Source organism: Acinetobacter baylyi DSM 14961 = CIP 107474, assembly GCF_000368685.1.
Lineage (GTDB): Bacteria > Pseudomonadota > Gammaproteobacteria > Pseudomonadales > Moraxellaceae > Acinetobacter > Acinetobacter baylyi.
In genome coordinates this window covers 1-57671 of sequence record NZ_KB849625.1, presented here as the reverse complement: position 1 = coordinate 57671, position 57671 = coordinate 1, and the positions used below count along the sequence as shown (strand labels likewise).

The window sequence follows — 57671 nt, the reverse complement described above, 5'->3', positions numbered from 1 at the left end:
CAGTTTATTTAGATCGGCCAGAATGAGTATGGTTTTATTAGAATAAAAACTAACTTTTTTGAAAAAGTCCTGCTTGTACTGTACCCGCTTGCGTCGATTTAAGGAGTTGCCAAGAACTTGGAAGTTGTAATTGGGCCAATCCACGATCGGCTTCAACATAAATAAACGCCCGATCTTTTAAAAGCGGATCAATGAGTACAGAGAGTGTTTGCCACAAATCAAGACTATAAGGTGGATCTAGAAATACCACATCAAATTGTTGCTTAAGTTTTGGTAAAATCTGCTGTGCAGTAGCAACTTTTAATTCGCAATTTTGAGCATTTAAAAGTTGAATATTCTGTTTGAGTATTTTGGCCTGAGTCGCATCTGGTTCAATCATTACGACCGATGCAGCGCCACGTGATAATGCTTCAAAACCGAGTGCGCCAGAACCTGTACATACATCCAAAACAGAAGAATTCTGGATATCCCACATTAACCAATTAAATAAAGTTTCACGAACACGATCTGGAGTTGGACGTAAACCATCAATACTGGCAAATGGAAGGATACGCCGTTTCCATTCGCCACCTATAATTCTCAGTTGATTTTTCATTATTCAGTCACCTCAATATTTGCTGGGGCAGTTGTCGCAGCAGGTGCAGAGGCAGAAGTACCAGGTTTTTGTTGAGGTTGATTCACAGTGGCATGCGGATTAGCTTCAAGTAAAGCACCGCTTGGTAACTCGCCAGGTTTAATGCCAGCCGTCATTAATCCGCCACTGATCTGATGATTGGCTGGGCGAATTGGATTTTTCTTACGGTTCACAATCCAGTAATCAAAAATAGGTCGTGCAATCTGAGCAGCAGATCCGCCATGACGACCATTTTCCCATACGACTGCAATTGCGATTTCAGGATTATCTGCTGGCGCAAAACCAACAAATAAACCATGATCGAGCTGGCGTTCACTTAAAATGGATTCGTTATATTTTTTACCTTGCGCAATACTTTTAACCTGTGCTGTCCCCGTTTTACCTGCGATTTGATAAAGCGGAGTACGAATACCACGACCTGTTCCTGATTGAACCACATCAACCATGGCATCACGCATATTGATCCAGTCTTGCTCGGTGCCATTAAAGTTAATTTTACCATCTGGAGCGTTATGAACCGTATGTGGTTTTGCACCATGTGAGGCTCTCAATACATGTGGGACAACATGCGCACCGTGGTTCGCCATAATTGAAGTTGCCATAGCAAGCTGTAATGGTGTGGCAGTAAATGCACCTTGTCCAATACTGACAGAAATTGTTTCGCCTTTTAACCATTTTGATTTACGGGTACGCATCTTCCATTCTGGATTTGGGTAAAGTCCTTCACTTTCACTTGGAAGGTCGACACCCGTTTTTTGACCAAATCCGAACTGTCGCATCCATTCATTCATGCGGTCAATGCCTAACTGATAGGAAAGGACGTAGAAATATGTATCACAAGACTCAACGATAGATTTGTGCAAATTTACACTGCCATGTCCAGTCTTTTTCCAGTCACGAAATTTATGTGAATCACCAGGTAAATGGAAATAACCTGGATCATAAATCGTGGTTCCCCAGTCGACTGTACCGTAATGGATGCCCCCTAAACCTTCCATTGGTTTAATGGTTGAACCTGGTGGATAAACACCTTGTAGTGCGCGGTTATAAAGGGGTTGATCCAGATTATCTCGCAAGGCGCTATAATCGACATGACTGATACCTGTAACAAACAGATTTGGATTAAAGCTTGGGCTTGAGACCAATGCCAGAATTTCACCTGTACGTGGATCAATAGCGACTACAGCACCACGCTTGTCTTTAAGTTGTTCGGCTGCAACCATCTGTAACCCATAATCTAACGACAGGTAAAGATCATTGCCGCGAATAGGTTCTTTGCGTCCAAGATGGCGTAAAACATTGCTATGTGCATCGGCTTCTACAGATTCATATCCTGGCGTACCATGCAATAAATCTTCATAGGTTTTTTCGACACCAATTTTACCAATCAGGTTGGTCCCTGCATAAGTATCTTTATTGAGAGATTTTAATTCTTTTTCATTGATGCGCCCGACATAGCCAATCACATGCGCAAATAGATCGCCATGGGGATAATAGCGCGTCATTTGCGTTTCTATTTTAACCCCAGGGAAGTTGTATTTAAGTTCACTAAATTTTGCAATATCTGTTTCTGTGAGATTCAATTTGATCGAAACTCGTTCAGTCTTTCGTGCTGTTTTTATACGGCTTTTGAAGCGATCAATATCTTCTTGTGTCAGACTGAGTATGGGTGTTAGACGCGCAATAGTTCCATCAATATCTTCAACATCTGCACGGCTCATTGTGGCGGTAAAGACAGGATAATTGTCGGCAAGCAAAATACCATTCCGATCATAAATATAGCCACGCGCAGGCGCCAAAGGTTGTAAGCGAATTCGGTTTTTGTCTGAAGCCGTTGAAAACTCATCATAATGCACAATCTGTAGATAAGCATAGCGGCTCATCAGTAGCAGTAAACAACAACACACCAGACCAATTGCGAAAAAAATTCGACCTCGATACAGGCGCTTTTCTTGCTGATTATCTTTTAAAGGAAAGTGCTGCTTCATACAAATGGACTTAAATAGAGCGGGACAAATAAACAGCCGATAAGTTTAACCCATCACGATCATAAAAATGAGATAAATTTTGAATATTACAAAATAAATCAGATTACATTTTTTGACTCTATAGACAGTAAAATTGTAAGAGGCTGCATATAAGAACCAAAATATTTCTGTTAAAGTCACAAAATGGATAAAGGACTTCGCTAAAGTATTCTATTTTAGCGAAACATGGAGAAAATAATGAAAAAAATATATTCCTTCTTTGCTCTCTTTACCTTAAGTTCTATGGCATTTGCAAATACTTATGACTTCATGCCTGAAGCTAAATTAGAGAATAAAGATGTTGCAAAGTGGAATGTGGGCTTAGGTATTACCCAAAAACTTGGGCATTTAAATGTGGAATGGATTAATCCATATGGTATTGCTTATGTAAAAGGTGGTGCTTATGTGAACGGAGATCATGCGATTGGTGGACAAGCGGGATTTCGTTATCCATATTATCTCACGGGTACCCAAGAAAATGGGTATTATATTGGCTTCTATGCTGGTTCTCTAGATAGTCATCGCGTTAATGACGATTATAAATCACGTTTTGGCGGTGGTCTTGATTTGGCTTTTGTGTGGCTGAATAAAGAGCGTGTTAGTACTGTAAGTGTTGGTATTGGCGCTGGAGAAGCACTAAAGGATGCAAGTGGAGTAACTGTGGTTGAATCTAAACCTCAATTGCAATTTTCCTATACACTTAGTTTTGGTCTGTAATCAATCAACAAATCTTAACCATGCATACGCCCATAAAGTAAAAATTAAATACGAGAGTAATGGATGTTAGATTTCATCAGTGGTTTGTGGCAAACCTTTTTAAATCGACCAGATCATTTGGCTGTTTTAAGTATTATTCCGGTCACGGCATTTGTTACATGGGCACATGTATGGATGGCCCTCAAAATGGTTTTTTATCCAATCAACTTCTGGGGTTTTCATCTTGGACCTTTGCCTGTTGGCTGGCAAGGTATTGTGCCACGTAAAGCAGGGCGTATCTCTGGAATTATTACTGATAATACCTTATCCAAGTTGGGTTCTTTGCGAGAATTCCTTGATGCCATGGATCCGGAAGATATGGCACGTATTATTGGTGAACAGGTTGGCTTTGAGCTTGAGCATCTGATTGATGAAGTCATGATTGATCGAAATGCCGTACTTTGGGAAAACCTGCCATACTCCATCAAACGTCGAATTTATGCACAAGCGCATAAGCAACTTCCTGGTGTGCTGAGAGAGCTAGTGACTGAACTGACCTTAAATGTTGAATCTCTTGTTAACATGCGTGAAATGGTGGTTAGCCAGATGGAAGGTGACCGCCGTTTAATGGTTAGGATGTTTTTAAAAGTTGGGCAAAAAGAAATTAATTTTATCTGGCATATTAGCGCATTAATCGGTATGTTCTTTGGTGTGTTTCAGATGATCGTGTGGTTTTTGGTGCCATGGCATTGGACCGTACCATTTTGGGCAGCAATTTGGGGATTCTTAACCAACTGGATTGCCATCTGGATGGTATTTAACCCAGTGGAACCGCATTATATTCGCTATCCACAATTTTTCCGTTTAACACAGGATCGTAAGTTTCCGTGGATTGTGCCTATTATTCCACAGATCGGAACGTACAATGTGCAAGGCGCATTTATGAAGCGCCAGGAAGAAGTGTCAGATGTATTTGCCAGTGTAGTGACTGAAGATTTGATTACGCTCAAATCCATCATGACAGAAATGATGTATGGTAGTAAAAAGGATAAAACCCGTCGTATAGTTAAACGTCATATCAATGAAATAATGGAAACTCCATTGGTAAGAACGTCACTTCAACTCTCCTTAGGTCCGCGTGAATATGCTAAACTTAAGACAGACTTGATTGATCGCTCAATTGAAATTACGATGGTGCCTGTATGCGACCCTGCGTTTAATGCGAGCCGTGCACAAAAAATATTTCAGATGTTTAAAGACCGTATTCGTGAGTTAACTCCAAAAGAGTTCCAAAACCTTTTACGTCCAGCGTTTCAAGAAGACGAGTGGATACTGATCGTGCTTGGTGGGGTCACAGGATTTTTTGCAGGTTTAATACATTTGTTTGTCGCTTTCTTATAATTTAGATGCTGTAGACATGACATATCAATGGTCATATTCCAAGGCATCGTGATGATTGTTTTTAATGAGGATGCTTTCTTATGCGCATTATTTTACTCGGACCACCTGGAGCAGGTAAAGGTACTCAGGCTCAGTTGATCTGTAAGCGCTATGATATCCCACAAATTTCAACCGGTGATATGCTCCGAGCTGCGATTCGTGAAGGAACTGAACTTGGCTTAAAAGCTAAAAGTGTGATGGAGTCTGGTGGACTGGTATCAGATGAGCTAATTATTGGTCTGGTAAAAGAGCGTATTGCTCAACCCGATTGCGAAAACGGCTGCATTTTCGATGGTTTCCCGCGTACGATTCCACAAGCTGAAGCTTTGGAAAATGCAGGAATTACAATTGATCACGTGATTGAGATCGCTGTACCAGACGAAGAAATTGTAAAGCGTCTCTCTGGTCGACGTCAGCATCCAGCTTCTGGTCGTGTCTATCACATTGAGTACAATCCACCTAAAGTGGAAGGTAAAGATGATGTGACAGGTGAAGAACTTGTTCAGCGTCCAGATGATTTAGAAGAAACCATTCGTAAGCGTCTTGGGTCTTACCACAGTGAAACTGAACAATTGGTTGGTTTCTATCAAGGTCGTGCAGCGTCTGGTGAAAATGCACCGACATATAACAAATTAGATGGCTTACGTACCATTGATGTGGTTCAAAAAGATCTATTTGCTATTTTAGACGAGACTAAATAATTTATTTGGTTTTTTGCTAATATAAAAGAGTCCTGATTATTGCAGGACTCTTTTATATTTTGAGGATATCCTGTTTGCTAAAAATTGCTCTAATTATTCTCGTAGTTATCAGTTTAGCTGTACTTTTATTTTTGGTTTATCAGAGCCAGAAAATGCTGCGTCAGATTCAAAAGCAGGAAATGCAAGAAAGGCGTTTGAATCAGCATCCTAAAGAACGGACGCTGCATCCAAAATTAAAAGATAAAGAGTGATGATCACTCTTTGACTGCCATTTTGCGTGTTGCACCATATTCAAAGCGATCTGGCCAATTACACACATCTGAAACAACACATTCTGCACATTTAGGTTTGCGAGCAATACAACAATAACGTCCGTGTAAAATCAGCCAGTGATGAGCATCGATTATAAATTCTTTAGGAATTACCTTGATCAAACGATGTTCAACTTCAAGTACATTTTTTCCAATAGCTAGTCCAGTTCTATTTCCTACACGAAAAATATGTGTATCTACAGCCATTGTGGGTTGTCCGAATGCGGTATTAAGAACAACATTGGCTGTTTTACGCCCTACACCTGGTAAAGCCTCAAGCTCAGCACGGGTTTGTGGAACTTCTCCCTGATGCTTTTCTAAAAGAATTTGACAAGTTTTAATCACATTCTCAGCTTTGGCATTATACAAACCAATGGTTTTGATATATTGTTTAAGCCCTTCGACCCCTAGCGCATAAATCTGTGCAGCAGTATTGGCAACTGGATAGAGTTTGTCTGTGGCTTTATTTACACTAACATCCGTTGCTTGTGCCGAGAGCATCACTGCAATTAAAAGCTCGAAAGGGCTTGAATATTTTAGCTCAGTTTGGGGATAAGGTCTCTGCGCTCTAAGGCGTTCAAAAAACGTCCGAATCTGTTTTTTGGTCATATTTTTTACCGCCATCTAGACCTCCAGAATCTGATTTAAGCGTAGTTGTAACTGTTCAAGTTGCGTTTGCTTTTGTTGATCAGCTCTAATGTTGAGTTGTTTTTCCAGTTTTTTGATTTGGGTGCGCAGTTTGGCAAGCTCAATCGTTGTTTTTGCGTCGACAGAAGCAACGGTTTTTACAGCTTGCTCGACGCGCGCAATCGATGGTACTTCTTCTAACCAATGTGAAAATTGGCTAAACAGATCGGTATCAATTTCGGCACGAACGATAGGGCCTTTGCGATGGATGCTGCGTTGTTCTTCGCGTTGTATATGTGCATAGTAGCGTTGGCGAAGTTGTTGCTGTTCATTATTTCGCTCAGCTATCGTTGGCAAGGGTTCGCGGTCTTCCACCAGATCAATACAATCGACAGGACAGGGTGGAATACAAAGTTCACACCCTGTACACAAGTCCGTCAAAACAGTATGCATCAATTTACCGCTACCAATAATCGCGTCGACTGGGCAAGCACTTATACATTTGGTACATCCGATACATTCATCTTCACGGATGATTGCTTTCATCCGCTGTGGTCGTCCGTCAGACTGAATCGGCCATATACTTTGTTCTGCTTTTAGATGAGGACGATTAAGAAGCTGTGCTAAAGCATCTGCAACAGGCTGACCTCCAGGAATACATTTATTTGCAGCTTCACCTTCTATCATCGATTTTGCATAAGGTAGACAGCCATCACGATGCCCACACAAACCACATTGAGTTTGAGGCAATATGCTATCAATTTCGCGCAGAAGAGCAAAAGAAGAGGTATTCATCATAAAGTGTTAAAGCAATTAGAACAAAGGTGATTACAGCGTGAGGAGCGTATTTTAGCACAAAATAAAGCATATCAGGATGATCAAAATAGATGCATAATATGCATCATAATGAGTCAAAAAGATATTTTAAATTTTTTGAGGTGTTTGTTGAAAGTAAATTTAATTAATTGAATTTTTTGAATAAATAATAATTATTATAAATTGATTGAGAAAAATTTATAAAAAGTATTTAATTTAGTGCTTTAAAAGTTTTCATTTTTTTAAAAATTGCACAATATTGATTCACTTTATGAGAGAGGATGAAGCGTTGAAATACAGCAAAATGAGTGATTTTTTGGATTACGTTAAAACACGTGATCAGTACCAACCTGAATTTTTGCAGGCTGTTGAAGAGGTGATGATAAGTTTATGGCCGTTTATTGAAAAGCACCCAGAATATGCAGATTACGGATTATTAGAAAGACTGATTGAACCTGAACGAGTCATTCAATTTCGTGTGGCATGGATGGATGACCAAGGTCATACCCAAGTTAATCGTGCATTTCGTGTGCAATACAATTCTGCGATTGGTCCATATAAAGGCGGAATGCGTTTTCATCCTTCAGTAAATTTATCTATTTTAAAATTTTTGGGTTTTGAACAGACATTTAAGAATGCATTAACTACTTTGCCAATGGGGGGAGGTAAGGGCGGTTCTGATTTTAATCCGAAAAATAAATCAGAAGCAGAAATCATGCGTTTTTGTCAGGCATTAATGCTTGAACTTCATCGTCATTTAGGTGCAGATACGGATATTCCAGCTGGAGATATTGGGGTCGGCGCTCGTGAAGTTGGTTATATGGCGGGAATGATGAAAAAGCTGAGCAATGATACGGCAGCTGTTTTTACAGGAAAAGGTGTCTCATTTGGTGGAAGTCTGATGCGTCCTGAAGCTACAGGATATGGAACTGTATATTTTGCCGAAGAAATGCTCAAAACACGTGGTCAAAATTTTCTAGGAAAAACAGTTTCAATCTCTGGCTCTGGTAATGTGGCCCAATATGCAGCCGAAAAGGCGATGTTTTTGGGCGCAAAAGTGGTTACATTGTCCGACTCAAATGGTACTGTATATTTAGAAAATGGTTTCACCGAAGTGCTTCTAGCCGAATTAATGGAATTAAAAAATAAAAAGCGTGGACGTATTTCAGAATTCGCCTCTAAACACGGATTTGAATATTTTGAAGGTCAAACACCTTGGCATATTCCAGTTGATATTGCTTTGCCATGCGCAACCCAAAATGAGTTGAATGGAGATGATGCTGAAACTTTGATTAAAAACGGAGTGATTTGTGTGGCAGAAGGTGCGAATATGCCATCTACACTCGAAGCAGTAGAAAAATTTCTGCATGCAAAAATCTTGTATGCACCTGGTAAGGCATCAAATGCTGGAGGGGTTGCAACCTCTGGACTTGAAATGTCTCAAAACTCTATCCGACTCAACTGGTCTCATGCCGAAGTAGATGAAAGATTACATGCGATTATGAAAGATATTCATGCCAATTGTGTCAAGTACGGTACCAAACAAGATGGTTCAATTAACTATGTTGATGGGGCAAATATTGCAGGTTTTGTCAAAGTTGCAGATGCCATGTTGGCACAAGGGATTTACTAATCTTATTGTAATGAAATGAAAAAATCCGATGCTGTTGCACCGGATTTAAAAAATAATGCGGATTATGGTTTTTGAACAATTTCCTGTTCAACAATCATATCCTGAACATACGCATATTTTGATTGATCTGCAGCAGGATTCTTACGTTCATAACGTTTAATGCGAACAATTACACGTTGATCTGCACGGTGCTGAAATCCTTGAATTTGATCATAAAATAAAGTCCAGTCTTTATCGACCTGAGTCTTTATACCTTTGTCATTATATTTGATTTCACGAACTTGTAAGCATGTTTGAGGTGCTACACCTGTACATGGTTTAGTTTCTGGGGAGATTTCCAAGAAAATAATTTCACCTTGAGACTGATATTTTGTCTCGGGTGTCATCGTTCCTTTAAACTCGTATTTTTGACCATCCGCAGCAGTGAAGATTAAACTGGGCTGTTCTACTGAGCTAGTATTCAGCTCAAATTTAACTTTCTGATCATTCAATAAATTGCTTGAAAACTGCTCATTTTTCATGAGTTCAGGACTACACGCTTTCATGGTTGATACAAGAGACGAAGTCACTAAGTGATGTCCTTCAATTTTCCATGAACTGCCCTGATTATTACAGCCTGTAGTAATACCAAGATGATCGGCTGTAAAGTGGAGCTGAATAGGTGTTGGGGTTCCTGAAGGTTGGTAAGACCAGGTATAAGCGGTTATGGTTTGAGCTTCATTTATTTTTTTTTCAGTCATAATAGAAACTGGTTTTGACGATTGCATAGATTGGCATGCCATAAGAGAAAAAGGCAAAAAAGCAAGGATCAGATATTTAATTTTCATAAAATAAGAGTTAACAGATTTAACAGGCTTTATGCTAACCAAAATAATAAAAAATAGTGTAGATACATTTAAGACTTTAAGTTTGATAAATGTATCTATTTTAAAACAGGTCTACAACGCTGTTGTTACATATTCTTAATTTTAATTTAAGACTGATCTAGCACAAAAATTTAAGATCCAGGCTATGTTTTAGTCAAAACGATAAATATCCATACCCAATGAGCCCATAGAAAAACTACTATGCACGATTGAAAAGCGATGACCTGTTCCCATTGCAAAAAACAAGGGTGCAAAATGCTCAAGGCTTGGATGATTGCGCTCAATAAAAGGAAGGTCGGGCCAGTTGAGGACGGCCTCATAATCTTGATGATGCAGTTTACTTACTACATGATTACGAAATACAGATGCCCATTCGGGTATTTTTTGTGCGTCACCATTCCAAGATAGTTCAGCCAGATTATGAGTAATACTTCCCGAGCCAATCAATAGGATTTGCTGCTGGCGCAAAGGCGCCAAAACTTGACCAATATTGTAAATTTGATCTGCATTCATCTGCATAGGTAATGAGATTTCAATAACAGGAATATCTGCATCTGGATACATATGTAGTAAAGGCATCCATACCCCATGATCACGTGGACGTGTACTATTGGCATGGGCAGGAATATGGGCATCTGCCAATAATTTTAAAATCTGTTCGGCCAGATCTGGTTCACCAGCAGCTGGATAATGAATCTCATAGAGTTCTTTGGGAAAACCCCGAAAATCGTGCCAAGTCCGTGGGCGTGTTGATGTGCTAATTTCAAGGGATTGGCTTTCCCAATGTGCAGACATCACAATAATAGCCTGAGGTTTAGGTAAATTGAAACTTAAGCGGTGTAAAGCAGGCCCCACCTGTTCTGGATCAAGTGCCAGCATGGGAGAGCCATGCGAGATAAATAAGCCAGGTAAAGTTTGTAGATTCATAATGCACTACACCTAATTTTTATATCAACATACTAAGGTCATATTTGAAAGCAAGAAACATGCTGGATCGCAGATATTTAAAATATAAAAGATCAAACAAATCCCAAATTTTTATGCACGGTGATATGGATGATTGTGGTTGATACTCATTGCACGATAAAGCTGTTCAATGAGTAAAATACGAACCATTGGGTGGGGCATGGTGAGCTTTGAAAGTGACCAGTGCCATGCAGCAGCTTTACGCACTTGATCTGATAGGCCATCTGGACCACCAATTGCCAAAGCGATGTCATGACCTTCTAACATCCATGATTTCATGGTGTCTGCCAGTTTTTCTGTACTGAGCTCTCGTCCACCTACTTCTAATGCAATCAGAACTTCATTCGGCTTAAGTGCTGCCAAGATACTTTCACCTTCAATCTGGCAATATTTGAGTATGTCTGCATCTGAATCATTTTTTCCGCGTTTTGCCATAGGTAGTTCAATCACCTGAGTTTGTACAAAAGGCTGGATACGTTTGAAATAATCTTCAAAACCCGTGAGTACCCAAGCTGGCATTTTTTGACCGATGGTAAGAATACGGATTTTCATACAGATATCCAATGGCAGAATTAAAACGAGATAGTATAGCCATGAATATTACAACAAGTATAACGAATATAATTCAAGACCCTTAAACTGTCTAAACGTTACACAGATGTGTCTATATCACACAAAAAAACGCAGCCCAAAAGCGTGAAGGACTGCGGTTAAAAGGGCCACCTGTCTGGAGATTCAGATGACCATACTGAAAATAGTTATTTAATAATGAGTTGAGCATATAATATTATTATGGAGATAATTGATCATTTTTCAACCTTATAAATGTAAAAAAGAGAGCCGAAGCTCTCTTTTTTATTGGATTTTTACTACATCAATGACGTGCCGCTTTTGACTCTTCTACAGGCTTAACAATTGGTGCTTTGGCCAATGGTTTAGGCTGTTCTGTCAAAGCTAAAGGTAAGATTTCATCAATGCTTTTCACTGCTTTGATTTCTAAACCCTCTTTAACATTGTCTGGTATTTCAGCCAAATCACGCACGTTATCTTGCGGGATAAAGACAAGTTTGATTCCACCACGGTGTGCAGCCAATAGCTTTTCTTTCAAACCACCAATACGTAGTGCATTACCACGTAAAGAGGTTTCACCTGTCATTGCAATATCAGCACGAATCGGAATACCCGTAAATGCAGATACAAGTGCGGTAGTCAGTGCCAAACCAGCAGACGGACCGTCTTTTGGTGTAGCGCCTTCAGGCAAATGCACGTGAACATCGGTTTCTTCAAAGCGTGAAGCTTCAATACCCAATTCATCCGCACGTGTTCTCACTACCGTCATGGCCGCAGTAATCGATTCCTTCATGACATCGCCCAAAGAGCCAGTCGTAATGAATTTACCTTTACCTTTCACCGCTGCCACTTCAATAGTGAGCAACTCGCCACCGACTGATGTCCATGCCAAGCCGTTTACACGACCAACCTGAGCTTCTTCCTCTGCAATACCAAAGTCAAACTTGTGTGGACCAAGATACTCAGGAAGCGTTTCTTGAGTCACATCGATATGCAGATTTTTACTCTTCTTGCTTACCGCTTCTTTCACTACCTTACGTGCAATTTTAGACACTTCACGCTCAAGGCTACGCACACCTGCTTCACGTGTGTAGCGTCGTACAATGTCACGAATCGCTTCTTCATGAACAGTCAATTCACTGCTACGCAAACCATTGTCCTTAATTGCTTTTGGAACCAAGTAGCGATCAGCAATCTTAACTTTCTCTTCTTCGGTGTAGCCAGGAAGACGAATTACTTCCATACGGTCTAACAACGCTTCAGGAATATTCATGCTGTTTGCAGTACAGATAAACATCACTTCAGACAGATCAAGGTCTAGATCAAGATAATGATCGTTGAACTTGTTGTTTTGCGATGGATCCAATACTTCTAGCATTGCAGATGCAGGATCACCTCGATAGTCTTGCGCCATCTTGTCGATTTCATCGAGCAAGAACAATGGGTTTTTTACGCCCACTTTGGTTAAAGACTGTACGATTTTACCTGGCATTGCACCAATATAAGTACGACGGTGACCACGAATTTCAGCTTCGTCACGCACACCACCTAAAGCCATGCGTACAAACTCACGACCTGTTGCTTTGGCAATCGATTCACCCAGTGAGGTTTTACCCACACCTGGAGGTCCGACCAAGCATAAGATTGGTCCGCGAAGTTTTTTCACACGCGATTGCACAGCAAGATATTCGACAATACGGTCTTTGACATCATCAAGGCCATAATGGTCTGCATCCAGAATTTCCTGTGCTTTTTTCAGGTTAATACTGACCTTGCTTGCAGTATTCCAAGGTGTATCTAGAATCACTTCAAGGTAATTGCGCACCACGGCCGCTTCACTTGAAGCAGGCTGCATTGCTTTTAACTTACGAAACTCGGCTTCAGCTTTTTTACGCACATGCTCAGGCAAATCTGCTTCAACAAGACGTTTTTCAATTTCAGCAACATCGTCTTCAGCACCGCCATTCATGTCGGAAAGTTCACGCTGAATCACTTTCATTTTTTCATTGAGAAAGTATTCACGTTGATTCTTTTCCATTTGGCGTTTTACATTATCATGCAGTGTTTGTTCTATCTGTTGCTCAGCAGATTGCTGAACCAGATAGCTCATCAACTCTTGTAAGTGTGCTTCAAACTCGTTATGTTCAAGAAATTTTTGTTTCACATCAATGTTGAGCGGAACACGTGTTGCGACAAAGAACATCAGTTGTAGCAAATCTTCAATTTTATTTGCCGCAGCAATCAGTTCACGCGCATTACGCAATTTTGCTTCAGCATATTGGCTAAATAAATTGCGTAATTCTTGAAGACGAGTCTCTTGCGTCTCTTGATCGATTGTTACAGTCATTGGGCTTAGTTGATGTTCGGCAGTCAAATAACTGTCTTCATCAATAATTTTTGTGAGTTTTGATCGATATAAGCCTTCGATCAAAACTTTGATACAGTTTTCATCATTTTCGTGATTCACAACTTGCACAATCTTCGCGACAGTACCGTATTGATAAAGGTTGTCGTGATCAATTTCTTCGGTGAGAGAATCCTTTTGTGCAACTACAAATACTAAATTGTCACTGTTACGAGCCACATCAACTGCATTGATCGATTTTTCACGACCTACAAATAGCGCGATTTGCATGTGTGGATACACCACAACATCACGTAACGCTAAGAGCGGTAATACACTTTGAACCTGAGGCTCTAAGGTTTCTACTTTCATAATATTTTCAGACATGGGCACTCCTAATGAGTGACAACGAGGTTGCCATGTTTTTTATAGTGATGGGTATTTTAAAAATTACAAGGGCATGACAATAGAAAATGTCAAAAAAATGAGCAAATCAGTCGGAATTTAATCATTCTCAAGCTCTGGGCATGGTTTAACGTTTGAAACGATAGCATTTTTCTGGTGTGAGTAATGCATCAAGAGGCTGATCCCAAGACTGGCGAAACAACTTCTGATCGAGATATTGAAATGAATGAGCCAAACCTAGTCGAAAGGGGGTATGCGAAGAAGTGACTAACGTTCGATCATAAAAACCACCTCCCATACCCATACGTGTACCTTGATCATCGCAGGCAACCAAAGGCATAAGCAGTAGGTCAAGATGTGATACATGATGACCTCGACTGGCCATCGGTTCTTTCATGCCTAAAGCATGATGATAAAATCTTCGGTTAAAATATTGTGTTTTAGTAATTTCTATCCAGACCAGTGTCTGGTTCACATTACAGATCATGGGCAAATAAACCTTTTTGCCCAACTTAAAACATTCTAAAATTATCTTTCGCGTATAAATTTCGCCAAATGCATGCAGATACAGTCCAATATTCTGACTAGATGTTAAACGGGTATTTTTTAAAAACTGTCGAAATTGATACAGGCATTTTTGTTCGGACTGAAGTTGAAGATAACGATTAATAAACCGACGTTGTCTGATTATTTTTTTTCTGAGCGCTTTGATCTCTAGACTGGAAAGTGGCTGCTCTGTGGTCGGGTTTAGGGCATGATTCATATCGAATGTTTACCTCACGTATTCATACTATTGTAATGCCGCGATTTAAAGTTGAACAGACGTATAAAATGATTTGATATTGTTTACTAAAGATAAGCAGATGATGAAAATATTTTCATCATCTGCTTATCTAGCATTTTATGAAATGTGTTGCCAGCAATAGCTATTGAGTTGGCTTAAAAATAAATACGTTAAAATTACGATTGTGAATAATTTGACTTGCTTGTCGGTCAAGGGGAAATTGTTTGGCTGACGTAATGACAATCAGGTTTTCATGTTGCTGAATGGCATTTTGAAATTGCTGTCTGCTCCAGAGTAGTTTTTGCTGTTCAGGCTCGAATTTCAGACCATCTCTCAATTCTAAGGCAGAATTATCCGATTGATCTGCTTGCCAGTCATTTACGACATACACTGGGTGCTTTAGATCCAGCATAAAAGGAATATCATAGAAATAATTTTCATAAAATACGATTTTGCTTTGTGGTTGAATGTATTGGGTAAAATTAAGCTGATCGTGATTGTTTTTAATGTCGAAAATTTTGACAATAAATGGAATTGTCGTACACAGTATCATTAGACTACCTGCAACATAATGGATATATTCAATTTTTCGATGATTGAATAATCGTAATAAAACAAGCGGAATAATAATCAGCATACTTGTCATTAAGATAATCTGAAATTGCTGAGTAGGAGATAAAACAAAATCAAGTTTAATCAAATGAAGTGTAGATGCCAGAACGCTGCCAAGTATGATTAAAAATGTAGCAGGGCCATATTTCTGAACCCGAGTTAGAGATATGGTGTTTTTTAGGCTTTGTTCTAGCCAGACGCTACAGATAATGGTCAAAGGGGCAATTGCAGGCAAAATATAGCCTGCAAGTTTTGATGGTGGAATGGAGAAAAAGACACTCACTGAAACCGACCACCAAAATAATAATGATTGAATCAGGCGTGAAATATGCTGTTCAGAAAAAGCAGTTTTGTAACTGCGGACACGTAAACCCATAAGCCATGGTAAAAAGCTAAAACATAAAATAACTAGATAGAAGAACCACGGGCGTTTGTTATTAAACTGCTCAGAATGAAAGCGATCAAATTGCTGCTCGATAAAAAAATAATGTAAAAAATTAGGGTATTGATGTTGCATGCTATATAACCAAGGTCCAATCAATACGCCTAAAAAGATCAGTGCCATTGGATTAAAAAATGCAGGGATTCTTTTAAATTGTTGAGTGTAGATCAGCCAAGGAAGCAAAATCATGCCTGGAATTAGAATACCGATCAGACCTTTGGTCAGAAATGCTGCTGCGCCAAAAAAATATCCCAGAAAAAGCATTGATTTACGTCGAGATAAGCTGAAATCTACCAGACAAAAAACACAAAGTGTTATACCCGTGGCAAGTAGCAGATCATGATTGACATATTGGCTACTTCCAAAGAAAAGCAAATTAGTCGACAAAATCAACACACTAATTTCCGCTACTTTTTCTGAAATGTAGCGGCGAACAAATAAAAAAGTCCCTATAAGCATTGCGCAGGCTGCAAGTACCGGTACAAGTCGAACGACCCAGACATGCGGACCAAAAAGATGCATCAATAGACTACTGATCCAATGTAACAATGGAGGTTTGTGAATAAAAGGCAGATCATTTAATCGAGGAACCAGCCAGTCTCCAGATTCATACATGATTCGGCTGATATCGGCATAGCGACCTTCATCTGGTACGGATAAATAGCGTACAGTTGAGCAAAGGAATAACCAAATTGATATAAAAGTCAGTAAAAACCGTGAAGAACGGAACCATGCCTGCATATGAATTTATCCTTGAGGATGAAATGCAAAATAACGATTAAATAGAAAGCTAATGATCGAAGTGCAAAGGATGGCACTTATAACAATGAAACTGTTGGATAAATGGCTAATATGCTGCAATAGCACGACCAGACTTTCATTCACTAAAAACCCAGAGCAAGCGACGAGTATAAATTTAATGAGCGTGCGCTTTGAGCGACTGGCTTGATGACCAAAAGTAAAATAAAGGTGTCCAAAATAGCTCACCCAAAAAGCCACCAAAAAACCTGCGATATTGGCAACAGCCAATGCAATAGACATTTTTGTTAGAACTAAAACAACACAGACATGGGTACATGCTGCACAAATACCAATCACACCAAAGCGGGCAAATTGCCAGAAAATCTGCAAATTTTTAAGGCTTTGAAACATGTTGATCAAAATCTTGTAATTGATGAGCAGCTTTTACGTGCGAATATTCACTCGACACAATATATTTAGGCCGATTTTTGACCTCGGCATAAATTCGTGCAATATATTCTCCCACAATTCCCAGAAAGAGCAGTTGTATGCCACCGAGCAATGTCAGACCAATCACTAAGGTGGCCCAGCCAGGTACCCTAATTCCTTCAATCAGCGTTTCAATCAACACCCAAATGCCATATCCCATTGCGCTTAAAGCAAGTAAAGCACCCAGATAAATACTCAGTCTTAAAGGAAGATCGGTAAAGCCCGTCAAGCCCGACATGGCAAGACGAAATAATGCTTTGCCATTAAAACTGGATTGACCAAATTGACGTTGTTGCTCGGAAAAATGAATACCAATACTTTTAAAACCTACCCATGCATACAAGCCTTTCATATAGCGATTTTTCTCGGGTAAACGTCTTACAGCATCGACTACTTTGGCATCCATCAGACGAAAATCGCCTGCATTTTCAGGAATATCAATAGGTGAGCTCATATTTAGAACTTTATAATAATTGTTGGTAAGAATACGTTTTAACCAAGATTCACTGCTTCTGTCTCGAATGCCATATACCATGTCATAGCCGTTTTTCCATAAGTTGACCATAGTCGGAATCGCATCAAGTGGATGCTGAAAATCTGCATCAATGAGCAGCGTGATGTCACCCCGAACGCGATCTAGACCCGCACTGAGCGCCGCTTCTTTGCCAAAATTACGGGATAGTTCTAACACCACTAGCGGATAGTGATCGACCATCGATTGTAAAACATGCAGCGTATCGTCCCTACTACCGTCATCAACCACAATAATTTCATAGCTTAATTGCTGTTGTTCTAAATTGGCGGCCAAGGCTGGAATAAACTTTTTCAGATTTTCAGCTTCATTGTAGGCAGGAACAACACATGACAAGAACGGCGTTAATTGCATAATATTGCTCCTATTTTGCTACGCTGAATATTAAACTTATGGCAATCCTGTTCAAATTGATTAGATTGCAAATATTGGTATTCTGCTACTCGTGCCGAATGAATCGGATCTTGAATGTTGCTATGCAACAGTGATGGATGACACATCACCAGTAATCCGTCTTGGGCCTTTCGTAACCATTGCTGATTTAAAGCGGCATAATTTGAAAATTTAAAATCATAAATGCCCGCAAAATATCGGTTTTGTTGAATATGATGGGTTTGACAACTTCTATTGAGCTGAGCCGCCCCCAAATGACGAAGCATGAATGTTTTCAAACGATAAGGTGAGACTGATAGAGGATGATCCAAATTGCGAACCCATCCATCAAATCTCTGTTGATTGAGAAACTCGACCAATACGTCACGTATTACTGGAAACTGATGAACGTGCTGGTGACCATCAACAAAATCAGGCGTTTTTCCTGTCGCCTCAATAAAATGATTCCATTGCGTTTCGATATTTTGACGTATCGCTGCCGCATCAAGCTGTTTGCTCCAAGCTAGAAACATCAACTTTGGCAAAGAAAAACTCGGTGTGTCTACATCAAAGAAATGAGTAAAATTAAGATGTAAACCACATTCAATGTGTTCCGAAAACTTCATTAAACGTTGAGCATCACTTTTCCACAAATGTGACTGTGTCATGCATGAGGTCGCATGTAACCTGTGTTTTTCAATAAGATCTAAAATTGCAGAGGATATTTCTGGACTCATTGAAAAGTCATCTGCACAGTAACAAACTTTCGTCATTTGTGATGTCTCAACATAAAATAAAAAATGAGCATGCCAAGACATTTCATTTTTCTGCTTATGAGTGATAACTATCAGGTCAAAGACTTAAGCCTAGATTAAGACCACAACAATGTTTAATAATGTATTGATATAAACACTGTAAAATAATTTTGAAAAATAAATTTAATTTTAATATTTCAAATATTCTATGTGTTTCTTAATGCTGAACAGCGTAATGGATTGACACTGTTCAGCGGTATTCAATATAGATAATAATCTAAGGTTGTTTATTTAAAAAAATGAGATATTGCTGTGAAACAAGTTGATCGGCTTCCAGAATAGGCATATGGCCAACACCCTTTAAAATATAAGGCGTTTCAGCATTTTTTAATAAACTTTTTAATTCTTGAGCCGCTTCTACATTAATAATTTTATCTTGATCACCCCATATAATATAAGTAGGTACATCAATAGACTTAGTTGCGATTGCAAAGGTATCTGGTGTATATATTTTAGACATAGCGACCAGTTGATCTACCATTTTTTGGGTATTTTTAGATTGAGCAATCATGAGTTTTTCTTGTTCTGTTTTTAGCTCAACTGGAATAAAAGGGGGAGAGGCTGTCGCTAGCTTAAAAAGTTTATCAAAATCTCCTGTTTTTTTAACGACCAGATTGTTGAGTAAATTGGGATCTTTTAAGTAAGGTGTATTGGCGGTTTTAAATACACCCGCGCTATCGACAAGCAATAACGATTTGGTTTCGAGCGGATATTGAGCTGTATAAAGCAGTGCAATTGCGCCGCCCATAGAATGACCTGCGATATGTACATTTTTTTCAAAATGTCCTGCTTCTGCAAAACGGCGTAATTTCTCAGTTAAATTAGGAATAGAGAGGTCAAAATCATTTGGGATTTTGGTATCACCATGTGCAGGTAAATCTGGAATAATGACATGATAGTAAGGTGTTAAATTGTATGCCACCCGATTCCAGTTATCACGACTTCCCGCTAAACCATGAATTAAGATAATCGTGGGCTTGCTTGAATTGCCACTTTCGCTGTAAACCCATTCAATATCACCTACTTTAAGGTGTTTGGTTTGTAAGCCTGCCCATGCTCGTTCTTGCTGTAATACATTTTGAATATCAATGCCTGAAGCTGCTGATATCGCAGGGCTGTAGATGATTGTTGTTGTAATGGGTAACAGTAGACTACAACTTAAATAAAGATTGGCGAAAATCCGTTTCATTTTTTACTCGTATTTTGTTTTATCGTGTGGGCTAGTTTAAAAATGAATCATCTAAATTACATTTGCTATAATTTCATTTTTGCCTTAACTAAAGTCAATTTAATATCTAAAAATGATAAAAATCATGATTTTAAATATTGGTTAAATTGCCCGTCGGAATATCCCTTAAAGTCAATTATCTTTTTATAAGGCTGCTTTAACTTGAAGAAAAGAATCAAGGAAAAAGATGAAGAAATGGAAAATTCATATAACCACAGTCATACAAAAAAGCATGTTATATGTCGTACTTTAAATGCTATTCCAGCGATATTTATTGTCTTGAGTATGCAGATTTGCACTGCAACGTATGCTGAATCTCTAGATTTGAGTTTGTCTACGTATTCTACTCAGAAAATAAAAAAACTGCTCAATGACCCCAAAACTTGGCAAAGTATTCCTAAGCAAGTTGTACTTTGTGTGTACTCACCGAATGGTGAAAATAGTGAAGCATTTCAGCAAGCCACGCGTTATATCAGTGAATTGCCACGTATTGGCAGAGTCGCAAAAGACTTTGGTGTAAATTTGCAGGTAACACGTCCATCTAATCTTCAGATTAAAATCAATATTGATTATCCAAAATTAAATAAAAAAGCTGAAACACTGGTCAAGTTGAATGTTTATACCGATGAACGTGTTTTAACAGAAGATTTTAGGAGTAAAAAATGTGACGGTGCAGGCATCAGTAACCTTCGTGCCAGACAGTTCAACCCTTTTGTAGGGAGTATAGATGCCCTGGGTGCAGTTCAAAATAACAAACAAATGACTGCAATTATACAGCTTTTGGCACGTCATGAATTTGACCAAAAAATGATAAATCAGGATTACGAAGTGGTTGGAATTATACCCGTGGGCGCGGCGTATATTATGGTGAATGATCGTAACATCAATACACTGGCAAAAGCAGCAGGTAAAAAAGTTGCTGTGTTTCAGTTTGACCCGACGCAGAGGAAATTGGTACAAAATGTAGGAGCTCAGCCTGTTTCGGTCGATCTCACGAGTGTAGGAGGTAAGTTTAACAACAAACAAGTAGATATTATTGCAGGCCCTGCATTGTTATTTCAACCACTCGAATTGAATAAAGGGATGACGGATAAATCTGGAAAAGTGGTCGGAGGGATTATTCGTTTCCCATTAATTCAGGTTACGGGAACTCTCATCATGCATCGAAACAAATTCCCCGCAGGAATGGGGAGTATTGCGCGTGAAGTGATTGCAAAGCAGCTTACACCAGCCTTTGAATTTATTGATAAAATTGAGCGTGATATTCCAACAAAATACTGGTTAGATGTGCCAGAGGCAGATAAGCCTGGTTATATTAAAATTATGCGTGAGGCACGAATTCAGATGACGAAGGAAGGATATTATAATCAGGAGATGATGCATCTACTCAAACAGATCAGATGTTCACAAAATCCGAGCAATTATGAGTGTGCTTTAAAAGACGAATAAAAATGCCTCCGAAGATGCCGCTGCCTGTCATTACCCTTGAACCCTTAAGTTCAAGGTGGAAGCGACGCATACTTGCTGGGTTTCCTACTCTGGGTAGGCATACACTCTAAATATGCAGAACGCTATCCTAAAGTGATAGTATCGGCTCAGGGGATTCTGACTCGCTGGCGAGCATCCCAGAGACAACTTAAGTATAACCGATCTATGCGTGATGGCAATTCCTACAAATCACTCTTATGTAAACTTAGTTTTCAAGTGGTGAACGTTTGCACGAAAAACAGGAGTTTTATATGCTTTGTTCAACATCTTGTAAAATGGCGTCCAATAAACGTTCACAGTGTTCATATTCCTGAACTGTTTTATTCAGGCCTAATACTTCCTGCGTGAGTTGTAATGCAACCATGATGACGAGTTTATTGTGCTCAACTCTCGGTGCGTTACGACGCATTTCATTAAATCTTTCGTTAAGTAATTCAGCGGCGCGTTCGAGCTCTTCCTTTTCCTCAACGGTTGTATTCAGACGAAAAATCTGCTCAATTAGACGTAATTCAACAACAACGAGCTCACTCATGGCTGGATCTCCTCAGTTGGGTCGGCAAGTTGCTGAATTTCTTGGGCATGCTGATCTTGCGATGTACCTAAAATTGAAAGACGTTGAATAATGGCCTCAACCTTCGATTTTGCAAGTTCATTCTTTTTCTGTAAACGGTCACGATCTTGCTGTAACTCTTGTACTTCCTGATGCGTTTGACGCTGTTGCGCTTGTAACTTTTCTTTAGTCACACGCAATTCGTTACGTTCAGCAAGAATTTCCTGAAAACGATTTTTAAGATCGGTGCAACTTTTTTCTAGTCGGCTATAACGATCAGCCAGAGCTGTCGCATCGGTATTCAACTGCTTAAATTGACTTTGTAACTGGGTAAGTTGCTCGGTTAGCGTGTCAATTTCCTCTTGCTTGGCGGTAATAATGCCATTTTTTTGCACAATTTGGCTATGATGTTGCGCGGCACTTTCATCCTTAGCCTGTGTAAGAGTTTCATTGTCACTTTCTAAATGAAGTAAGCGCGTTTTTAAAACGCCAACATGCGCTTGTAGTCGCTGTAATTGTTCTAACATAACGTAGTCGCACAGAATTGCAATCAAAGGTAATATATACGAAGTATAGAGATTGGATAAACGAATGCAAGACGATATTTCAGGTTGGAACGAGTGGAATCAAAATTTCAACGGTATTGAAGAAATTACAAGCCCAAGTGAGTTACATGGATTGGTAACCGGTATAGTTTGTGTGACAGAGCCACCATCAAGAGATGAATGGTTACAAATTTTAGCAACCTTAAATGTGCCGACTTTAAGCGATGCAGCTCTTTCGCTTTTAGGAGATGAAGCTGAAGATGTATCACACGCGTTATCTGAAGATGAATTGGACTATCTTCCAATTTTGCCAGATGATGAACATACCCTACAGGAACGGGTACAGGCACTGGCAGATTGGTGTGCTGGTGTGGTTTTGGGCTTTGGATTGGCGTCGGGGCATATTCGATCAAACGAGATGGAGTTGATCGAACATCTTCAGGATGTCGCAGCGGTTGAATTTGAAGATTCAGATGATGATGAAGATGGTGAAATCAGCTACCAAGAATTGTACGAATTTGTACGTTTGATTCCTGTTAGCCTGTCGATTGGTCGTAAAAAGATAGCTGTCAGTGAAAGTACCTTATTGAGAAATTTTCAATCGAAGCTTCAAAACAATAGTACATCAAATGAAAACCAGAGTATTGTTGAAATGTTTACACCACATCGTCCAAGCTAAGCTTGGGCGGTGTTTATCACACCGAATGACTTGATAACGAAATAGATAGACAAATAGCCTCATGAAATTGACTCAAGCTGATTTTGAACTACGCCGAGACCGCCTCGCTCAACAAATGGGGCCAAACAGTATTGCCATTATAGAAACCAGCCCAGTTGCTTATCGTAATCGTGATGCAGACTATAAATTTCGAGCAGATAGCAGTTTTTTTTATCTGACAGGGTTTGCAGAACCAGAAGCTGTTGCTGTAATTGAAACCACAGATACGGTGGATGACTATACTTATAGTCTGTTTTGCCGTGAGCGTAACCGTGAAATGGAAATCTGGAATGGCTATCGTGCAGGTATTGACGGTGCAATTGAAGATTTTGAAGCAGATGAGGCTTATGCAATAGATTTACTGGATGAAGAAATCCTTGAAAAATTGCTCAATAAAGAACGTCTTTATTATCGCATTGGTCATCGTGCAGAATTTGATGCAAAGATTAGCCAGTGGATTAAACAGGCAGATGCCCAGCAACGCCGTGGTAATGGCTCACCTTCACAGGTTTTGCAGTTAGATCGCATCGTTGATGAAATGCGCCTGATCAAATCTGATCAGGAAATTGAACTGATGCAAATTGCATCAAATATTAGTGCGGCTGCACACACACGAGCCATGCAGCAAGTGCGACCAGACATGATGGAGTATGCGCTTGAGGCCGAGCTTAATTATGTGTTTGGTCAGCATGGGTGTGTACCCTCTTACAACAGTATTGTTGGCGGTGGTGAAAATGCCTGTATCTTGCATTATGTCGAAAACAATAAACCTTTAAACAGTGGGGATCTGGTTTTAATTGATGCTGCTTGTGAATATGAGTTTTATGCCTCAGATATTACGCGTACTTTTCCAGTCAATGGAAAATTTAGCCCAGAGCAAAAAGCACTCTATGAAATTGTATTGGCTGCGCAGTATGCAGCTATAGATGCAGTTAGAATTGGAAACGCTTACCGAGAACCGCATGAGGTTGCAGTTCGGATCTTGACGCAAGGACTGATTGACCTTGGATTGTTGAAAGGAGATTTGAACGAGCTGATTGAAACGGAGGCATTCCGACAGTTTTATATGCATGGTACAGGCCACTGGTTAGGCATGGATGTGCATGATGTAGGTTCATACAAAGCTGACGGCGAATGGCGAGCATACGAAGACGGTATGGTGGTGACTGTTGAGCCAGGACTATATATCGCACCTGATGATGAAAGTGTAGATCCAAAGTGGCGTGGTATCGGAATCAGAATTGAAGATGATGTGGTTGCAACGCAGCAGGGACCATTGGTTCTGACCAAAGATGTGGTCAAGGAAATCGCCGATATTGAACAGCTCATGGCTCAAGCAAAGTCATAACGATTAGAAAACGGGAGTAGATCACGTGCAACAGCAAGTCATTATTGTGGGTGGGGGAATGGTCGGACTGAGTCTGGCTTTAATGTTGGCGAAGCAAAAAATCGCGGTCAAACTTTTGGAAGCAATACGTTATCCAGATTACGACGATGCGAATCTGGCGCCTTATCACTCCAGTTTTGATGCACGTAATACTGCGCTTTCACGCCGTAGTGTACAAATTTATCAAAAATTAGAGTTGTGGAATGCACTTCAGCAGCATGCTACCCCAATTTTGCAGGTTCATATTACAGAGCAGGGAAGTTTTGGTAAGGCACGCTTGACTGCCGAACAAGAGAAAGTCGAAAGTTTTGGGCAAGTCATTGAAAATGCCTGGCTTGGTCGGGTGTTGCTTACCGAGGTTCGCGAGCAAACCTTGATTGAGCTGATTGATGGGATTGAAGTGACGGCATTGCATCAAGACGCTGAAAAGGTCTTTATTGAGGCCAAACGTGGTGATGAACAGCTTAGTTTAAGCAGTCAGTTAGTAATTGCTGCAGATGGCCGTGATTCCTTTTGTCGTCAAGCCTTAGGTATTGGTGCCGATGTGCATGATTATGATCAAGTTGCAATTGTCACCGCAGTACAGACATCTAAACCACATCAACATATTGGTTTTGAACGTTTTAGCGAGTTGGGGCCTTTAGCATTACTCCCATTGCCAGGAGAGTATCGTCGATCTGTGGTATGGCCTGTGAAAAAAGGTACAGAAAGTGAATGGCTGGGTGAAGATAACGATCAGCATTTTTTGAATGCCTTGCAACAGACTTATGGCGATCGTGCAGGGAAATTTGAAAAAACGGGTAAACGTTTTAGTTATCCATTGTCTCAGGTACTCGCGCACAAACAGGCGGTGGGTCGGGTGGTATTGATGGGAAATGCAGCACATACCATTCATCCTGTTGCAGGGCAGGGTTTTAATTTATGTTTGCGTGATGCAGATGTTCTGGTTCGTTATTTATTACAACAGTTAGCGACTTCGAATGATATCGGTCAACCAGAAAACCTGTTGGCGTATGAGCAGGCGCGTTTAAAAGATCAGCAGCGTGTAATTCGGTTTTGTGATTCTGTTGTCCGTGGTTTTAGTCATCAAAATCCTATTCTTAAGTTATTGCGTAATACTGGTTTGATTGCTTTTGATGTGATTCCTGGAATCAAGCCGTTGGTTGCCAATTACGCTATGGGATTAAAAGCATGACACAAATCGCAGATGTGGTAATTGTAGGTGGTGGATTGGTTGGTGGCCTAACGGCATTGCTGCTTGCCCAAGGTGGTGTTCAAGCGACTGTACTGGATGCTGCGCCCATACTTGATACTGCAAAAGTTGAAAGTGTGATGAACCCGCGTGTGCTTGCACTGAGTCAGGCAACAATTCATCTGCTTAAAACCGTTGAGGTATGGGAGCTTATTTCACGGCAAATGCCTTATACAGGGATGCAGGTGTGGAATAAAAATGGCTATGGTGATATTCAATTTGGACATCACAGCGCCTCAACGCCTATGATTGATCAGGCACTGGGTTCTATGGTCGAACCTAGTTTATTGAATCTTGCGATTCAGCAAAAAATGAGAGCCGTTATTCAGGATTATCGAACCGAGGTTCAGGTTGTTCAGATTGAACAACTGCCAAATCTTTGGCAGATCCATCTGGCTGATGGTCATTGTATCCAGACACGATTATTAATTGGTGCCGATGGCGCAAATTCGTTCGTACGCGAAAAGGCCATGATTGATCTGGATGTACTTGACTATAAACAAGCAGCAATAAGCTGTGCGATAAAAACAGCGCTCTCGCATGAGCATGTCGCTCGTCAAATTTTTCTGCCAACAGGGCCTTTGGCCTTTTTGCCTATGGCAAGTCTCGTTCCAGCCGAGCAGGGTTTGTGGCAATCGATTGTTTGGACCTTACCAGATGATTATGCAGATGAGTATTCAGCGCTGTCGGATCATGAATTTAAAGCGTTGCTAACTCGTGAGAGTCAGCACATGCTAGGTGAGGTTGTTGAAGTCCGATCAAGAGCTCAATTTCCATTAAAAGCTCGTGCAGCAAAACAATATGTGAAAGAGGGTCTGGCATTGATTGGTGATGCCGCGCATGTGATCCATCCTCTTGCTGGACAAGGCGTAAACATTGGCTGTCTGGATGCTGCGGTTTTGTGTGATGCATTACTGCATGATCGTGCGCGTGGTGTCTGGGCTCATGAGCAAACTTTGAGACGCTATGAACATGAGCGTAAAGGTCAAAATGATGCCATGATGCATGGCATGTCGATCATTGGCTGGCTAGAAAGTCAGGAGTTTTTCCCGCTCATTGCACTACGCAACACAGGGTTACGATGGGTCGAAAACAGTGAAATTCTTAAAAATTCATTTTTGCAACAAGCGACGGGATTAAGCATTTTAAATAAGACTCGGTATGTGTCTTGATCCATCTTCGCTATTTGTGAATCAAACATTGATCTAATCTTACAAATTAGATTAAAAAAATACGAAATTGTTGTAAAAGCCTCTTTGCGAAAGCGCAAGAGATTGTTAAATTTCTTCGTAATTTATGAGTAATGTTCATGATGTATGAATCGGTCATTGAGGGGAGAAAAAAATGACGGATATGAATGACTACGATGAAGTAGAAGATGCGGCAGTCGATGAAGATGAAGCCAAAGCTGCTGAGCGTGGCGCCAAAGATGATGAAGAGGCGAGCGGTCAAGATACTGACATGGCTGAAGCTGAGACTTTAACTGTTACAGCCAAGCAGAAACAGCGTCAGGCCTTGGAAGATGAAATCGCTGCATTTCTTGCAAGAGGTGGAAGTATTACTCAGGTTCCACCTGATGAAGATGCAAGAGACTAACTCAATCAGTTAAATAAAAAAAGCATCAGATCTCTGATGCTTTTTTTGCTTTTAGCTTTCTTGGTTTTGAGTGAGCTCGAGGGCACGCTGGTAGGCAATTTTCTTTTTAATGCCAGTCAAATCCGCTGCAAGCTGTGAAGCAGCCTTAACCGAGAGGTCTTGTAATAATCTGAGAAGGAGTTGATCAAGTTGATCTTGATCGACATCTTTATTGACTGGGTTGCCCCCTACAATAAGTACAATTTCGCCTTTTTGCTGATGATGATCATTCTGGATAAAACTCACCAGTTCTTTCAATGTCATCTTTTTAATGGTTTCAAAGGTTTTAGTGATTTCACGTGCAAATCCAACAGGACGATCCTCACCAAAGATATGCATCATATCGGTGACACAATCTAGAATTCGATGCGGTGCTTCATAAAAAATCAGGGTTTGAGTCTCATCTTTGAGTTTTTCGAGCTGAAGTAAGCGCTGAGAAGACTTGGAAGGTAAAAAACCTTCAAAACTAAAGCGATCACTTGGTAAACCTACCGCGCTGAGTGCAGCAATTGCAGCACAGGCACCAGGGACAGGAACCACTCGAATTTGATTTTCCTGAGCAGCACGTACCAGCTTGAAACCAGGATCACTGATCAATGGCGTACCTGCATCACTAATTAATGCAATATTTTCACCAGACTTAAGACGTTGAATCAATTGATCAATTTTATTACTTTCATTATGATCATGGCATGCTGTCAGTGGAGTTGCTATATTATAGTACTTAAATAACTGAGCAGATTGACGCGTATCTTCTGCAGCAACTAAAGCAACAGATTTTAATATTTCGATGGCACGAAATGTCATGTCATCTAAGTGCCCAATAGGGGTTGCTACTACAAATAACTGAGCACTCATAAGGTTTACTCCATGCTAAATAATAAAAACAGTTGGCTGCTGATTTCTCTTGCAGCTTTTACATCTCAGGCATATGCCGAAGTTGTGGTCATTCTACCTGAAACGGGTCCAATGGCGCGAGCCGCGACCAGCATTAAGCATGGTTTTTTAAGTGCATACGCACTTTCTGATCAAAAGGTTGCACTAAAATTTGTCAATTCCGATCAACGCAACATGAAAGCTGTTTTTAAACAAAATGTCGGTAAAAAAACACAAATGGTGGTTGGGCCATTGGCAAGACAGGATGTCGAAGACGTAATCAAGCTAAACCCTAAAGTTAAGGTTTTGACCCTCAATGAGGTAAGTGCGCAAGCAACCAATGTGGTGCAATTTAGTCTGTCTAAACAAGACGATGCCAATTCTATGGTGAAAATGCTGCAAAAAGATAAAATTCAGGAGCTTTTTGTGCTACGTCAGCAAGGGCGAGAGGCAGACACAGAGCTTTATTTTATGTCGGTGGTATCCCAGTTTGGTCAAAACATCCATTTGCTGGAGCAAGTACCGCAAAAACTTAAAAAAGGTCAGGGATTATTACTGATGGGTGATTCTACTTGGATCAACCAATTACAGAAACTTCCAAAACAAGGAATTTATGCACAAGCCATTGCGATTGTTCATGATAAACCTATTCCAGAGGGCTTAAAATTCTGTGATGTACCGGCACTGTATGAACAGCAATGGCCTGATGTTTATCATGCGTATTTACAAAAGCCAGAACCTATGCCTTATCAGCGTCTAATTGCATTTGGCGGCGATGCCTGGATGCTAACAGAATTGTATGTGTCTACGCCTTTAATTCAAAACTTTACTTTAAAGGGAAGAACAGGAGACCTAGATGTAAATTCAGAGCGGGTGCAGCGTTCGGTACATTGTTATCAAAAGATCAAGCAATCGATTAAGGTTTTATAATGCCAGATATGAAACCTGTTCAAGATATACATGCACATCACCTAGGTAAATGGGCAGAGAATCAGGCACTGAATATACTACAAGCGAATGGGTTTAAATTGGTTATACGTAATTTTCATTCACGTGTCGGTGAAATTGATCTGATTGTGGCAAAGGCTGATGAGCTCATTTTTGTAGAAGTAAAAGCACGAACTCTAGGAAGCTATGCCGCTGCCAATGAGGTACTTCTGGTATCTCAGCAAAGGAAAATTATCAAAACAGCACAGTATTTTTTAAATCGATATCCAGATTATCAACAGTTTTACTGTCGTTTTGATGTCATTTGTTTTGATTTTCCGCATAAAATTGCAAAAACAGTACAGCAAGATTTTTCCAAACTTCGCTATGATCAGCAATGGATTGAAAATGCATTTACTTTGTAATCAGAGTTTATTAATCTTTGGATGATGTAAATGCCTAAAAAATCAGTACATTGTTTTTAAGCGAGTTGATAGGGAGTCTTGCGCAGTGTTTAAGCGAATTGCAGTAACGATGGTATGCGTAGCAAGTTTATCTGGTTGTGCGAGTTTTATTTCTGGCGGAACGGGTTCTGCGCCTGTAGGAACAGAAAGTGGTGCGCGTAGTTTAGGCCAAGTGTTTATTGACTCTTCTATTAAACGAACAGCGAGTATCAATCTTTATAAACTTGATCCGCGTTTTAAACAATCTCGCGTCAATATTGAAAGCTTTCATAGCAACGTTCTTTTGACAGGACAAGTTGCTGATGAAAACTTGCGACAGTTGGCCGAAGATAATGTGAAATCCATGAGTGATGTAAAAACGGTACATAATTATATTACCGTTGGTCCACAGATTGGATATTCCACGATTATGCAAGATACGGCTGTAACAGCGAATACACGTGCTTTACTCATGCGTGCGCCTGTAGTATCTGACAATAAAGTCATGTTGCATACCGAGGATGGTGTACTTTACGTTATGGGACGTTTAAACAACGCTGAAATTGCGGACTTGAATGATGTATTACAAAAGGTAGGGAATGTCACCAAAATTGTGACATTGATTGATAATATTGAACAACCTGCTAATGGGACCGTGACCAGCTCTACTATGGCAACGCCTTTAGTCAACAATACCCAGCCTGTAGTGCAAACCCCTGTAGCGATTGATCCTGATCAAGGTACACCAACGAATGCTCAATAATCCACAATTTTATGTCGAGCAATTGAACAAACAGATTGAACGTGTCAAAGAGCAATATAAATCATTTCGTTTCTATGATCTGGGAAGTTATGCACTCAACCGTTTAACCCCTAGAACTAGTTTTGAATTGGTTGAAAATATTGCCTATGGTCTCAAATCTCGGCAGCGGCTGGATTTATATCGTGCAAAAAAAACCTTAGCCCATCGGCCTCTAATTGTTTTTGTTCATGGTGGGGCATGGCAGCATGGCGATAAAAAAGACTATGTTTTTATTGGCGAAAGCTTAGCACGAGCGGGTTATGATGTTGCAGTCATCAACTATCATCTAGCGCCACAATCGATTTTTCCAGTGTATATCGATGATATTGCGCAGGCACTCAACTATCTGAATCAACATCAACAGCGTTTAAATATCTCTACGCAACATATCATTTTAATGGGACACTCATCAGGCGCATTTAATGTGATGTCGGTTGTTTACCATCCACAACAGCAAGCTATACATTGTCGAGATCAGATCAAAGCCATTGTTGGATTTGCTGGTCCGTATCATTTTGATTATAAAGGGGATCCCTTAGCGCAAGATGCGTTTGACCAGAGTGTGCCCTATCAAGAGGTAATGCCTTTTTATTTTGTGGAAACAAACTCAATCAAACATTATCTTTTTTTGGCCGAAAATGATCAAATCGTGAAAAAAAGTAATACTTTTGATATGCACCAAAAACTATTACAGGCTGGTAACCACAGTCATGTTGCAGTAATTGCAAAAACAGGTCATGTGACCATTATTGCGACATTATCAAGCCTGTTTAGTCAGTATTTTAAGACTAAACGTACATTATTAAACTTATTAAAAGAAACGCACCCAGCGTAAAAAACAGCCCATTAAATGGGCTGTTTTTGAATCACATGCATAATCATGGCGTGGGCGATACTTCCTTTAAAAGGAATTTCTGGCAACTGATCAAATTTAAAGAATTGAGCGTCGCTAATTTCTTCCTCCTGAAGTTTGATATCACCTGATTCATATTCGGCATGAAAGGCCAGCATTAAATTACTTGGAAAAGGCCAAGGCTGGCTGGCCAGATAGCGAATATTTTTAAGCTTTAAACCCACTTCTTCAAGCGTTTCTCGTTGCACTGCCTCTTCGAGAGTTTCTGCAACTTCGACAAAACCTGCAATTAATCCATACATGTTACTTTTATTATTGGCATTCTTAGCCAGTAGAATTTCATTATCACCTCGGGTAATGACAGTAATTACACAAGGTTGAACACGTGGATACTGGCGATATTGACAAGCAGGACATACCATGGCGTATTCGGTAGGATGGATTTCTGTTTCATGGCCACAGTGACTACAAAATTTGTGATTGCGGCGCCATTCGAGCAATTGTACGGCACGACTAGCACGCATGAATTCTTCAGTTGACCATGATGAAATCAGTTGGCGAATAGAAACCAGATGCCAGCCTTCAGGAATTGTTTCATCAGCGCCTAAATCTCGTGCAATGACGTTATCACCGCTTCCAAATTGTAAATCACTTGCTAAGGTTTCAACTTTGGGTAGTTCTAGCTTTTCATTTACAAGAAGTTGTTGATTATGAAAAATATAAGCAAGTGATAACTCAGACATTAGGCAACCGTTGATTGAAATTGGGAGGCGTTTCTTAATGCTACCTCAAAGGTTGATTTTAAAACAGGCTGTTTGGTTTTTAAATTGTCTACAAAAAGGTCTAAACAAGCCAGTATATTGAGGAGTGTGGTGATATTTTCTGGCGACAGAAAAATATGCTGTTGTTGCTGAATTTTAATAAACCCGGCACTGTCAGTAAGTGCTTTAGCCAGCTCCTTGGCGCCTAAAAATAATGCTGCACCTGAGAGTTCCTTGAGCTGAGAACTAAGGCTAGTAAGATCAAGTTCATTTATTTGTTGCTGCTCAAGAGATTGGGCGGTTGTATTGACCAGAAGTTTGGTTTCATGCAGAAGCGCAGAATGTGCATCATCAAGACGATCTAGCGAGATAGCCATATTGTGTGCACGAAGCTGTAAACGGTTTGATGTATAGTTACGTTGTAGAATACCCAACGAATTCATGGCAGAGAGAATGCTTCGCATCAGTTGTTGTGCGTAGCCTTCATTGGTCAGAATATCTGGCTGGCTTAAGTGTTCAGCTTGCTTGGATAACGCTTTATTCGCTTCATGTAAGTTTAATACCTGAAACACATTGGCAATATGATGCAACTGATTTTGTATGTCCTGAATTTTTTCAGGCGACATATTTTGATAGTTATATTCGATGTCATTGCGAATGTGTGTCATTGAATCGGTAATCAGCTCACAAATACAGTGAATGGTTTCATAATCTGGGCCATACAGGTGGCTGCTGAGTACTTGTAACTGTGCGTCAGTAAGCTGTTCATCGCCAATTCTAAGCTGACGGCGCAATAATTCTGAAATGGCATCATCTTGACTAACACATAGGCTGATGATGTCGGCTAAGTCCGAGACGGAAGCTTGAAACTGCTCTGGTTGTTGTAAAAAATGTCCGATATTGGTTTCAAGCTGAATAAGGGTTCTGAGGCGAGCATCACTTAAAATCAATTCTTCAATATGACCAAATGCGACATAGACCAGTTGCCAGTACTGTTGAGATGAACGTTTCTTGGCATCGCTTGCCAGATAAGCCCCAATCAATTTAATGGCCTGAAGGTCAAGTGACGTTTCTGTATGACGAATCAGTTTATAGAGACTGTGTTTAAAAAGCTGATGAACGTATTGGGATTTTTCAAGCTTTGGTGGTGAAGGTAAAGATAAATCACTTTTAAATGCATTAAGACGGGGAATTAAACGTTGGCCTTCTTTGGTTAAAGGCTTATCAAGTGCGAGTTCCAGACGATTTAAGGTATCAAGTAAAAATTGGGGTGCTTTTACTTCATGCAGACAGGTAAATTCGATATACCGTTTCAGCATGGTGGTGCCTTCGCTCAGTGCCATCATTTGCTGTGTGTCTACCAGCTCAGGATTGGCCATGATTTTGCGCACTAACATGGATAAATACTCAATCATCTGAGCAAGATGCCCCATATCAATGAGTAAAAGTACTCGCGCGCATTGATCAAACTGTTCTAAGGTTTCTTCTAGTTCAAAAGGAACTTTCTGTTCATCATTCAAGGTTTGAATTGCAATCTCGATCAGTTGAATCGCATGATCAATTTCTTTTTTTATAATCAGTAATGCTGAAGGATCGAAGCGAATAGAAACTTGTGAAGACATAAAAACTGCACCATTTTATAATGTTTTAAGCGTCCAGTGAGGCGCGAATGAATCAATAGATTGAATATACCTGAAGTTTATCTGCTTGCATCATTCGCATTTGAAAATCTTTTGCTTATTTGGCAAATAGACATGGCTCGCCATTTTTTTCCTGATAGCTTTTGACCCATTCATTATGTTTTTCGAGTTCGTTGGCTGAGGGCCGAATGACAGGTAAATCAGCTTCAATCCGAGCCCGTTGGCCTTTTCTCTGATTTTGTTCACGTTGTGACAGGGCATCCATATCAAATGAAACCTGTCCACCCGTCATGGCTAAATACACATCAGACAGAATTTCGGCATCAAGTAATGCACCGTGAAAAGTACGATCCCGTGCTGGTATTTCGTATCGTCTAACCAATGCATCAAGTGAGTTTTTTTGCCCTGGATGTTTATTTTTTGCCAGTGCTAATGTATCTGTCACTTCACACACTTCGGATAGTGTCGGTAAACCCGCACGTTTAAACTCCATGTCCAAGAAGTTCATATCGAAGCTTGCGTTATGGGCAATAATCTCTGCGCCTTTTAAGTATTCAAATAAAGGCTCTGCAATTTCAGCGTATTTGGGTTTATCAAGTAGGAATTCATCGGTAATTCCATGGACGTCCACCGAATCACCAACAGGTTTTTCAGGATTGATATAAATGTGGATTGAACTTCCAGTGAGTTTACGATTGATCATTTCAATCGCGCCTACCTCAATAATTCGATCTCCGTCCTGAAAATAAAAGCCCGTTGTTTCTGTATCCAAAATGAGCTGACGCGGACCCTGAGCCTGTATTTTGGCAGGTGTCATGACAATTTGAGGATGTAGGCTCTCTGTTGACGTTTCAGGTATTTCATTTTCTAACCGCGGATCTACATGTTTTTGTAATTCTGTTTCTTGCAAAGTGTCGTCTGTATCCATATCGTTCGTCATCATGTCAAAGCCAAATGGATCGTCGAGCAACCAGTCATTTTGAGGTTTTTTTTTATCAATTGCTGCTACCGAGCCTGACTTTAATTGAGCCGCAGTTTGGCTTGCGCCAAGATTGGCTAACTCATCTGCCATTTCGTTTCCAGCGTGCCCCGCATGACCTTTAATCCAGTTCCACTCAATTTGCCTACCCTGACAAAGTTGATCGAGGATTTGCCATAAATCAGGATTTTTTACATCTTTCCAGTTTTTCTTTTTCCAGCCATGAATCCATTCGGTAATACCTTGCTTAACGTAATTGGAGTCTGTCCAAATAATCAGGGAGGCATCTTGAGGGCAAAAGCGTATTCCTTCAATTGCAGCAGTAAGCTCCATGCGATTATTGGTCGTTTCTGCTTCACCACCACATAATTTATGTTCGCCTTGCTCTGTGATGACATACGCGCCCCAACCACCTAAGCCTGGATTTCCTTTACAGGCGCCATCAACATAAAGCGTGATTGTTTGTGACATAATTACCGAACCCGACACAGAAAAACGAAGATAAGTCTTGGTATTGTATATGCAAATGGGTAAGTTCTCTGCTAAAAAGCGGCAGTTTTTTTAATTTCTTGTAACATTTCCACGCAAATCACGCTAAATTATTGCCTTGTCTCGATGGCATGCTTCACTACAATGGCATATTTAAAGAATTAAACTTTACGCGAGTTGTTTGGAACATCTTATGTATAAATCTACCACAATGATGTGGCCTTTTTCAGTCGCCTCACTTTTCAAATTTACGGTACTTGGTTCTGCGATTGCAGCATTGGGTCTGACAGGATGTTCTTCAACACCGCAAACAACACATACCAAGACCACTAAAAACGTTGGATCGGGTTTTCTTGATGCCAGTAGTCTCGATTCTTTGGAAGATCTACTTTCTGCAACAGACATGCGTGCTGTAGAGGGTGATCGTTTATTGATTCTTAAGCATGGTGATGTGTGGAAACGTATGACCGTCGGCTTTAAGATGGATGAGACGCATTGGGATCCGAGAATTGAAGCACAAAGAAGCTGGTTTATTTCACGTCAACCGTATTTGGATCGTTTAAGTGCACGTGCCAGCCGTTATTTGTATCATACAGTGAAGGAAGCCGAACGTAGAGGCTTACCAACCGAATTAGCACTTTTACCTGTGATTGAGAGTTCGTATGACCCTGCTGCCACAAGTAGTGCAGCCGCAGCAGGTTTATGGCAGTTTATTCCAAGTACAGGTCGTATTTATGGCTTGCGTCAAACCAGCCTATATGACGGACGCCGTGACGTGGTGGAATCGACGCGTGCGGCTTATGAGTTCTTGGGAAGCTTATATAATCAGTTTGGTTCTTGGGAGCTGGCATTAGCTGCTTATAATGCTGGGCCAGGTCGTATCCAGCAGGCGATTAACCGCAATCAGGCAGCAGGCTTGCCAACCGATTACTGGTCACTCAAGTTACCTGGCGAAACGATGAACTATGTACCTCGGTTCTTGGCTGTTGCACAGATCATCAAAAACCCAAAAGCATATGGCGTATCTTTACCACCCATTGCCAACCGACCTCACTTTAGAGAAGTGACACTTAATAGTGCAGTTGATTTAAACCAAATTTCTTCAGTTACAGGTTTGAGTCGAACTGAGCTATATGCGCTTAATCCAGGTTATCGTGGTGACGTCATTGACCCAGCCAGCCCAATGCGTATTTTGATACCAGCAGATTTAAGTCCATCTATAGATAACAAACTTAAAGCACTTAAACCTTCAGGGAATTCTGGGCTTTGGGCATCATCTTCAGCACCTGTACAACCGACTCCTACAGTGAGCATTAGCACAACACCACGAAATAGTAATTCTGGTCAACCACTGGCAACGACAAAGACCAGTCCTCCAGTGATGACAGCAAGTGCAAGCAGACCGACCGTAAGTTCAACGGTATCGAGTATTTCGTCATCCATCAGAAAATCTGCAACACCTAAAGGTGCCGATGCTTTAGCCCAATTTGCTGCAAGTGCAGATATCCCCAGTGCACCACGTATCCCTGTTGCTGTAACACCTGCAACAAATGTAAAACAAGTCGCCATCGAACCGCCTATCTCAAAAGCTGAACGTCAGGATATTGTGGCTGTAATTCGGGCAGAAGGTGAAAAGGAAAGTGTCAAACAGGCACTGGAACCACAGCCAACGCAGGCTGAAAAAGATCAGGTGCTTGCAGAGCTTTCTGCAATTGTGCCAAAAGGAACGCAGATTGTTGATCCATTGGATGGCAAGATTAAGCTGACTGCAATTCAGACCAGTCAATCTGTTGCAGACCAGCAAGGCAAGGAAGTTACCAAAGAGTTTGCTTATCCTAAAGCGCTGGCTGACAATGTCAGTGCTTCTGATCAGGACGTACAGCGTAATAGCAATAAACCTTATATCAAGACCGATACCGATATTGTGGTCGTGCAGCCAAAAGGTAAACGTTCGACTTATACAGTAGTTTCAGGGGATACATTAGCGATTATTGCCATGAAAAATGGCGTAAGCTGGCGTGATATTGCCAACTGGAACCAGATTGATCCAAATCGCACACTGTATGCAGGAACGTCATTATATTTATATGATGCCAAGCCGCAAATCGATTCGCCTGCTAAGTCTGATACAACACCTGACAGCTATACCGTGAAGGCCAATGATAGCTTAACCGGCGTTGCAGAGCAGTTTGGCCTTACCGTTAAGCAACTGGCAGATCTCAACGATTTGAATGTGACGAGTGGTTTATTCGTAGGTCAAAAGCTTACGCTCAAAGATAAAAAGACGTCATCCACAACGTCTGCTCGTCATACAGCAGAGAGTAAAACAGCCAAACAAGTTCCAACCAAACTTTATACTGTGAGACGTGGTGAATATCTTAAGCAGATTGCAGAGCGTTATGGCTTATCCAATCAGGAGTTAGCAGATTTAACGACTGGTTTAAACGCTGGCAGTAATTTGTACATTGGTCAAAAAATTAATGTACCACTACATGAAGTTGGCGAAGATGATAGCAAGCTGAATGCCAAGTCTGCTAAAGCTGTGCCTTCGGTAAAAACTGAAAACTATAAAGTGCAACGTGGTGAAACGCTATCCAGTATCGCGACAGCATCTAAAATTAGTCTGAGCGAATTGTTGGAACTGAATAATCTGAAATCGGCTACAGGATTGAGAGCGGGCCAAACCATAAAGATACCTGCGGGTTCAACCATCCCTGATGAGTATGTAGTGCAATCTGGTGATAGCTTGAATGCAGTTGCCAGCAAATTTAATCTGCAACTCGATGTGTTAGCCGACTTGAATGGTTTAAATCGGAATGCGGGTTTACGTGTTGGACAAAAGCTAAAACTGACAGGTGAGCCATCTGCTCACTCGACTGCAAAGAGCAAAGCCAAAGACAACGAAATACCAGACGTCTATACGGTTAAATCTGGCGATACCTTGGGAAATATTGCAAACCGCTATAGCCTTCAGGTTGATGACCTCATGCAAATCAATGGATTGCGTCATTCTACTTTGCAAGCTGGACAAAAAATTAAGTTGACTGGTGATATTGAAAAGGTTGCTGCCAGTAAAACGGATAGCAAATCTAAAACTGTTTCAAAAAGTTCAGGTAAAACCGAAGACTATACGGTAAAAGCAGGAGAGTCTTTGCACAGTATTTCAAGTCGTTTAGGGTTGTCTAGCAAAGAACTTGCAGATTTGAATGATTTGAGTGCGCGTGCCAGTTTACAGCGTGGTCAAACAATTCAGATTCCTAAAACCGTGACTGAGTACAAGATTAAGCGTGGAGACACCTTGAATGGTCTTGCAAGTAAGTATGGTATGGCATTGGCCGAATTAGCAGATTTGAATGGACTTAAACCGTCAACGAGTTTGCGTATTGGTGATGTGATAAAAGTACCTAATTTATAAAACTCAGGATGATTGATGCGCCATAGTCAGGCATTTTTCTTTAAAACACTTAGCCTCCTTGTGGGGCTAGGTGTTTTTTCAATGAATGGGTTTGCAGCAATTCAAACCACACCCTATATTGCGATTCATACACAGGCAAAGTATAAAGGTATAGCTAGCATGCCTTATGCCAATCCTGATGCGCCTAAAGGTGGAATCTTGAGTCAGTCCAGCAACGGAACTTTTGATAACCTCAACAGTATGAATGGTAAAGGAAGTTCGACAGATGGCATCAATTATGTATTTGATAGCCTGATGTCAAGTTCACTTGATGAACCAGGTGTTATGTATCCCTTACTGGCCAAAACCGCGACATTTGATCCAGAGCAAACCCATTTTGTCATTTTTGAATTAAACCCCAAAGCCCGATTTAGTGATGGAACACCTGTTACAGCACAGGATGTAAAATTCAGTTTTGATACTTACCAGAGCAAAGCCAATCCTGGGCTACAGATGTATATCAGTGATCTGGCAAAGACAGAAGTATTGTCTAAATACCGCGTCAAGTTTAGTTTCAAGTCTCAAAATAATGCAGAAATGCCGCTGATTTTGGCAAGTTTGCCCATTTACTCGCAAAAGGATTGGAAGAATCGAGATTTTACTCGCGTGACTTTACAACCGATTTTGGGTTCGGGGCCTTATTTAATTGAAAGAATTGATCCGAGCCGAAGTATCACCTATAAGCGTAATCCAGATTATTGGGGTAAAGATTTGCCTGTGAACCGTGGGCGTTACAACTTTGAGCGTCTTAAATATGTATATTATCGCAATCTGGATATTGCCTTCGAAGGCTTTAAATCTGGTCAATTTACACTGCATGAGGAATTTACAGCGCGCAAATGGGTGACCGGTTACGATTTCCCTGCCTTTCGGGCTGGTTTGATTAAAAAGTATAAATTCAAACATGAAAATCCCATGACAACTCAAAGCATTGTGTTTAATACACGTCATGCGCCACTCAATGATATTCGTCTGAGACGCGCCTTAACCTATGCTTATGATTTTGAGTGGCAAAATAAAGCCCTGTTTTATGGGCAGTATCAGCGCCTACAAAGTTATTTTAATAACAGTGAGCTTGCAGCGACTGGTCAGCCAAGTCCAGCCGAGTTAAAGGTATTGGCGCCTTTTATGTCACGCCTGAACCCGATCGTTAGGCAGGGGGTGTTGTCAGAATGGAAATATCCTGCTTCCGATGCAAGTGGTTTTAATCGTTCAAGTTTACTCAATGCCCGAAAGCTATTGATTGATGCGGGTTATCGTGTTCAGAATGGCCAATTACGAGATCGACAGGGAAAACCTGTTCAATTCGAGCTTTTGATTCATCAGGATAGCTTGCAACGTACATTAATGTCTTTTATTCGAAATCTAAAACGCTTGGGCATTACGGTCAATATTCGATTAGTCGATACACCGCAGTATGTAGAGCGAATGCGCCGTAACGATTTTGATCTAACGACTATGGCGTTGCCACAATCTTTGAGCCCAGGAAATGAGCAATCTCAATTTTGGGGCAGTGCTGCTGCAGATCAGGCAGGTAATTACAATTATTCTGGCATTAAAGATCCCGTTATTGATGCCGTTATTGAGCGAGTCATTCACTCACAAAGTCGTGAAGAATTGATCATCAATACCAAGGTTTTGGATCGTTTATTGCGTGCAGGGTATTACCAGATTCTCACTTATGGCAAAGATGGAAACTGGTACGCTTATTGGGATATGTATGAACGTCCGAAGCAGAGCCCTAAGCTGTCGGTGGGTTTCGATTATTGGTGGTCAAACCCTGACAAGGCAAAAAAAGTTGCCGATTATTTGCGTAAAAAATAGCGATACAAAGTAGAAGGATATCGAGCGATGGGTACATACATTATCAAGCGGCTTCTACTGATTATTCCGACACTTTTTCTCATTTTGTTGATCAATTTTATTGTGGTGCAAATTGCACCAGGCGGCCCTGTTGAGCAGGCCATTCAGCAAGCAGAAAGTATTCCTGGCCTTAAGGGTGGAGGGGAAACAGTTTCTGTAGCGACAGATACGCATTATCAAGGGGCACGTGGGCTTACTCCAGAAATGGTCGATAAAATCAAGGCACAGTATGGTTTTGATAAATCCGCACCAGAACGGTTCTGGATCATGCTTAAAGGTTATTTAACACTGGATTTTGGAACCAGCTTTTTTAAAGATAAACCCGTGACACAGTTACTTTATGAGAAAATGCCTGTCACTGTCTCTTTGGGGTTGTGGAGTACCTTGCTGATTTATTTGGTGTCCATTCCGTTAGGTATTCGAAAAGCAAAACAACATGGCTTGTTGTTTGATAAATCTACCTCAATGCTACTTGCTGTAGGCTATGCTGTTCCGACGTTTGTATTTGGTGTGGTGCTGATTGTATTTTTTGCAGGGGGATCGTATTTTCAGTGGTTTCCTTTACAAGGCTTGGTTTCTGATAATTTCCAAAGTTTGGGAATGTGGGCGAAGATCAAAGATTATTTTTGGCATATGGCATTGCCCCTTGTTACCATGTTATTGGGTGGATTTGCGGGACTCACCTATCTGACCAAATACGCATTTATGGAAGAGCTTAACAAACAGTATGTGCTCGCGGCGCGTTCAAAAGGATTGAGCGAAAACAGAGTGCTTTATGGGCATGTCTTTCGTAATGCGATGTTGATAGTCATTGCTGGACTTCCTGAAGCATTGGTCGGAATTTTCTTTGTCGGTAATCTGTTTATCGAAATTATTTTTAACCTTGATGGAATTGGCTTGCTTGGATTTGAAGCGATTACCCAGCGTGATTATCCTGTGATTTTTGGTACTTTATTTTTGTTTACCTTATTGGGGTTGGTGCTAAGACTGATCAGTGATGTGCTTTACCAGATCATTGACCCTCGCATTAATTTCGAATCAAGAGGAGCAAAATAATGTCTCCATTGATGCAAGAGCGAATCAAACGGTTTAAGCAAAATCGTTTGGGTTTCTGGTGTTTTATTATCTTTATCATCATTTTTGTTTTGTCCTTAATGTCAGAATTGATTGCAAATGACAAACCTCTGATCGTGAAATATCAGCAATCTTATTATTTTCCTGTCATGCAAAGTTACCCAGAAACAACTTTTGGCGGCGTATTTGAAACAGAGACAGATTATAAAGACCCTGCTGTTCAACAATTGATTGATGCCAAGGGCTGGAGTATCTGGCCACTTATTCCATTTTCATACCAGACACCCAATCTGGATCTGGCAGTTCCTGTACCATCTCCACCCACCGCACAGAACTGGCTTGGTACAGATGATCAAGGACGTGATGTTCTAGCGCGCATTTTGTATGGTCTTCGTGTGTCACTTTTATTCGGATTTGCGCTCACTTTTTTCTCTGCGTTGCTGGGTATTTTTGTGGGTGCGATACAAGGGTATTACGGTGGATGGATTGATCTGATTGGGCAACGGCTTCTTGAGGTGTGGGGCGGTTTGCCAATGTTGTTTATGGTCATGATTCTAGTCAGTATGTTTACACCCAATGTGTATTGGTTATTTTTAATTATGCTGCTTTTTGGCTGGACTGCATTGGTGGGTTTAGTGCGGGCTGAGTTTTTACGTGCCCGTAATCTTGATTATGTACGTGCTGCACGAGCGTTGGGTGTAAAAGATCGAACCATTATATTTCGGCACATTTTACCCAATGCCATGAGTTCAAGTTTATCTCAGTTGCCATTTATGCTAACAGCCAATATTACCGCACTTACCGCACTGGACTTTCTAGGATATGGCTTACCGCCAGATGCTGCTTCATTGGGAGAGCTACTATTACAGGGAAAAAATAATTTAACAGCACCATGGCTTGCCATGTCTGGGTTTTTTACTCTGGCGCTGGTCTTGTCATTACTGATTTATGTGGGAGAAGCGACACGTGACGCATTCGATCCAAGACAATAATCTTTTACCTGTACTCTCTGTTGAGCATTTGCATATTGCGCACACTTCTTCGCAAGTCTTGGTGCACGATCTCAGCTTTAACTTATATCAGGGTCAAACGCTTGCCATCGTGGGTGAGAGTGGTTCTGGAAAATCAATCAGTAGTCTGGCTTTGCTGGGGTTACTTCCTCCGCAGTTAACTGTTTCTGGACAGGCAAAATTCCAGAGCCATGATTTACTTAAACTGAATCAACCCCAATTACAGCAAATTCGTGGTCATAAAATCGCCATGATTTTTCAGGAGCCCATGACTGCGCTTAATCCCTTACATCGCGTTGAAAAGATTATTGGTGAAGCACTATTACTGCGTGGTTGGTCAAAGCAACAGGTACGTGACAGAGTAATTGCCTTACTGAATGATGTAGGAATTCCTGAACCGCGCTCCAAACTTAGACGTTATCCTCATGAGCTGTCTGGCGGTCAGCGCCAGCGCGTCATGATCGCAATGGCTTTGGCGCTGGAACCTGATGTATTGATTGCAGATGAACCCACAACAGCACTTGATGTCAGTCTACAATCTCAAATTCTGAATTTACTCAAGCAATTGCAGCAACAGCGTAAAATGTCGATGATTTTGATTAGCCATGATCTAAATTTGGTTAAGCACTATGCCGATCAGGTGGTGGTGATGAATCAAGGCAAAGTAGAAGAGCATGCAGATGTTACACAGCTGTTTAACTCGCCTCAAACCAGTTATACACGACATTTACTCAATCATGATTTCGGAAAAGCTTTAGCAAAAATAGATCAGACTGAAAATATTTTAGAAGTTCAAAAACTTGAAGTTAAGTTTCCAATCAAGTCTGGATTGCTAAATCGAGTGACAGATTATTTTGTGGCATTGCAAGCACTCGATCTCACCATTCAACAAGGTGCGGCACTTGGAATTGTAGGAGAGAGTGGCTCAGGTAAATCGACATTGGCACTTGCGATTACACGACTTATAGAGAGTAATGGAGAAATTACTTTTCTGGGTCGTGATATTAATCGGCTGAAAGAAAAGCAACTTCGATCTGTAAGGCAAAATCTACAAATTGTTTTTCAGGATCCTTTTAGTAGCTTAAACCCACGTATGAATATTGAGCAAATCATTGGGGAGGGGCTAGAACTTAAACACATAGCCATTGCTGAGCGACAATTACGCATCGAACAAGCATTACAAAAAGTTGAGCTGCCTGTCGAGTTTAAGCGACGCTACCCACATGAACTTTCTGGTGGTCAACGACAACGAGTGGCTTTGGCACGTGCGCTGGTGTTACAGCCTAAACTGATTATTCTGGATGAACCGACATCTGCACTTGATCGTACAACCCAGCGTGCAATTGTAAAACTACTGCGACATTTACAACAGCAAGAAAATCTAAGCTATTTATTCATCAGTCATGATTTGCAGGTCATACGTGCATTGTGCCAGCATGTTATGGTACTGCGGCATGCACAAGTGATTGAATATCAACAGACCGAACGATTATTTGAATCTCCACAATCAGATTATACACGTCAACTCATTCAAGCGAGCCAGTATAAATAAATTGACAACTTGTATTGTCAATTTGTCGGTTTGCGCTTGACAGTCATTTCTATTGATTTAGATTGAAATAAATAACCTAATTATTTCTGTCGGATATCTTTATGAGTCAGATCGCTGAGCCAATCACAATACGAAATGTCACATTCAAAAATCGCATTATTAAAGGGGCAATGAGTGAAGCGCTTGCCAATCGTGCAGGTCAACCTAATGATTTGCATTTTGGCTTGTATCAGGCTTGGGCGCAAGGAGGGCTGGGTTGTGCCATCACAGGCAACGTGATGGTTGATTTGCGTGCCAAAAATGAACCTGGTGTAGTGGCGATTGAAAGTGAGCGTGATCTGGAACGCTTAAAAAAATGGGCGGATATTGGGAAAAAATATGGCATGGTGCAGTTGATTCAATTGTCACATCCAGGTCGTCAATGTCCGAAAGGCCTAAATCAGGAAACAGTTGCTCCCTCTGCTGTGCCATTTAGCCCCATGCTAGCGACCATGTTTGCGACTCCGCGCGAATTACATCATGAAGAAATATTAGATATTATTCAGCGCTTTGCCGATGCTGCGCGTGTATGTGAAAAGGCTGGTTTTGAAGGTGTACAGCTTCATGGTGCACATGGCTATTTAATCAGCCAGTTTTTATCACCACTGACCAATAAGCGCCAAGATCAATGGGGTGGTTCAATTGAAAATAGAATGCGTTTTCTGCTCGAAATTTATCATGCTGTACGCGCAGCGACTTCAGAGAATTTTATTATTTCGGTAAAACTGAATTCTGCCGATTTTCAGCGTGGTGGCATTACCGAAGAAGATGTCATTGCGGTATTCAAAGCAATTGATCAGGCAGGAATTGACTTGATTGAAGTCTCTGGAGGCACTTATGAAGCTCCTGCAATGGCAGGTGTCAAAGCAGAAAAGCGTAAAGCGAGTACGATTGCACGGGAGGCTTACTTTTTAGAATTTGCCGAGAAAATTCGAGATTCTGTGCAATGTAAACTGATGGTGACCGGAGGTTTTCGTAGTGTAGAGGGGATGAATGCAGCATTACAAAGCGGTGCATGTGATTTTATTGGAATTGCACGTCCTTTTGCGGTAGAAACAGATTTAACCCATCGGCTGATTGCGGGGCAAGACGTTAAATATGCAGTGAAACCCATTAAAACTGGAGTGCCGTTTGTAGACAAAATGGCAGTTATGGAAATTATTTGGTATGCGGCGCAGTTTAAAGCGATTGGTAAGGGGAAAAAGCCAAATCCAAAACTATCACCATTATTGGTATTTTTAAACTATGCCAAAGGTAATGTGAAGGCGTTGATACAAGGTCGAATTAATTCTAGAAAATCGGCATAAGCCATAAAGTACAGTTTTGTATTGGGTAGGATTTAAAACTACAAACAAATAAGCCTCACAATTGTGAGGCTTACTGATGATCATAGTGATCGAATTTGGCGTCCCTACGGGGATTCGAACCCCGGTTACCGCCGTGAAAGGGCGATGTCCTAGGCCTCTAGACGATAGGGACTTATAGTGAGGCAGTATCTGAAAATTGGCGTCCCTACGGGGATTCGAACCCCGGTTACCGCCGTGAAAGGGCGATGTCCTAGGCCTCTAGACGATAGGGACGTTTCAGAGGTGGGCGTATATTAGGTTGATTTCATAATACTGTCAAATTGTTTTCGGCAAAAAAACTGTATTTTACTTTTGAACGATTAAAAATAATTCATTTTAATGATATTAGTATGATATTTAACCCGTATTTTCAAATGGACAGCATACTTTCAGAATGGTTTTCAAAACATCGGGGTGTTGTAAGTAACTCATAATTTGATGTGGGTGTAGGGCAGAGGTCGAAATTTCCTGATTAAAAATAGGCGGATTAAAATCAAAAGGTGGCTTTTGTAATGGGAAAGCCGTTAAAAAGTCATCGTGCGAATAAAAATTATACCATCGTCCATGCAGTGACTCTGGATAGTGAATGGGCATACTCAAGCGTTGCTGAATAACACGAAAGGCCAGAGGTGATCCTAATGTGATAAAGCACTGAATATTCGAATCTGCATTCATGTTGCACAATAGATTATAAGCAATCACAGACCCCAGCGAATGTGCAACCACAATGCAGGGTTGCTGCGATGGTATGCCAAGCAGAATACGTTGATGGACGTTATGCATAAATTGTGGGTTGGCCAGATAACAATACGTTTCTACCAGAAATTGATGAATAAGGCTTTCATGTAATTTAGGAAAGTGGTTCAGTAAGATCATAAGCTCTTTGAGAGATCGATCTTTAATCAACATGGTTTCTTCGTGTAATTGCTTTTTGATGGATTTGGTATTGATGTGGTCTGGATGCAAAGTACTCAGAGATGCTTGATGCTCAATTGTAGTATGGTGGATATTTAAATGAACAGGGAGATGAAAGTTAAGGAGCGATTTAGGTAAAAAAGTTTCCAGATCAAAAGTATTACTGAGATGACTTTGTGTAAGCAAATCACCATAAAATGGAAAATGTAATTGATGTATATCAAAATTAAATGGCAAATGATATTTTTTCAGCCCTTGGCGAAAGATATTTAACCAGTGCTTACGTAATGAGAGTGCATTGAATTGCTGTTGATTCATGCCATGTATAAATACAATATTCATCGCATCTTATCTTCTTATAAGTGTTAGTTTTGAATCAGTCCTGCAAAATTTGATAATCGTCGATATTTTCTATTGATCTTAATCCATTGGTTAGCAGCTTTGAATCGAATAAATTAGCCATAATCCAAATAACGCATAGGGCTTGGGAAGATAGGATCAATAATGCTTTGTATAACAGATGGATGTTGTAAATAACCTAAAATTTCATGTGGCTTATGCACAAAAGTTGAAATCCCCTGATTAATAATGGCGGGTTGAAAATTAAAAGGAGAGTGTTCTAGGGGGAATGTGCTCAGATAATCTTCATGAGAATAAAAATTGAACCAGTCCCCTGTCAGGCTATTGGGTCTAGTGATGGGATTGATGAGTTTAGACTGAATAACACGAAATGCCAGTGGTGAAGCCAGCGTAATAAAGCGTTGTACACGAATATGTTTCAGTTGTTGTAAAAGGTTATAGGCAATGATGGTTCCTAAAGAATGGGCAACAACAATATAGTCCTCATCACGATCAAAAGAAGCCGCTATTCTGTCATGTACATCCTGCATAAACTCTGGATTTGCCAGATATAGGTAGGCTTCTATAATGAGTTTTTGAATCACACTTTCATGGAGTTTAGGAAATTTACTGAGTAACATCACAAACTCTTTCAATAATCGATCTTTTGCCAAATGCGATAAAAGGTAGAGCTTGGAGCTTAAGTTAAGCTGCTGTTCGTCCTGGGTCAGTAAAGAAATGAGTGTTTGATCGTTCTGTATCGTTTGTGGCGGATTTTGAGGTAGAAAAGGCAGGTGCCAGCTTTGCCAGGCATGTGTGAATCCAACCTGCTCAACAGGGACATGACTGTAGGTATGTTGTAACAGAAGATCACCATAATAGGGTACAGAAACATCGACACCCTCTAGGCTCATCTCCAAATCAGATTGTTTAAGACCAAGCTGAAAAATATTTAACCAATACTGTTCAAGCTGTATTGCATCTATATTTTGTTGATGTGCGCCATGTATAAAGACAATTTTCATCGTGATCTTAATAATTTATTCTTATGTTAATTCAAAATTTACAGGTGATTCGGCATTTAAACCAGTGTTATTCAAAGAAAAGTGTAGCGATTTTGCTACACTTTTCCGAGGTTCTTGTGTGTATCTATCACAGCTTGCTTTTTTCCCGATAAAATATGTAGTGGCTCAAATAGCAACACGCTACAAAAATTAAGCATCCAATAAAACCAGGCAACATTTCTGGATCTTTCGCCATACTTAGTCCAGTAATCAAACAAAACAAGAAGCCTAAAATGGGTAAAATTGGAAACAGGGGAGCTGCGAATTTTAAGTCTTTGGCGTGATAGCCTTGTTTATACCAGTGCCGTCTGAAATTAAACTGACTTAAGCAGATGCTCATCCATACAATCACCATGGTAAATGCAGCCACGCCCAAAAGATTCTTAAAAATCGTTTCAGGTGCAAATTGCTCCGAGAGTAAGCCAGGAATTGCGCCAAACATGGTAACCACTAAGGCAATAATGGGGGTGCCACTGGCCGTTAGCTTTGAAAAGACAGAAGGAAGCTGGCGTTGATTTGATAAAGACCACATCATGCGTGATGCGGCATACAAACCAGAGTTTGCTGCTGACAGGAGTGCGGTAATAATCACAAAGCGAATAATATGATCTGCATAGGGAATACCAATATATTGAAACACAGTTACAAACGGGCTATTACTGACGTTATGACCGCCGAGGCCAGTCTGATCATAGGGCAATAAAGCACTTATAACAACAATGGTTCCAACGAAAAAGATCAGCAGACGCCAGATGGCAGCATTGATGGCTTTTGGTACATTGATAGAAGGATCTTTGGTTTCGCCTGCTGCCACACCAATTAGTTCAGTTCCAGAAAATGCAAAATTTACAATCAGCATTGTTGCAAAAATTGGCATCAAACCCTGTGGAAACCAGCCGTGACTGGTCAGATTGCTAAACAGTGGTGCGGAGGCATGTCCCTCAAAATGAATAATCCCGAAAATAGCCAATAGTCCAAGAATAATAAAGCTAATGACAGTGAGGACTTTAACCAATGATAACCAGAATTCTGATTCGGCAAAAATATGTGTGGAACTTAAATTTAGCCCAAAAATAGTCAAGGCAAAAATAATAGTCCAGATCCACATCGATGTATGAGGAAACCATTCCTGCATGAGTAATGCAGCGGCTGTAAATTCGGTACCCAGCGTTGCTGTCCATGTGAGCCAGTAAACCCATGAAATCATGTAGCCTGTGCCTGGCCCGATGTATTTTTTGGCATAAGCGCCGAAAGATCCTGATACAGGCATGTGTACGGCCAGTTCACCCAGACATAACATCACCATATATGCAATCAAACCGCCAAGCATATAGGCAATCACTGCTCCAATCGGCCCTGTCTGGGTAATGACTTCCCCTGAACCAAGAAACAACCCTGTACCAATCGCACCGCCTAATGACAGCATAACCAAATGACGGGTACTCATGGCTCGTTTTAAGGGTGCAGCACTATCGAGCACTTTTGTATCTGTGGATTCTGGCGGCATAGACAAAACACATCAAGATGAAAGAAGAGCGCTATTTTAGAGAAAAAACCAAAATGTGCAATCTGAGAACACTCAAAGAATAATCAATGAGATAGAAGCGTTGGTTTGAGAGAGAAAATGTAGATATGGCGTCCCTACGGGGATTCGAACCCCGGTTACCGCCGTGAAAGGGCGATGTCCTAGGCCTCTAGACGATAGGGACGTTGCGAGGTGTGCGTATAATAGGGAGTTTGAACTTTTGTGTCAATTTGCTTTTGAGTAAAATATCGAAAAAAGAGATTGATTGTTTAAAAAATAGCGGAGAGTAACAAAATAAGTTAGGGATTGAATACCTACGAGATAAGGAGATCGTAGAGGGCTAGTTTGAAGATTAAAATGAAATATAAAAATATAATGCAGCAGGACGTAATATTGACTTTCTTTACTATATGCATACGACACTCATCTCTTACAGGACGAACGGTATAACCTAAAAACAAAGAAAAAGAAGATGGCGTCCCTACGGGGATTCGAACCCCGGTTACCGCCGTGAAAGGGCGATGTCCTAGGCCTCTAGACGATAGGGACGTTGAGGATGGCGGTATCTTATTGATCCGCCAGGAAAGTGTCAAGTAGGTGTGGAGAGAGTTTGTTTAAAATATAGCAAAACAGTTCAGCAGTTTTTTGTGTATCGTACAACGCCGAATGTGCTTCTTTGCCATCAAAATCAATGCCAGCTTGTATACAGGCTTTGGCCAAAACGGTTTGGCCAAACATGACTGCACTTAATGTGACCGTATCAAATACAGAAAAACTATGAAAAGGATTCTGGTTTTTGGTACTAGTACGTGCAATCGCAGCCTGTAAAAAACCTAAATCAAAGTGAGCATTGTGTCCCACTAAAACAGCATGTGTACATTGCTGCTGCTTACGTACCTCATGAATGGATTTAAAAATCCGTTTTAATGCACTGCGTTCATCTTCTGCCATCGCAATTCGCATCGGATTAAATGGATCGATTCCGATAAAATCCAGCGAACGACGATCTAGATTAGCGCCTTCAAAAGGATTGATATGCGCATGATAAGATTCACCTGGAACAAATAAACCCTGTTCGTTATAAACGATAGGGATGCATGCAATTTCAAGAAGTGCATCAGTCTGGGCATTAAAACCTGCTGTTTCGACATCGACAACAACAGGTAAAAAGCCACGGAAACGCTGACCAATCACAGGAGGGGTGGCATTTTCTTGTGTCACACTTTTCTCCATTGAATGGTTTTTCCTGCATAAAGTGGAATAATCTTTTCATCATCCAGATAGTCAAGCTGTTCAGGAATAATCTGATCTTCCTTGACCAGGGTAATGGTATTGGTGTTACGTGGCAAACCGTAAAAATCTGCGCCAAAATGACTTGCAAAGCCTTCTAGACGTTCAATTTTATTGACTTGATCGAATGCTTGAGCATAGAGCTCAATCGCTGTTGGTGCGCTATAGCAGCCTGCACAACCACATGCATTTTCTTTGGCATTTTTTGAGTGGGGTGCGCTGTCTGTACCCAAGAAAAATTTAGGATTTCCGCTGGTCGCCACTTCAATCAGTGTTTGCTGATGTGTTTGGCGTTTTAAAATTGGCAAACAATAGAAATGTGGTTTAATTCCACCCACCAACATATCGTTGCGGTTGAAGAGTAAGTGCTGTGGTGTAATGGTTGCAGCGACATTACGGTCTTGTTCGAGTACAAAATGTGCAGCTTCACTGGTGGTGATGTGTTCAAGTACCAGTTTAAGTTTTGGAAACTGTTTGAGAAGCGGGGAAAGAACTTCATCTAGAAAGCGCTTTTCACGATCAAAAATATCAACGTGATGATGGGTGACTTCACCATGCAATAAAAGAGGAACCTGATGTTCTTCAAGCTGTTCAATCACTGCATATACTTTACGAATATCACTTACGCCGTTATCTGAGTTGGTGGTTGCACCCGCAGGATAAAGCTTGATCGCATTGACATGGGCAGAGTCTTTAATTTTCTTGACCTCACTTGGTGAAGTATGGTCAGTAAAATAAAGCACCATGCGCGGATCAAAATGTACACCCTCTGGAACATGCGCCATGATTCGTTCACGATAGGCTTCAGCTTCATCTACAGTTTTTACGGGTGGAACAAGATTTGGCATACAAATTGCGCGGGCAAATTGTTGAGCTAAATCTGGAACGGTACGTTTAAGGGCAAGACCATCACGTAAATGTGCGTGCCAATCATCTGGCTGTAAAAGAGTAATCGTGTCCAAGGGTATTCAGGCTGTAAAATAAAACAGATGATAATCCAATTAGGCTAAAAATGGTAACTTGAATTGTCTGTAATTCACGTTAAAAGCAGATTGCGATCATGATAGGTGCATTACATGATGCATTCCGAGACGTATGAGCTCTTTAAAAAATAAAAGCCATCAATAGACGGCTTTTATTTGGATCATTTAAAGATGATTATTTCTTAGTCTCTAACTGAGGTACAGCAGAACCGTGACCAATAGAAAGCAGACCAGAATTTGTATAGATACCTAATTTTGCACGAGTATCGGTAATATCCAGATTACGCATGGTTAATTGACCGATACGATCCATTGGACTAAACATTGAGTCACCTTTCTCCATGGTTAAACGCTCAGCTTCATACGTGAGGTTTGGAGATTCAGTGTTCATGATGGTGTAATCATTACCGCGACGTAACTCTAGAGTTACTGTACCTGTAATGGCTTTTGCAACCCAGCGCTGTGCAGTTTCACGAAGCATAAGTGACTGTGAATCAAACCAGCGACCTTGGTAAAGTAAACGACCTAAACGTAAGCCATTGATACGGTACTGTTCGATGGTATCTTCATTGTGAATACCTGTCACAAGACGTTCGTAGGCAATATGCAGAAGTGCCATACCTGGAGCTTCATAAATACCACGAGATTTAGCTTCGATGATACGGTTTTCGATCTGATCTGACATGCCTAAACCATGACGACCACCAATACGGTTTGCTTCAAGAATGAACTCAACCGGATCTTCAATACGTTGACCGTTCAATGCCACAGGCATACCTTCTTCAAAGGTAATGCTGACTTGTTCTGGTTGAATTTCAACCTCATCTTTCCAGAAAGCAACACCCATGATTGGATCTACAATCTTGATACCTGCATCGAGGTATTCAAGATCTTTGGCTTCGTGAGTTGCACCCAGCATGTTTGAATCGGTTGAATACGCTTTTTCTTTTGACATTTTATAGTCAAAACCGTTGTCGATTAGAAATTGTGACATTTCCGCACGACCGCCTAATTCATCAATAAACGTTTGGTCAAGCCAAGGCTTATAAATTTTTAGGTTTGGATTGGTGAGTAGACCATAACGATAGAAACGTTCGATGTCATTTCCTTTATAGGTCGAACCATCGCCCCAGATATTGACATCATCTTCTTTCATGGCAGTCACAAGCATTGTGCCTGTAACAGCACGGCCAAGTGGTGTCGTATTGAAATAAGGAACACCGCCTGTGCTGATATGGAATGCACCACACTGAATTGCTGCAATACCTTCAAGCGCAAGCTGTAAACGACAATCGATCAGACGGGCTTTAACTGCACCGTATTGTTCTGCTTTTTTTGGAATCGCATCGTAGTCGTCTTCATCTGGCTGACCTAAGTTTGCAGTATATGCATAAGGTTCTGCGCCTTTTTGTTTCATCCACAATAAAGCAGCTGAAGTATCCAGACCACCAGAGAAGGCAATACCCACTTTTTTACCTACTGGTACATGCTGCAAAATGGTTGCATTATCAGTCATTACTAATCCTAACGTTTATAAAAAAAGACCTGAAACGAGGGTCTTGAGAATTCGGAATGGTATGTATTGTAGCACTTATTTTATTTTTTCTGAGCATTGAATATCTTGAGTGGAAAAAAAATTAAATCTCCTTGTTGAGTTTGGTGGGGACATACAGATTTTGTTATTTAACCCAAAGATAAAATAGAGAAAACCGATGATTAGACTTTCTCTAAAGCATTATTTAAATCGATAAATTGTTTTTCAATAGGAGTGAATACATGGTTATTTCGGGAAATCAGATATAAACCAATATTTCGGTAGAGTTCAGGGACTTCTCGATAGTATTGAATATTAAATTTTTTGACTAAAGATTTTGCGATCATGGAAATTCCCATACCTAGCTGGCTAAAGTGAATCAAAGCCTCATGATCATAAATATGCGTCAACTCACCTTTGGTTAAATTGTAATCTGTATAAATGTTGTCAAGAATCGTGGCATAACAACACTGTTCTGAAGCAAAAAGAATATTTTGATGATCAAGACAATCTTGTATATTCTCATGATTAATCACGTTTTTCCCAATGAGAACCAGTTGATCCTCTGCTTTTTGAATGTATTGCAGGTTTTTCTGTTTGGGATGTCCAAGTACATAAGCAATATCAAGATTTCCATTCAGAATTTCTTCTTCAATATAACCTGTAGCGCCTGTTTTCATGGTGATGCTCAGATCAGGGTAAGCTTGATAAAGTTGACTGAACGATGAATAAAAGCGCATACCTCCCAAGCTGGTATTGGTTCCAAAGCGAAGAACATTATCGTGCTGCTGAATTTTATTTTCAGTTTCTTCCCAAGTGAAGAGCATCTTTTTAAACTGCTGATATACATTTATACCAGGCACTGTGAGTTCCACACCTTTCGGTTTTCGTATAAAAAGCTGTTTATTGTAATGATTTTCAATTTTTTTAATTTTGGCGGTCATGTTGGACTGTAAATAATTCAACTTCTGTGCCGCAGCCGTAATACTTTTGAGCTCCGCCACTGTAATAAATGATCTGATGTCACTGATATCAATATTCATGGCATGATTCTCAAATGAAGATGCATAGACATCAAAAAAAATGATGTATCTATTAAAACATAACATTATTCATGATGTCATTTATTTTATACAATCAGTTTAATCTTTATGCGTTGAGTAAAATACGTGAATATTCGGGTCATCAGTGCCATTATCCTGTTATGTCTGGTATGGGGATCTTTATGGGGCTTGGTCAAGCATAGTCTGCAAGTTTTCCCGCCGTTTTTATTCATTTCTACACGACTCATTCTAGCCGCGCTCACGTTGATGTTGGTTCAGCGCGTGATGAAAAAATCGGTGATGCCACAACGGCATGAATGGCCGCGTTTGATGATATTGAGTGCTATGGTCTGTTTAGGCTTTTATACAACTCAGACTTTTGCCATGCAATTTGTTGACTCAGGTCTTTCTGCGGTATTGGTCTTTACTATGCCGATTTTCATTGGAGTATTGGCACATTACTTCTTGAATGAATATCTTACTCGACAAAAAATATTCGGTTTGATTCTAGGTACATTAGGGTTGATTGCGATTTTGTGGCCACAACTTCATCATTTGGGTTTGAATTTGTCTCTTGTGGGTCAGATCATGTTGATTGGTTCAGGATTATTTTGGGCAATGTCTACGGTATATATCAAAAAATACTTTGCCACTTACGACAAAATTAAATTGACCATTTGGCAGCTCTTGCTGGGTGGGGTTGTTGTGTTTATAGGTGCTTTAAGCTTTGAGCCAGTAGATGCGAAGGTGTGGTTAAATCCTTTAAATGAATCTTTGCTGATTTATATTGCAATTATAGGAACAGGTTTTGCTTTTGCACTGTGGAACTGGATTGTGAGTCAGGTCGATACCTTCGTCGCATCTATTTCAATCATGTGTATTCCTATCTTAAGCCTGTTGTTTGGTGCATTGATATGGCATGAAGCTTTAACGCTGAATATCGTGATTGGTGCAGCTTTTATCTGTATGGGAATTGTGATGAGTGCATTAACCTTAACTCATCAAAAAACATCAATGCAATATAGCCGCTGCCCTAAATGATTTAAGCAAGCTAAAAAATGATTCATGCCCATATGGACTTACACAGAAATTAAAATATATACCTACAATTGGTCAGTCATATTGTGAAATATGGCTGATCTTTTTCTATTAAAGTGCTTGTACATAAATGGATATACGTAGAAGATTAAAAATGATCGAACACATTCATTTCGACCTATTTTAAAAATGTTCAAACAAACGAGGGCACCATAATTATCTAAATAATTCGATTGATCTATTGACAATTTCAACACGCAAAAAAAGAAGCAAGGTCATCCCAACAAATCAAAAAAGTATTAAAGTACTATGCAACAAGTTGCAAAGCCAATAACATTTCAAGGATTCATCATGACTAGCTATGCACATATTTTAAAACCTTTACATCTTGGTTTTACAACAATTAAAAATAGAGTTGTGATGGGCTCTATGCATACGGGCTTAGAAGATCGTTTCTATAATTATCCTAAACTCGCTGCTTACTTTGGTGAACGTGCTAAAGGAGGCGTTGGTTTAATTATTACAGGTGGAATATCACCAAACCGTCAAGGTTGGCTATTGCCTGCGGGTGGAACCATGAATTCATTGGCCGATATTCCGCATCATCGTTTAGTCACTCATGCAGTACACAAGCATGGGGGTAAAATTCTCATGCAGATATTGCATGCTGGGCGTTATGGTTATCAGCCTTTTATCGTTTCTGCGAGTCCAATTAAATCTCCAATTTCTCCGTTCAAACCACGTCAGATGTCCGAAAAAAATATTCTGGACACAATTGAAGATTATGCGCGTTGTAGTGAACTGGCAAAAAAAGCAGGGTATGACGGCATAGAAATTATGGGATCTGAAGGCTATTTGCTCAATCAGTTTTTGAGCCGTCATGTCAATCAACGTGAAGACCGTTGGGGTGGGGCTATCGAAAATCGCATGCGCTTTGCAATTGAAATTGTAAAGGCAATTCGAGAAAAGGTCGGTGAAAAATTTATCATCAGTTTTCGTTTATCCATGTTGGATCTGGTGCATGACGGTAACACGATGCAGGAAGTCATTATTGTTGCTAAAGCTTTAGAAAAGGTGGGTGTCACACTGTTAAATACAGGAATTGGCTGGCATGAGGCGCGTGTACCTACCATTGTGACCTCTGTACCACGTGCAGCATTTGTAGATTATACCGCTTATGTAAAGCAGCATGTCACTATTCCAGTCATTGCTTCTAACCGGATTAATATGCCAGATGTGGCAGAGAATATTCTTGCAACTGGTAAAGCCGATATGATTCAGATGGCACGCCCTTTACTGGCAGATGCTTTTTGGGTGACCAAGGTGGCTACCAATCGGGTCGATGAAATCAATACTTGTATTGCCTGTAATCAGGCATGTTTGGACCATACCTTTAAAAACCAACGCGCGACCTGTTTGGTCAATCCACGAGCAGCGTATGAAACCGAACTCACCTATATCAAAACTAAAAAGCCAAAGAAAATTGCAGTCGTGGGTGGTGGTGTTGCAGGCATGTCTGCTGCAACAGTTGCAGCGAGTCGTGGACATCAAGTCACATTATTTGAAGCTTCTCATGACGTTGGGGGGCAGTTTAATTTGGCAAAAGTTGTACCTGGTAAAGAGGAATTTCATGAAACCATTCGATATTTTAAAGTCCAAATTGAAAAAACAGGCGTAGATTTACGCTTGAATACGCGCGTAAATCGTGAACAGCTAGAAAGAGAAGGTTTTGATGAGGTCATTGTCGCGACTGGGGTTATACCACGGCAGCTCAAAATTCAAGGAAGTGATGCACCTCAAGTATTATCTTATGCCGAGGTTCTTAAAGGAGCTTCTGTTGGCCATAAAGTGGCTGTGATTGGCGCTGGTGGAATTGGTTTTGATGTTTCAGAGTTTCTACTTAGACCAGAGCATCAACCACAGCCACAACCGTTAGCGCAATGGCAGCGTGAGTGGGGAATCGACCCGATGCCAGACTATATTACCGAAGGTGGATTAGTACCTACAGAGCTTGAACCGCCTGTACGCCAGATCTATTTATTACAGCGAAAAACAAGCCCATTGGGCGTTGGTTTAGGGAAAACATCGGGTTGGGTACATCGTGCACAACTGAAAAAACATGCAGTTAGAATGATGCGGGGTGTACAATACAAAGCAGTGACTAATGAGGGCTTATGGATTGAGCTGGATGGACATGACCAACTGT

The 57671-nt window shown here is 40.6% G+C and carries 51 protein-coding genes, 4 tRNA genes and 1 other RNA gene (1 of these 56 running past the window's edge); 24 read left to right on the top strand and 32 right to left on the bottom strand.

Annotated elements, in window-relative coordinates:
• Positions 1 to 26: the 3' end of a hypothetical protein gene (locus F952_RS02270; protein ID WP_004921541.1), read on the top strand. 211 nt of this gene lie to the left of the window's left edge; the window shows 26 of its 237 coding nt (coding positions 212–237); its start codon lies off the left edge, out of view; it ends in the stop codon at positions 24 to 26.
• Positions 27 to 49: 23 nt separating this feature from the next.
• On the opposite strand, the gene rsmD is transcribed toward F952_RS02270, so the two are convergent.
• The gene (rsmD, locus tag F952_RS02265; RefSeq protein ID WP_004921538.1) at positions 50 to 595 is read right to left on the bottom strand and encodes a 16S rRNA (guanine(966)-N(2))-methyltransferase RsmD; all 546 of its coding nucleotides are present in this window, start codon (positions 593 to 595) and stop codon (positions 50 to 52) included.
• Positions 595 to 2622, bottom strand: coding sequence for a penicillin-binding protein 2 (gene mrdA, locus F952_RS02260; RefSeq protein ID WP_004921536.1), 2028 nt, complete (start codon positions 2620 to 2622; stop codon positions 595 to 597). The genes rsmD and mrdA overlap by 1 nt, the downstream gene beginning before the upstream one ends.
• Before the next feature lie 237 nt (positions 2623 to 2859).
• Between mrdA and F952_RS02255 the strand changes: the two genes are divergently transcribed.
• The 4 genes from F952_RS02255 (at position 2860) to F952_RS16915 (ending at position 5749) form a co-directional block, all read left to right on the top strand.
• Entirely contained in the window at positions 2860 to 3378 is a 519-nt protein-coding gene (locus F952_RS02255; RefSeq protein ID WP_004921533.1) for a hypothetical protein, read from the top strand.
• A 63-nt stretch (positions 3379 to 3441) separates the two neighbouring features.
• The gene (locus tag F952_RS02250) at positions 3442 to 4758 is read left to right on the top strand and encodes a DUF445 domain-containing protein (protein ID WP_004921532.1); all 1317 of its coding nucleotides are present in this window, start codon (positions 3442 to 3444) and stop codon (positions 4756 to 4758) included.
• Between the two features lie 80 nt (positions 4759 to 4838).
• Complete coding sequence (adk, locus tag F952_RS02245) at positions 4839 to 5498, top strand: adenylate kinase (protein ID WP_004921527.1); 660 nt, start codon at positions 4839 to 4841, stop codon at positions 5496 to 5498.
• 74 nt (positions 5499 to 5572) lie between these two features.
• Positions 5573 to 5749, top strand: coding sequence for a hypothetical protein (locus tag F952_RS16915; RefSeq protein WP_011182217.1), 177 nt, complete (start codon positions 5573 to 5575; stop codon positions 5747 to 5749).
• A 3-nt stretch (positions 5750 to 5752) separates the two neighbouring features.
• Here the strand turns inward: F952_RS16915 and nth are convergent, their stop codons facing one another.
• Both nth and F952_RS02235 read right to left on the bottom strand, forming a co-directional pair.
• On the bottom strand, positions 5753 to 6433 hold the full coding sequence (nth, locus tag F952_RS02240) for an endonuclease III (protein ID WP_004921524.1): 681 nt from the start codon (positions 6431 to 6433) through the stop codon (positions 5753 to 5755).
• Positions 6434 to 7231 (bottom strand): RnfABCDGE type electron transport complex subunit B, encoded by a 798-nt coding sequence (locus tag F952_RS02235; RefSeq protein ID WP_026056940.1) that lies wholly within the window; start codon positions 7229 to 7231, stop codon positions 6434 to 6436. It abuts the gene before it with no gap.
• 292 nt (positions 7232 to 7523) lie between these two features.
• On the opposite strand from F952_RS02235, the gene gdhA reads away from it, so the two are divergent.
• Positions 7524 to 8885: an NADP-specific glutamate dehydrogenase gene (gdhA, locus tag F952_RS02230; protein ID WP_004921521.1), complete on the top strand. Its 1362-nt coding sequence runs from the start codon at positions 7524 to 7526 to the stop codon at positions 8883 to 8885.
• A gap of 62 nt (positions 8886 to 8947) precedes the next feature.
• On the opposite strand, the gene F952_RS02225 is transcribed toward gdhA, so the two are convergent.
• The 10 genes from F952_RS02225 to F952_RS02180 form a co-directional block, all read right to left on the bottom strand.
• Positions 8948 to 9712 carry a DUF4377 domain-containing protein gene (locus tag F952_RS02225; RefSeq protein WP_004921519.1) on the bottom strand — a complete coding sequence of 255 codons (765 nt, stop codon included), beginning with the start codon at positions 9710 to 9712 and terminating at the stop codon, positions 8948 to 8950.
• A gap of 189 nt (positions 9713 to 9901) precedes the next feature.
• Positions 9902 to 10678 (bottom strand): dioxygenase family protein, encoded by a 777-nt coding sequence (locus tag F952_RS02220; protein ID WP_004921514.1) that lies wholly within the window; start codon positions 10676 to 10678, stop codon positions 9902 to 9904.
• Positions 10679 to 10789: 111 nt separating this feature from the next.
• On the bottom strand, positions 10790 to 11269 hold the full coding sequence (rlmH, locus tag F952_RS02215; RefSeq protein WP_004921511.1) for a 23S rRNA (pseudouridine(1915)-N(3))-methyltransferase RlmH: 480 nt from the start codon (positions 11267 to 11269) through the stop codon (positions 10790 to 10792).
• 322 nt (positions 11270 to 11591) lie between these two features.
• Positions 11592 to 14018 (bottom strand): endopeptidase La, encoded by a 2427-nt coding sequence (gene lon / locus F952_RS02210; protein WP_004921507.1) that lies wholly within the window; start codon positions 14016 to 14018, stop codon positions 11592 to 11594.
• Positions 14019 to 14163: 145 nt separating this feature from the next.
• On the bottom strand, positions 14164 to 14799 hold the full coding sequence (locus F952_RS02205) for a 5-formyltetrahydrofolate cyclo-ligase (protein WP_004921506.1): 636 nt from the start codon (positions 14797 to 14799) through the stop codon (positions 14164 to 14166).
• Positions 14800 to 14962: 163 nt separating this feature from the next.
• A complete protein-coding gene (locus F952_RS02200; RefSeq protein WP_004921503.1) occupies positions 14963 to 16615 on the bottom strand; it encodes an ArnT family glycosyltransferase in 1653 nt (550 codons plus the stop codon).
• 6 nt (positions 16616 to 16621) lie between these two features.
• On the bottom strand, positions 16622 to 17026 hold the full coding sequence (locus F952_RS02195) for a GtrA family protein (protein ID WP_004921499.1): 405 nt from the start codon (positions 17024 to 17026) through the stop codon (positions 16622 to 16624).
• A complete protein-coding gene (locus F952_RS02190; RefSeq protein ID WP_004921496.1) occupies positions 17010 to 17990 on the bottom strand; it encodes a glycosyltransferase family 2 protein in 981 nt (326 codons plus the stop codon). Before F952_RS02190 ends, F952_RS02195 begins: the two co-directional genes overlap by 17 nt.
• Positions 17981 to 18781, bottom strand: a complete 801-nt coding sequence (locus tag F952_RS02185) for a ChbG/HpnK family deacetylase (protein ID WP_004921493.1) — start codon at positions 18779 to 18781, stop codon at positions 17981 to 17983. The genes F952_RS02190 and F952_RS02185 overlap by 10 nt, the downstream gene beginning before the upstream one ends.
• A 259-nt stretch (positions 18782 to 19040) precedes the next feature.
• The gene (locus F952_RS02180) at positions 19041 to 20012 is read right to left on the bottom strand and encodes an alpha/beta fold hydrolase (protein ID WP_004921492.1); all 972 of its coding nucleotides are present in this window, start codon (positions 20010 to 20012) and stop codon (positions 19041 to 19043) included.
• A 324-nt stretch (positions 20013 to 20336) separates the two neighbouring features.
• On the opposite strand from F952_RS02180, the gene F952_RS02175 reads away from it, so the two are divergent.
• Positions 20337 to 21500, top strand: a complete 1164-nt coding sequence (locus tag F952_RS02175) for a putative solute-binding protein (RefSeq protein WP_227499429.1) — start codon at positions 20337 to 20339, stop codon at positions 21498 to 21500.
• Position 21501: 1 nt separating this feature from the next.
• Here F952_RS02175 and ssrS read toward each other — a convergent pair.
• From ssrS to F952_RS02165, 3 genes are all read right to left on the bottom strand, one after another.
• A non-coding RNA gene (gene ssrS, locus F952_RS16625) (6S RNA) lies at positions 21502 to 21686 on the bottom strand.
• A gap of 100 nt (positions 21687 to 21786) precedes the next feature.
• The gene (locus tag F952_RS02170; protein ID WP_004921484.1) at positions 21787 to 22071 is read right to left on the bottom strand and encodes a cell division protein ZapA; all 285 of its coding nucleotides are present in this window, start codon (positions 22069 to 22071) and stop codon (positions 21787 to 21789) included.
• On the bottom strand, positions 22068 to 22616 hold the full coding sequence (locus F952_RS02165; RefSeq protein ID WP_004921483.1) for a hypothetical protein: 549 nt from the start codon (positions 22614 to 22616) through the stop codon (positions 22068 to 22070). Before F952_RS02165 ends, F952_RS02170 begins: the two co-directional genes overlap by 4 nt.
• A 64-nt stretch (positions 22617 to 22680) precedes the next feature.
• Here F952_RS02165 and F952_RS02160 point away from each other — a divergent pair, with 64 nt between their 5' ends.
• The 5 genes from F952_RS02160 to F952_RS02140 all read left to right on the top strand — a co-directional run bounded on the left by F952_RS02160 (position 22681) and on the right by F952_RS02140 (position 27587).
• The gene (locus F952_RS02160; RefSeq protein ID WP_004921480.1) at positions 22681 to 23313 is read left to right on the top strand and encodes a UPF0149 family protein; all 633 of its coding nucleotides are present in this window, start codon (positions 22681 to 22683) and stop codon (positions 23311 to 23313) included.
• Positions 23314 to 23374: 61 nt separating this feature from the next.
• The gene (pepP, locus tag F952_RS02155; RefSeq protein WP_004921476.1) at positions 23375 to 24700 is read left to right on the top strand and encodes a Xaa-Pro aminopeptidase; all 1326 of its coding nucleotides are present in this window, start codon (positions 23375 to 23377) and stop codon (positions 24698 to 24700) included.
• A 25-nt stretch (positions 24701 to 24725) separates the two neighbouring features.
• Positions 24726 to 25934 carry a 2-octaprenyl-6-methoxyphenyl hydroxylase gene (gene ubiH / locus F952_RS02150; protein WP_004921474.1) on the top strand — a complete coding sequence of 403 codons (1209 nt, stop codon included), beginning with the start codon at positions 24726 to 24728 and terminating at the stop codon, positions 25932 to 25934.
• Positions 25931 to 27163: an FAD-dependent monooxygenase gene (locus F952_RS02145; protein WP_004921470.1), complete on the top strand. Its 1233-nt coding sequence runs from the start codon at positions 25931 to 25933 to the stop codon at positions 27161 to 27163. The genes ubiH and F952_RS02145 overlap by 4 nt, the downstream gene beginning before the upstream one ends.
• 172 nt (positions 27164 to 27335) lie before the next feature.
• Positions 27336 to 27587, top strand: a complete 252-nt coding sequence (locus F952_RS02140) for a hypothetical protein (protein ID WP_004921467.1) — start codon at positions 27336 to 27338, stop codon at positions 27585 to 27587.
• 51 nt (positions 27588 to 27638) lie between these two features.
• On the opposite strand, the gene rsmI is transcribed toward F952_RS02140, so the two are convergent.
• Positions 27639 to 28484, bottom strand: coding sequence for a 16S rRNA (cytidine(1402)-2'-O)-methyltransferase (gene rsmI / locus F952_RS02135; protein ID WP_004921464.1), 846 nt, complete (start codon positions 28482 to 28484; stop codon positions 27639 to 27641).
• 12 nt (positions 28485 to 28496) lie between these two features.
• On the opposite strand from rsmI, the gene F952_RS02130 reads away from it, so the two are divergent.
• The 4 genes from F952_RS02130 to F952_RS02115 all read left to right on the top strand — a co-directional run bounded on the left by F952_RS02130 (position 28497) and on the right by F952_RS02115 (position 31509).
• Complete coding sequence (locus F952_RS02130) at positions 28497 to 29432, top strand: penicillin-binding protein activator (protein ID WP_004921461.1); 936 nt, start codon at positions 28497 to 28499, stop codon at positions 29430 to 29432.
• Positions 29432 to 29854: a YraN family protein gene (locus F952_RS02125; protein ID WP_004921458.1), complete on the top strand. Its 423-nt coding sequence runs from the start codon at positions 29432 to 29434 to the stop codon at positions 29852 to 29854. The genes F952_RS02130 and F952_RS02125 overlap by 1 nt, the downstream gene beginning before the upstream one ends.
• An 85-nt stretch (positions 29855 to 29939) precedes the next feature.
• Positions 29940 to 30635, top strand: a complete 696-nt coding sequence (locus F952_RS02120; protein ID WP_004921455.1) for a BON domain-containing protein — start codon at positions 29940 to 29942, stop codon at positions 30633 to 30635.
• Positions 30625 to 31509, top strand: coding sequence for an alpha/beta hydrolase (locus F952_RS02115; protein ID WP_004921453.1), 885 nt, complete (start codon positions 30625 to 30627; stop codon positions 31507 to 31509). The genes F952_RS02120 and F952_RS02115 overlap by 11 nt, the downstream gene beginning before the upstream one ends.
• Before the next feature lie 11 nt (positions 31510 to 31520).
• On the opposite strand, the gene nudC is transcribed toward F952_RS02115, so the two are convergent.
• The 3 genes from nudC to dnaQ all read right to left on the bottom strand — a co-directional run bounded on the left by nudC (position 31521) and on the right by dnaQ (position 35378).
• A complete protein-coding gene (gene nudC, locus F952_RS02110) occupies positions 31521 to 32270 on the bottom strand; it encodes an NAD(+) diphosphatase (protein ID WP_004921449.1) in 750 nt (249 codons plus the stop codon).
• Positions 32270 to 33910, bottom strand: a complete 1641-nt coding sequence (locus F952_RS02105; protein ID WP_004921446.1) for a hypothetical protein — start codon at positions 33908 to 33910, stop codon at positions 32270 to 32272. The genes nudC and F952_RS02105 overlap by 1 nt, the downstream gene beginning before the upstream one ends.
• Before the next feature lie 115 nt (positions 33911 to 34025).
• Positions 34026 to 35378, bottom strand: coding sequence for a DNA polymerase III subunit epsilon (dnaQ, locus tag F952_RS02100; protein WP_004921442.1), 1353 nt, complete (start codon positions 35376 to 35378; stop codon positions 34026 to 34028).
• Between the two features lie 211 nt (positions 35379 to 35589).
• Here dnaQ and F952_RS02095 point away from each other — a divergent pair, with 211 nt between their 5' ends.
• From F952_RS02095 to F952_RS02070, 6 genes are all read left to right on the top strand, one after another.
• Positions 35590 to 38811: a LysM peptidoglycan-binding domain-containing protein gene (locus tag F952_RS02095; protein WP_004921439.1), complete on the top strand. Its 3222-nt coding sequence runs from the start codon at positions 35590 to 35592 to the stop codon at positions 38809 to 38811.
• An 81-nt stretch (positions 38812 to 38892) separates the two neighbouring features.
• A complete protein-coding gene (locus F952_RS02090) occupies positions 38893 to 40674 on the top strand; it encodes an extracellular solute-binding protein (protein ID WP_227499430.1) in 1782 nt (593 codons plus the stop codon).
• Between the two features lie 27 nt (positions 40675 to 40701).
• Entirely contained in the window at positions 40702 to 41769 is a 1068-nt protein-coding gene (gene yejB, locus F952_RS02085; protein ID WP_004921433.1) for a microcin C ABC transporter permease YejB, read from the top strand.
• On the top strand, positions 41769 to 42779 hold the full coding sequence (locus F952_RS02080) for an ABC transporter permease (RefSeq protein ID WP_004921430.1): 1011 nt from the start codon (positions 41769 to 41771) through the stop codon (positions 42777 to 42779). Before yejB ends, F952_RS02080 begins: the two co-directional genes overlap by 1 nt.
• A complete protein-coding gene (locus tag F952_RS02075) occupies positions 42736 to 44349 on the top strand; it encodes an ABC transporter ATP-binding protein (RefSeq protein WP_034709753.1) in 1614 nt (537 codons plus the stop codon). Before F952_RS02080 ends, F952_RS02075 begins: the two co-directional genes overlap by 44 nt.
• A 101-nt stretch (positions 44350 to 44450) precedes the next feature.
• Positions 44451 to 45695, top strand: coding sequence for an NADH:flavin oxidoreductase/NADH oxidase family protein (locus F952_RS02070; RefSeq protein WP_004921423.1), 1245 nt, complete (start codon positions 44451 to 44453; stop codon positions 45693 to 45695).
• Between the two features lie 96 nt (positions 45696 to 45791).
• On the opposite strand, the gene F952_RS02065 is transcribed toward F952_RS02070, so the two are convergent.
• From F952_RS02065 to F952_RS02015, 11 genes are all read right to left on the bottom strand, one after another.
• Positions 45792 to 45867: transfer RNA gene (locus tag F952_RS02065), tRNA-Glu, on the bottom strand.
• A 25-nt stretch (positions 45868 to 45892) separates the two neighbouring features.
• Positions 45893 to 45968 (bottom strand) — tRNA-Glu (locus F952_RS02060).
• Positions 45969 to 46091: 123 nt separating this feature from the next.
• Positions 46092 to 46991 (bottom strand): hypothetical protein, encoded by a 900-nt coding sequence (locus F952_RS02055; protein ID WP_004921421.1) that lies wholly within the window; start codon positions 46989 to 46991, stop codon positions 46092 to 46094.
• Positions 46992 to 47104: 113 nt separating this feature from the next.
• The gene (locus F952_RS02050) at positions 47105 to 48013 is read right to left on the bottom strand and encodes a lipase family protein (RefSeq protein WP_004921419.1); all 909 of its coding nucleotides are present in this window, start codon (positions 48011 to 48013) and stop codon (positions 47105 to 47107) included.
• A gap of 127 nt (positions 48014 to 48140) precedes the next feature.
• Positions 48141 to 49559, bottom strand: a complete 1419-nt coding sequence (locus F952_RS02045; protein WP_004921417.1) for an amino acid permease — start codon at positions 49557 to 49559, stop codon at positions 48141 to 48143.
• Positions 49560 to 49685: 126 nt separating this feature from the next.
• Positions 49686 to 49761, bottom strand: a tRNA-Glu gene (locus tag F952_RS02040).
• A gap of 289 nt (positions 49762 to 50050) precedes the next feature.
• Positions 50051 to 50126: transfer RNA gene (locus F952_RS02035), tRNA-Glu, on the bottom strand.
• Between the two features lie 18 nt (positions 50127 to 50144).
• Positions 50145 to 50810 carry a ribonuclease T gene (gene rnt, locus F952_RS02030; RefSeq protein WP_004921415.1) on the bottom strand — a complete coding sequence of 222 codons (666 nt, stop codon included), beginning with the start codon at positions 50808 to 50810 and terminating at the stop codon, positions 50145 to 50147.
• Positions 50795 to 51829 carry a dihydroorotase gene (gene pyrC, locus F952_RS02025; RefSeq protein ID WP_004921413.1) on the bottom strand — a complete coding sequence of 345 codons (1035 nt, stop codon included), beginning with the start codon at positions 51827 to 51829 and terminating at the stop codon, positions 50795 to 50797. The genes rnt and pyrC overlap by 16 nt, the downstream gene beginning before the upstream one ends.
• A gap of 196 nt (positions 51830 to 52025) precedes the next feature.
• A complete protein-coding gene (gene argG / locus F952_RS02020) occupies positions 52026 to 53366 on the bottom strand; it encodes an argininosuccinate synthase (RefSeq protein WP_004921393.1) in 1341 nt (446 codons plus the stop codon).
• Positions 53367 to 53566: 200 nt separating this feature from the next.
• Positions 53567 to 54427, bottom strand: coding sequence for a LysR family transcriptional regulator (locus F952_RS02015; RefSeq protein WP_004921390.1), 861 nt, complete (start codon positions 54425 to 54427; stop codon positions 53567 to 53569).
• Positions 54428 to 54553: 126 nt separating this feature from the next.
• Between F952_RS02015 and F952_RS02010 the strand changes: the two genes are divergently transcribed.
• Both F952_RS02010 and F952_RS02005 read left to right on the top strand, forming a co-directional pair.
• Complete coding sequence (locus F952_RS02010; protein ID WP_004921386.1) at positions 54554 to 55468, top strand: DMT family transporter; 915 nt, start codon at positions 54554 to 54556, stop codon at positions 55466 to 55468.
• A 348-nt stretch (positions 55469 to 55816) separates the two neighbouring features.
• The coding region (locus F952_RS02005) for an NADPH-dependent 2,4-dienoyl-CoA reductase (RefSeq protein ID WP_004921383.1) at positions 55817 to 57671 on the top strand (1855 nt) is incomplete at its 3' end.

Excerpts from the sequence above, each read along its gene's own strand:
- F952_RS02220 (WP_004921514.1), bottom strand. The coding sequence starts at position 10,678 with ATGAATCTACAAACTTTACCTGGCTTATTTATCTCGCATGGCTCTCCC.
- rnt (WP_004921415.1), bottom strand. The coding sequence starts at position 50,810 with ATGGAGAAAAGTGTGACACAAGAAAATGCCACCCCTCCTGTGATTGGT.
- F952_RS02235 (WP_026056940.1), bottom strand. The coding sequence starts at position 7,231 with ATGAATACCTCTTCTTTTGCTCTTCTGCGCGAAATTGATAGCATATTG.
- pepP (WP_004921476.1), top strand. The coding sequence starts at position 23,375 with ATGAAATTGACTCAAGCTGATTTTGAACTACGCCGAGACCGCCTCGCT.
- F952_RS02250 (WP_004921532.1), top strand. The coding sequence starts at position 3,442 with ATGTTAGATTTCATCAGTGGTTTGTGGCAAACCTTTTTAAATCGACCA.
- F952_RS02205 (WP_004921506.1), bottom strand. The coding sequence starts at position 14,799 with ATGAATCATGCCCTAAACCCGACCACAGAGCAGCCACTTTCCAGTCTA.
- rsmI (WP_004921464.1), bottom strand. The coding sequence starts at position 28,484 with ATGAGTGCTCAGTTATTTGTAGTAGCAACCCCTATTGGGCACTTAGAT.
- F952_RS02095 (WP_004921439.1), top strand. The coding sequence starts at position 35,590 with ATGTATAAATCTACCACAATGATGTGGCCTTTTTCAGTCGCCTCACTT.
- F952_RS02190 (WP_004921496.1), bottom strand. The coding sequence starts at position 17,990 with ATGCAATTAACGCCGTTCTTGTCATGTGTTGTTCCTGCCTACAATGAA.
- nth (WP_004921524.1), bottom strand. The coding sequence starts at position 6,433 with ATGGCGGTAAAAAATATGACCAAAAAACAGATTCGGACGTTTTTTGAA.
- argG (WP_004921393.1), bottom strand. The coding sequence starts at position 53,366 with ATGACTGATAATGCAACCATTTTGCAGCATGTACCAGTAGGTAAAAAA.
- F952_RS02050 (WP_004921419.1), bottom strand. The coding sequence starts at position 48,013 with ATGAAAATTGTCTTTATACATGGCGCACATCAACAAAATATAGATGCA.
- lon (WP_004921507.1), bottom strand. The coding sequence starts at position 14,018 with ATGTCTGAAAATATTATGAAAGTAGAAACCTTAGAGCCTCAGGTTCAA.
- F952_RS02170 (WP_004921484.1), bottom strand. The coding sequence starts at position 22,071 with ATGAGTGAGCTCGTTGTTGTTGAATTACGTCTAATTGAGCAGATTTTT.
- F952_RS02045 (WP_004921417.1), bottom strand. The coding sequence starts at position 49,559 with ATGCCGCCAGAATCCACAGATACAAAAGTGCTCGATAGTGCTGCACCC.
- F952_RS02105 (WP_004921446.1), bottom strand. The coding sequence starts at position 33,910 with ATGTCTTCACAAGTTTCTATTCGCTTCGATCCTTCAGCATTACTGATT.
- F952_RS02185 (WP_004921493.1), bottom strand. The coding sequence starts at position 18,781 with ATGACGAAAGTTTGTTACTGTGCAGATGACTTTTCAATGAGTCCAGAA.
- F952_RS02075 (WP_034709753.1), top strand. The coding sequence starts at position 42,736 with ATGTGGGAGAAGCGACACGTGACGCATTCGATCCAAGACAATAATCTT.
- F952_RS02145 (WP_004921470.1), top strand. The coding sequence starts at position 25,931 with ATGACACAAATCGCAGATGTGGTAATTGTAGGTGGTGGATTGGTTGGT.
- gdhA (WP_004921521.1), top strand. The coding sequence starts at position 7,524 with ATGAGAGAGGATGAAGCGTTGAAATACAGCAAAATGAGTGATTTTTTG.
- F952_RS02160 (WP_004921480.1), top strand. The coding sequence starts at position 22,681 with ATGCAAGACGATATTTCAGGTTGGAACGAGTGGAATCAAAATTTCAAC.
- F952_RS02175 (WP_227499429.1), top strand. The coding sequence starts at position 20,337 with ATGCAGATTTGCACTGCAACGTATGCTGAATCTCTAGATTTGAGTTTG.
- F952_RS02055 (WP_004921421.1), bottom strand. The coding sequence starts at position 46,991 with ATGAATATTGTATTTATACATGGCATGAATCAACAGCAATTCAATGCA.
- nudC (WP_004921449.1), bottom strand. The coding sequence starts at position 32,270 with ATGTCTGAGTTATCACTTGCTTATATTTTTCATAATCAACAACTTCTT.
- rsmD (WP_004921538.1), bottom strand. The coding sequence starts at position 595 with ATGAAAAATCAACTGAGAATTATAGGTGGCGAATGGAAACGGCGTATC.
- F952_RS02130 (WP_004921461.1), top strand. The coding sequence starts at position 28,497 with ATGCTAAATAATAAAAACAGTTGGCTGCTGATTTCTCTTGCAGCTTTT.
- yejB (WP_004921433.1), top strand. The coding sequence starts at position 40,702 with ATGGGTACATACATTATCAAGCGGCTTCTACTGATTATTCCGACACTT.
- F952_RS02255 (WP_004921533.1), top strand. The coding sequence starts at position 2,860 with ATGAAAAAAATATATTCCTTCTTTGCTCTCTTTACCTTAAGTTCTATG.
- F952_RS02225 (WP_004921519.1), bottom strand. The coding sequence starts at position 9,712 with ATGAAAATTAAATATCTGATCCTTGCTTTTTTGCCTTTTTCTCTTATG.
- rlmH (WP_004921511.1), bottom strand. The coding sequence starts at position 11,269 with ATGAAAATCCGTATTCTTACCATCGGTCAAAAAATGCCAGCTTGGGTA.
- F952_RS02115 (WP_004921453.1), top strand. The coding sequence starts at position 30,625 with ATGCTCAATAATCCACAATTTTATGTCGAGCAATTGAACAAACAGATT.
- F952_RS02195 (WP_004921499.1), bottom strand. The coding sequence starts at position 17,026 with ATGTTTCAAAGCCTTAAAAATTTGCAGATTTTCTGGCAATTTGCCCGC.
- mrdA (WP_004921536.1), bottom strand. The coding sequence starts at position 2,622 with ATGAAGCAGCACTTTCCTTTAAAAGATAATCAGCAAGAAAAGCGCCTG.
- F952_RS02140 (WP_004921467.1), top strand. The coding sequence starts at position 27,336 with ATGACGGATATGAATGACTACGATGAAGTAGAAGATGCGGCAGTCGAT.
- F952_RS02200 (WP_004921503.1), bottom strand. The coding sequence starts at position 16,615 with ATGCAGGCATGGTTCCGTTCTTCACGGTTTTTACTGACTTTTATATCA.
- F952_RS02180 (WP_004921492.1), bottom strand. The coding sequence starts at position 20,012 with ATGAAACGGATTTTCGCCAATCTTTATTTAAGTTGTAGTCTACTGTTA.
- adk (WP_004921527.1), top strand. The coding sequence starts at position 4,839 with ATGCGCATTATTTTACTCGGACCACCTGGAGCAGGTAAAGGTACTCAG.
- F952_RS02015 (WP_004921390.1), bottom strand. The coding sequence starts at position 54,427 with ATGAATATTGATATCAGTGACATCAGATCATTTATTACAGTGGCGGAG.
- F952_RS02125 (WP_004921458.1), top strand. The coding sequence starts at position 29,432 with ATGCCAGATATGAAACCTGTTCAAGATATACATGCACATCACCTAGGT.
- F952_RS02080 (WP_004921430.1), top strand. The coding sequence starts at position 41,769 with ATGTCTCCATTGATGCAAGAGCGAATCAAACGGTTTAAGCAAAATCGT.
- F952_RS02070 (WP_004921423.1), top strand. The coding sequence starts at position 44,451 with ATGAGTCAGATCGCTGAGCCAATCACAATACGAAATGTCACATTCAAA.
- dnaQ (WP_004921442.1), bottom strand. The coding sequence starts at position 35,378 with ATGTCACAAACAATCACGCTTTATGTTGATGGCGCCTGTAAAGGAAAT.
- F952_RS02090 (WP_227499430.1), top strand. The coding sequence starts at position 38,893 with ATGAATGGGTTTGCAGCAATTCAAACCACACCCTATATTGCGATTCAT.
- F952_RS02165 (WP_004921483.1), bottom strand. The coding sequence starts at position 22,616 with ATGTTAGAACAATTACAGCGACTACAAGCGCATGTTGGCGTTTTAAAA.